The sequence below is a fragment of the Chryseobacterium hagamense genome, assembly GCF_007991455.1.
In the GTDB taxonomy this organism is placed as follows: Bacteria; Bacteroidota; Bacteroidia; order Flavobacteriales; family Weeksellaceae; genus Chryseobacterium; species Chryseobacterium hagamense.
The window spans coordinates 1-44,340 of the sequence record NZ_BJYJ01000029.1 but is presented as its reverse complement, the minus strand read 5'-3'; the positions used below and the strand labels follow the sequence as shown (position 1 = coordinate 44,340).

The 44,340-nt window shown below is 42.4% G+C and carries 36 protein-coding genes; 22 read left to right on the top strand and 14 right to left on the bottom strand.

Annotated elements, in window-relative coordinates; translation table 11 throughout:
• Window positions 1–427: 427 nt before the first annotated feature.
• From CHA01nite_RS17440 to CHA01nite_RS17380, 13 genes are all read right to left on the bottom strand, one after another.
• Complete coding sequence (locus tag CHA01nite_RS17440) at window positions 428–1,132, bottom strand: hypothetical protein (RefSeq protein WP_146943732.1); 705 nt, start codon at window positions 1,130–1,132, stop codon at window positions 428–430.
• A gap of 2 nt (window positions 1,133–1,134) precedes the next feature.
• Window positions 1,135–1,704 (bottom strand): AHH domain-containing protein, encoded by a 570-nt coding sequence (locus CHA01nite_RS17435; RefSeq protein WP_146943730.1) that lies wholly within the window; start codon window positions 1,702–1,704, stop codon window positions 1,135–1,137.
• 257 nt (window positions 1,705–1,961) lie between these two features.
• The gene (locus CHA01nite_RS17430) at window positions 1,962–2,642 is read right to left on the bottom strand and encodes an imm11 family protein (RefSeq protein ID WP_146943728.1); all 681 of its coding nucleotides are present in this window, start codon (window positions 2,640–2,642) and stop codon (window positions 1,962–1,964) included.
• 13 nt (window positions 2,643–2,655) lie between these two features.
• Window positions 2,656–3,351, bottom strand: a complete 696-nt coding sequence (locus CHA01nite_RS17425) for an AHH domain-containing protein (protein ID WP_170234765.1) — start codon at window positions 3,349–3,351, stop codon at window positions 2,656–2,658.
• 273 nt (window positions 3,352–3,624) lie between these two features.
• Window positions 3,625–4,434 (bottom strand): hypothetical protein, encoded by an 810-nt coding sequence (locus CHA01nite_RS17420; RefSeq protein ID WP_146943725.1) that lies wholly within the window; start codon window positions 4,432–4,434, stop codon window positions 3,625–3,627.
• Window positions 4,435–4,642: 208 nt separating this feature from the next.
• The gene (locus CHA01nite_RS17415; RefSeq protein WP_146943723.1) at window positions 4,643–5,017 is read right to left on the bottom strand and encodes a hypothetical protein; all 375 of its coding nucleotides are present in this window, start codon (window positions 5,015–5,017) and stop codon (window positions 4,643–4,645) included.
• Between the two features lie 12 nt (window positions 5,018–5,029).
• Window positions 5,030–5,608: a hypothetical protein gene (locus CHA01nite_RS17410; RefSeq protein WP_146943721.1), complete on the bottom strand. Its 579-nt coding sequence runs from the start codon at window positions 5,606–5,608 to the stop codon at window positions 5,030–5,032.
• 73 nt (window positions 5,609–5,681) lie between these two features.
• On the bottom strand, window positions 5,682–6,215 hold the full coding sequence (locus tag CHA01nite_RS17405; RefSeq protein WP_146943719.1) for a hypothetical protein: 534 nt from the start codon (window positions 6,213–6,215) through the stop codon (window positions 5,682–5,684).
• Window positions 6,184–6,672: a hypothetical protein gene (locus CHA01nite_RS17400; RefSeq protein ID WP_146943717.1), complete on the bottom strand. Its 489-nt coding sequence runs from the start codon at window positions 6,670–6,672 to the stop codon at window positions 6,184–6,186. The genes CHA01nite_RS17405 and CHA01nite_RS17400 overlap by 32 nt, the downstream gene beginning before the upstream one ends.
• Before the next feature lie 136 nt (window positions 6,673–6,808).
• Window positions 6,809–7,450: an imm11 family protein gene (locus CHA01nite_RS17395; RefSeq protein WP_146943715.1), complete on the bottom strand. Its 642-nt coding sequence runs from the start codon at window positions 7,448–7,450 to the stop codon at window positions 6,809–6,811.
• The gene (locus tag CHA01nite_RS17390) at window positions 7,451–11,446 is read right to left on the bottom strand and encodes a phage tail family protein (RefSeq protein ID WP_146943713.1); all 3,996 of its coding nucleotides are present in this window, start codon (window positions 11,444–11,446) and stop codon (window positions 7,451–7,453) included.
• 434 nt (window positions 11,447–11,880) lie between these two features.
• Window positions 11,881–13,365, bottom strand: coding sequence for a contractile injection system tape measure protein (locus CHA01nite_RS17385; RefSeq protein ID WP_146943711.1), 1,485 nt, complete (start codon window positions 13,363–13,365; stop codon window positions 11,881–11,883).
• Between the two features lie 49 nt (window positions 13,366–13,414).
• Window positions 13,415–13,729 (bottom strand): hypothetical protein, encoded by a 315-nt coding sequence (locus CHA01nite_RS17380; RefSeq protein WP_146943709.1) that lies wholly within the window; start codon window positions 13,727–13,729, stop codon window positions 13,415–13,417.
• 765 nt (window positions 13,730–14,494) lie between these two features.
• On the opposite strand from CHA01nite_RS17380, the gene CHA01nite_RS17375 reads away from it, so the two are divergent.
• The 17 genes from CHA01nite_RS17375 (at window position 14,495) to CHA01nite_RS17300 (ending at window position 37,927) form a co-directional block, all read left to right on the top strand.
• Window positions 14,495–15,064, top strand: a complete 570-nt coding sequence (locus CHA01nite_RS17375) for a Pvc16 family protein (RefSeq protein ID WP_146943707.1) — start codon at window positions 14,495–14,497, stop codon at window positions 15,062–15,064.
• Window positions 15,065–15,101: 37 nt separating this feature from the next.
• Entirely contained in the window at window positions 15,102–16,808 is a 1,707-nt protein-coding gene (locus CHA01nite_RS17370; protein WP_146943704.1) for a phage tail sheath C-terminal domain-containing protein, read from the top strand.
• A gap of 79 nt (window positions 16,809–16,887) precedes the next feature.
• Window positions 16,888–18,606, top strand: a complete 1,719-nt coding sequence (locus tag CHA01nite_RS20875) for a phage tail sheath family protein (RefSeq protein ID WP_146943702.1) — start codon at window positions 16,888–16,890, stop codon at window positions 18,604–18,606.
• Between the two features lie 35 nt (window positions 18,607–18,641).
• Window positions 18,642–19,079, top strand: coding sequence for a phage tail protein (locus CHA01nite_RS17360; protein ID WP_146943701.1), 438 nt, complete (start codon window positions 18,642–18,644; stop codon window positions 19,077–19,079).
• Window positions 19,080–19,097: 18 nt separating this feature from the next.
• On the top strand, window positions 19,098–20,456 hold the full coding sequence (locus CHA01nite_RS17355) for a phage tail sheath family protein (protein ID WP_146943699.1): 1,359 nt from the start codon (window positions 19,098–19,100) through the stop codon (window positions 20,454–20,456).
• Window positions 20,457–20,498: 42 nt separating this feature from the next.
• Window positions 20,499–20,930 carry a phage tail protein gene (locus tag CHA01nite_RS17350; RefSeq protein WP_146943697.1) on the top strand — a complete coding sequence of 144 codons (432 nt, stop codon included), beginning with the start codon at window positions 20,499–20,501 and terminating at the stop codon, window positions 20,928–20,930.
• A gap of 2 nt (window positions 20,931–20,932) precedes the next feature.
• Window positions 20,933–21,400, top strand: coding sequence for a phage tail protein (locus CHA01nite_RS17345; protein WP_146943695.1), 468 nt, complete (start codon window positions 20,933–20,935; stop codon window positions 21,398–21,400).
• Window positions 21,401–21,602: 202 nt separating this feature from the next.
• On the top strand, window positions 21,603–21,764 hold the full coding sequence (locus CHA01nite_RS20870) for a DUF5908 family protein (RefSeq protein ID WP_228458445.1): 162 nt from the start codon (window positions 21,603–21,605) through the stop codon (window positions 21,762–21,764).
• Complete coding sequence (locus CHA01nite_RS17340) at window positions 21,764–22,483, top strand: CIS tube protein (RefSeq protein ID WP_146943693.1); 720 nt, start codon at window positions 21,764–21,766, stop codon at window positions 22,481–22,483. Before CHA01nite_RS20870 ends, CHA01nite_RS17340 begins: the two co-directional genes overlap by 1 nt.
• Before the next feature lies 1 nt (window position 22,484).
• Window positions 22,485–24,230, top strand: a complete 1,746-nt coding sequence (gene vgrG / locus CHA01nite_RS17335) for a type VI secretion system tip protein VgrG (RefSeq protein WP_146943691.1) — start codon at window positions 22,485–22,487, stop codon at window positions 24,228–24,230.
• 5 nt (window positions 24,231–24,235) lie between these two features.
• Window positions 24,236–24,526: a PAAR domain-containing protein gene (locus tag CHA01nite_RS17330; RefSeq protein ID WP_146943689.1), complete on the top strand. Its 291-nt coding sequence runs from the start codon at window positions 24,236–24,238 to the stop codon at window positions 24,524–24,526.
• Window positions 24,527–24,659: 133 nt separating this feature from the next.
• Window positions 24,660–25,070 (top strand): GPW/gp25 family protein, encoded by a 411-nt coding sequence (locus CHA01nite_RS17325; RefSeq protein ID WP_146943687.1) that lies wholly within the window; start codon window positions 24,660–24,662, stop codon window positions 25,068–25,070.
• A gap of 89 nt (window positions 25,071–25,159) precedes the next feature.
• Window positions 25,160–28,219, top strand: coding sequence for a baseplate J/gp47 family protein (locus tag CHA01nite_RS17320; RefSeq protein WP_146943685.1), 3,060 nt, complete (start codon window positions 25,160–25,162; stop codon window positions 28,217–28,219).
• A gap of 15 nt (window positions 28,220–28,234) precedes the next feature.
• Window positions 28,235–30,997, top strand: a complete 2,763-nt coding sequence (locus tag CHA01nite_RS17315; protein ID WP_146943683.1) for a baseplate wedge protein — start codon at window positions 28,235–28,237, stop codon at window positions 30,995–30,997.
• A 13-nt stretch (window positions 30,998–31,010) separates the two neighbouring features.
• Entirely contained in the window at window positions 31,011–33,932 is a 2,922-nt protein-coding gene (locus CHA01nite_RS17310) for a PKD domain-containing protein (protein ID WP_146943681.1), read from the top strand.
• A gap of 96 nt (window positions 33,933–34,028) precedes the next feature.
• Window positions 34,029–37,151: a hypothetical protein gene (locus CHA01nite_RS17305; protein ID WP_146943679.1), complete on the top strand. Its 3,123-nt coding sequence runs from the start codon at window positions 34,029–34,031 to the stop codon at window positions 37,149–37,151.
• A gap of 98 nt (window positions 37,152–37,249) precedes the next feature.
• A complete protein-coding gene (locus tag CHA01nite_RS17300) occupies window positions 37,250–37,927 on the top strand; it encodes a hypothetical protein (protein ID WP_146943677.1) in 678 nt (225 codons plus the stop codon).
• Between the two features lie 102 nt (window positions 37,928–38,029).
• On the opposite strand, the gene CHA01nite_RS17295 is transcribed toward CHA01nite_RS17300, so the two are convergent.
• The gene (locus CHA01nite_RS17295) at window positions 38,030–38,692 is read right to left on the bottom strand and encodes a S24 family peptidase (protein ID WP_146943675.1); all 663 of its coding nucleotides are present in this window, start codon (window positions 38,690–38,692) and stop codon (window positions 38,030–38,032) included.
• 693 nt (window positions 38,693–39,385) lie between these two features.
• Here CHA01nite_RS17295 and CHA01nite_RS20575 point away from each other — a divergent pair.
• The 5 genes from CHA01nite_RS20575 to CHA01nite_RS17280 form a co-directional block, all read left to right on the top strand.
• On the top strand, window positions 39,386–39,544 hold the full coding sequence (locus tag CHA01nite_RS20575) for a hypothetical protein (RefSeq protein WP_170234764.1): 159 nt from the start codon (window positions 39,386–39,388) through the stop codon (window positions 39,542–39,544).
• A 544-nt stretch (window positions 39,545–40,088) separates the two neighbouring features.
• Complete coding sequence (locus CHA01nite_RS20570; RefSeq protein WP_170234763.1) at window positions 40,089–40,247, top strand: hypothetical protein; 159 nt, start codon at window positions 40,089–40,091, stop codon at window positions 40,245–40,247.
• Window positions 40,248–40,278: 31 nt separating this feature from the next.
• Window positions 40,279–40,656: a hypothetical protein gene (locus CHA01nite_RS17290; protein ID WP_146943673.1), complete on the top strand. Its 378-nt coding sequence runs from the start codon at window positions 40,279–40,281 to the stop codon at window positions 40,654–40,656.
• Window positions 40,657–40,678: 22 nt separating this feature from the next.
• Window positions 40,679–41,323 carry an N-acetylmuramoyl-L-alanine amidase gene (locus CHA01nite_RS17285; protein WP_146943671.1) on the top strand — a complete coding sequence of 215 codons (645 nt, stop codon included), beginning with the start codon at window positions 40,679–40,681 and terminating at the stop codon, window positions 41,321–41,323.
• A gap of 830 nt (window positions 41,324–42,153) precedes the next feature.
• Window positions 42,154–44,340: phage tail family protein (locus CHA01nite_RS17280; RefSeq protein ID WP_146943669.1), on the top strand; the 2,187-nt coding region annotated here is incomplete at its 3' end.

Genomic DNA, 44,340 nt, shown 5'->3' with positions numbered 1-44,340 from the left:
AGCAAAATCTTTGTCGGCTGTAATTATTGAACAATTGTAAAACCGGAAATTTTTACATAAAAATTTGCTATGAAGTCTTTAAATTTTTGATTTACAAAAACACCTATACAAGTGGCAGGTAAATAAGAACTTAATAAATCAGTTAGCTTTGCCGCTCTTTTAAGAATAAAATTATCAAGATTTGGTTCGACGGAAGAAAACTCTCTGAATTGTAATATTTCAAAATTGTTAGCAACCTTAAAGTAATTCTTTGGGATATCCAGTAAAACCCAAGGATTAACACTTCCATAAAGATAAAATTTAAATCCTTTAGTCAGGGTCTAAATAAAAAACCGAAACTTGTAAAATTTCGGTTTTCCATTTAAAGTTTATCATCTAATTGAGCAAGATTAAAGTAAATATCTTTTTTTATTGAAGTATATAATTATTATTTAATAAATACTTCTTCAACATTAAGTTCCATGAATTCGACACCTGATATTTTTTCCTTCTCAATCCTTCTTTTTAGTTCTTCTGAACACCACATAACCGTATCTATTTCTGGTCGAAGTAAATCAAAATATTCATCCATAACTATTTTTTTTGGATAAGAACTAAATAAAACACCTTCTTCTTTAGTGATTCGCTTATTTTCTTTGACCAAATCTTTGAACGAATTAATCGGTGAATTAATTTCTTTTTCAAACTCAGGTTTGCGTAAAGACTTAATTCTTTTATTGATTACAAATATTGATTTTTTATAATCAATATTTGATATACTTTCAATATTTAAAAAAAAATATTTCCAATCTGCACATTGATGTCCATGAATTTTAACATCCATAAATCTATAATTAGAAATTTTATATTCTTCTAAAATAGTTCTAAGTTTATTATTTATAAAAAAACCATCTGAAGATAAAAAAACAGAACTTAAAACATCTGTTTCATTAGCTTGAACATGAGCCTTAAACTTAGTCATATCAAAGGTGTCATCCAATAATTCGAAATGATTAACACCATATTTCGAAATTCTTTCAGGCGTATTATTTTCAAAATCAACAAAATCAATTAATTGTTCTTTCTCCGATTTTATACCGGTAACCTCTGAAGATATAGAGGATTTCATTTTATAATATTTAACTAGTTTCATTTTTAAAAAACTATTTCATTAATTTTCATATTTTTATTTGCAGTAATGATTTCATCAAGAGATTGAGCAACTATTTCCAATATTTCTTTAGCTTCTTGTTCAGAAACCTGACTTAAAGACATACCTAATTCAGTTTTGACTGTATTCTCTATAAAATCTACAACCTTACTGGTATATTGTGGATGACTTGCATGTACTCCATCTTTTAGGTGTTCAAATTTACTACTAAATTGTTTTAGCCACTTTGCATTTATTTTACCATTAAATTCAAAACCTCCGTTTATGGCTTTTTGTATCAACTTACCAACTTTTTCATTTGTTATTAATTCAATTGGAATCAAATGATGCGCCTGTTCAAACTTTTTGGCTAAATGTTTTCCAGCATTTTTAGCAATACTGCTTCGATTTTTAATAACATCAGCTACTTGTTTACCATATTTTTCAAGAGCTTCTTTATAGTTGAATGAGTCTACATCATTTATAAGCTGTTGTCTAGCAGAATCATCAGCTAATTTTAAGAACTCATCTACATCTTGACTTCCATCTTCTATAGATTTTACAAATTTAGACATTTTTGTTCCTCTTCCTGTTCCAATAAGGATTCCCTCAATTTGTTCGTTCGCTATAGTAGTAAATTTCCCTTCTTGACCAACTTTTTTACCTCCTTTATTTGTTACTTCTTTTACTTCACCTGTAGGCAGTAAAACCCAAGGATTAACGCTTCCGTAAAGATAAAATTTAAATCCTTTGACAACAATTATTTAAGCTTTCGACTAAGCTTAAAGAAAAAACCGAAACCATTTAAAGTTTCGGTTAAAAAAAGTATAATTTATTGATCTAGATAAAATTCTATATCTGTCTCTTCAAATACGACACCAGTCAGTTTTTTTTCTTCTATTTTTTGCTTAAGATGTTCTGAAAAGTAAATAGAATTTGAATTGGCCAATTTAATTATATCAACATATTCTTTAAGAATAGCTTTCTTTGGAAGTATTTTCATCGTAGGATCATCCATAATTACTTCCCAATTCTTTGAAAATAAATCGTCCTCATTATTAATTTCAATTTCTTTACCTCCATCACGCCACTTAACAGGCGAAGCATCAACTCTAAATGAACTTTTTTTGTAATCTATGCTATCTGTATTAATTATGTTTAAAAAAAAGTAGTTATCAATTTTTTCGCCTTTTTTATATAAGGTTGTATCTAAAACTCTAAATCTATGTGCTATTGCATTTTTAATTACTTCCCTAAATTTTTCGCTAATGAAAAAGCCATCAAGTTTTAAATAATCACTACTCAATATATCTGTTTGTTTAGATTTTTTATCTAAACTAAAATTGTGAAGATTTATAATTTGATCATTAATAAAAGTATTTTTCCTGTTATCTTGATATAGGTCAATAACTTGTTTGGTAAAGTTTGATCTATCAAAAAAATCATTAATCTGAGATTCAGATCCCATGATTTTTTCGTCAACACTATAAGTAATTTCAAAAAATTTAATCATATTAATATTGTTTTCAATTGAATAAGTCATTAATTTTTGTTGTTGGGTTTTCTTCTATTTTCCTGGCTAACTTTTTAGCAATATTATCCATAATAGCTTTCACTTCATTTTCTGATATTTCATCAACGTTTTTTCCTAATCCTACTAAGATATCATCTAACATTTTTTCAACCCCTTTGGTATAATTAGGATGACTTGCATGAACTCCATCTTTTAAATGTTCAAATTTACTGCTAAATTGCTTTAACCATTTCGCATTTATTTTCCCATTAAACTCAAAGCCACCTTCTATCGCTTTTCTAATAAGTTTAGATTTTTGTATTAACTCAATCGGGATTAAGTGATGAGCCTGTTCAAATTCTTTAGCCAAATGTTTTCCTGCATTTTTAGCAATACTGCTTCGATTCTTAATTATATCTGCCGCTTTTTGTCCATATAGCTTGACGGCTTCTTCATAATTAAAACTATCTACACCTCTTATAAGTTGTTGTCTAGCGGAATCATCGGCTAACTTCAAGAATTCATCTGCATCTTGAGTTCCATCTTCTATAGCTTTTACAAATTTGGATTTTCTTGTTCCTCTTCCAGTTCCGATAAGAATTCCCTCAATTTGTTCACCTGCTATAGTAGTAAACTCTCCTTTTTGACCTACTTTTTTACCACCTTTATTTATTACTTCTTTTACTTCTGTAACTTCACCACTCGCCAATAAAACCCAAGGATTAACGCTTCCGTAAAGATAAAATTTAAATCCTTTGACAACAATTTTAAATCCTTTAAATTTAAACCGTTTCGCTAAGTTTTCACCTAATTCGTCTAAGTTTTTAGCACCTTTAGAGATTCGTTTACCTAAGCCTTGAGTAAATTAAAAAACTCCGCAAAAGTTTTAAGCTTTGCGGAGTTTTGTTGGTAATCCTTTTATTAAAGGAGATTAATTTCAATAAGCATTAATCTTTTTACAATCAATTGTATAAAATTTTGCTCATCCTATTTTCAAAGTTTCTAATGCTTCATCTAAGCTAAAAAACAGGTTAGAATTTTTTATAAAACCATAGGTAGTATCTGTATCCTCATTGATTATATAGCTTACTTTAGCTGGATTACTATCAAAGTCTTGATAAGTAGGTATAAAATCCTGTAAGTATTTATCTAAATATTGATATTTGAAATCCGTAATATCAATGATAACATGTCTTACCTCTGAAAATTTTAAAAATTTATTTAGAGTGGAATAAAACCTTTTTGTTTCCAATATATCATCATCAAGATTTCTGAAAGAAACAGGGTACGTTCCTATTAGTTTGAAATAGCCCAACTTACTTTTCTCATCATATTTGGTTTCAAAGTTCCATGAATATACGTGATCATTATACTCCAAAATTTTAGGAACATCATTTTTATAATCGTATATTCTTATTTTTCCATCAAAATATTTTTTCTGCATTAAAGATGAGCAGTAATTAATACTTTCTATTGTATCATTAAAAATATGTTTTGCTTTGATATTAACAACATCTCCGATAAAAATATATTTATCAAATGAAGAATCATTTAAATTTAAGATATAATTTTCATCCAAGCTTAGTTCCAACAAATCAATAATATAATAACTACTATCATATAAAGATTGTAATTCTTCTTTTAAAAAGAACAATAATATGTTTACTTCATTACTATGTAAATAACCCTTAATTTCAATAAAAAAAATACCATAATGACTCTTTGTCAATTTCCAATAATATTTCTCAATATCAAAAGGATATTTCGGTAAATTATATGTTTGTAAATTCATATCTAAAATATAATTCCTTTACCTGTTAATGCATTTTTTGCCAAAATTCGTACGGTACTTTTCCTACTCAGTGGGTTTTAGTCTATTTCTTCCAAAATTTTTAGATAATCCTTCTTGTAAATTAACGAATTCTTTGAATTTCGGTTATAAATATTAATATTTTTCATCCTTCAGAAATTTTATATTTTTATAATTTCTGTTTAGATAATTATAAATAAAGATATCTTTCATAGTCTATTTCAAAAGAAACATTCTTGTAACTTTCATCTTGCCAATTTTCTTGGGAAAAAAATATACTCCACATTAAAAAAAATATTTCTTTAAGGTCCTCATTTTTATCACTTGGAGCTAAATCTTCTATAAAGAAAAAATCAAATAGTTTTATTCTTTCAAGATTATTTAAGGTAATCTTTAGACTTTCTCTTAACCTTTGAAAAAAAACATCCGAGTCCTTGTAAGTAATAGCAATTTCTTTGATTTCAGTAAAGCGTACTTTATAGGCATGATAAAAATCTTGTTCAAATATTGCATCAACTGCTTGCCCAATTATATATTCTATGTAATTAAAATAAATTGTTTTCATACTAAATTATTATTATAATGTTGGAAATGCTGTTATTTCATGTAAAATTATCTTACCACTACTGTCAAAGCCTCTAATTACAAAGACTCCTGTAGCTTTATCTAGTAAGCCGGTAGGTTCACCTGGTAATTTTCCAAGGTGAGCTGCACCACGAGGAGAGAGGAATCCTGTTCCTACAGAAAATCCCATAACCTCTTCTTTTATAGCGATTCTATTACCCACTGTTAAGGAGGAAGGAAGAGAAATATTTGTTGGATAAATACCACTACTTACTGCACCTTGAATTTTCTTTTCTAACATTTTAATTGTTTTCATGTGAGTATTAGGATCTAAAAACCTTGTAGCTGCTTTAGCTGTAAATATTGGTGTACTTGATATTCCTCCAGCAGCTCTATCTAATAGCCATTTGTCTGTTTTTGTTGCACTATGTCTACCATGTGTGTGTCCTCCTGTTACCTCATCCATTAATTTTAAGGCCTTATTTGCTCGTGTATTAGTAGCTACCTTTTTATAACTATCTTTAGATAAATTAACCTGTCCTTTAGCTAAAGAAAATCCTTTGAATTTAAGCGTTTTGCAAAGTTTTAGCACAGCTTCAAACCAATTAAAAAAACTCCGCAAGGTCTTGACTTTGCAGAGTTTTCTTTATAAAATTAGATTTTTACTATATAGATTTGAGAGTTTCTTCTATCTTCTCAATTTCCAATGTGTAAGAATTGACATTTATTCTTTCATAAAAATCTTTACTAGCCTTTAAAAATTCTTTAGTAAAGACATTTTTATTTAAATAAATTGGTTTTTCATTACCAATTTTAATCCAGATATGTTCTTTTTCCTTTTTTAAATTAACTTCAATGGGTTGATCTGGAAAATAAAACTTATCAGACTCTTCATTATCTATTATTAAACTATAAATAGAATTAATGAAATATGAGCATAATTGATCAATTAAATCCCAATATTTAAATCCTATTAGTTCTGTTCCATAATATGATATATATATAGCGCCCTCTATATAAAAGTTGTCCTCTTCTAAATATTCGTTTAATTGGCTTTCATTTAATTCATTAAAACGAAGAAAATAAAACTGCCAATTCTTCGAAATATCTTTTAAGTTATCAATGACAACATTTCGCTTTTTTAAGAAAAATTCTACTTGAATTTCTTTATTTTGTATAAAACTGACCGATTCTACCATCTTTAAATCCCATTGTTATATTAATATTTCCTACAGTTCCTTCTATTTGAAACATTCCTTTATTTGATTTTTTACCAATTAATAATGTCCTATTTTGGTTCATTACTTCTACTATTGCTTCTTCAACATCTTTAACGCCCCAATGTTTAGGTAAAAATGATTGTTCCGCTCTTACTGATCCTTCCCAAAAACTCGGATGATGACGTTGAAATATATGCTGAAAACTTTTTTTGTCAAGCTTAAAGATATTGTTGCCATACTTAATTGTTTTACCCGGATAAGATTTTATAACATTCCAAAGCTTTTGACTTCCTTGAATTGCTCCCCTTGGTGACGCTACAATAATACCTTCGAATTCATTACCTAAATCATCTAATACATTAACTTTTTCACCTATTGATGTCTTTCCAGAGATGATTTCGTCAGGTGAATATTTTTTTACTTCGCCACTCGCCAATAAAACCCAAGGATTAACAGTTCCGTAAAGATAAAATTTAAATCATTAGAAAACATTTATTAAGCTTTTGACTAAGCTTAATAAAAAACCCGAAACTTTTTAAAGTTTCGGGTTTTTTATTAATTTGGTTGACACTTTATTCTTTAATATAAAATTCATTTCCTGTAAATTCTTCAAACCATACTCCGGAAATATTAGCTTCTTCTATGGCTTTTTTAAGTAATTGTGAAACTAAAAGATCAACATCAAAAGGAGAACGAAATAAATCGGGAGTTTCTTTTAATACTAATTTTTGAGGGCTTAAAAACATAGGTAGCTGATTTTCATTATTACCGGTAATAATTTCGCTCGTTTTTAAATCTTTAAATACCGATAGACTAAAGTCAACTATCTCATTGACATATATTAGATGAAGAAAAAAATAAGGATTTTCAGCTAATTTCTTAATAAAATCTTTATCGGCTGTAATTATTGAACAATTGTAAAACCGGAAATTCTTTACATAAAAATCTGCTATTAAGTCTTTAAATTTTTGATTTACAAAAACACCTATGGAAGTAGCAGGTAAATAAGAACTTAATAAATCAGTTAGTTTTGCCGCTCTTTTAAGAATAAAATTATCAAGATTTGGTTCGACGGAAGGAAACTCTCTGAATTGTAATATTTCAAAATTGTTAACAACCTTGAAGTAATTCTTTGGGACATCCAATTGTGGCCATGTTCCTACAATTTCGCTTTCCGTCGATAACTTCATTGTATAATAAACTATCTTTCTCATTTATTTAATATTTTTTAAAAAACTTTCTAATACCTCGTCGTATATAACTTTCGAATTTAAATTACCCATGTTTTCTCCTTGTCTAAATAAATCGTCTACTTTTATTTTTTTTTGCTTAGATAATACATCTAACTCTTTTAACATTCTCGTAGATAATTCTTCCGTAAAGTTTTTTGCCATTGATTTATTATAATTTGGTAAATGTGCAAATTGTAAACGAAATTTTTCTAATAAGTTATAAACTGCATCATCATAAAAAGGATGACTTGCGTGTACCCCATCAGTTAACCCTAACGATTTGCTATACTTTTTAAGATTTATACCATTTATAATAGTATTAACTTCAAATCCTGCATCTATAGCATCTTGATAAACCTTACTTCTACCTATGTTTGAAATAGAAAGAGCATGATGCGCCTCTTCACCAGCAACAGTTTTCAAATTCTTTCTAAGCTGAGATCTGTTTTTAGCAGCATCTTTTGCTGCCTGTGAAATGTTTGGATCACTGAACCAAGCAGGATCTTTAGTACCTTGATAAATCTCATTCTTTGCATTGGGAGCTGTATCTAATTCCTTAAATTTCGTTTTTAATGCATCAACATCATCAGAAATTTCAACTAGATCGTCAACAAATTTACTAACACCTCCTTTTTCTAAAGCTTCCTTGGCACTTTTAGCTCCTTTGGAACTATGACTTCCAACAATGAATGCCTCTTCTGTACCAACTTTTACTTTATCACCAACTTTTCCTAATTTTGGATCATCTACAAATTCTAATTTTCCACTCGCCAGTAAAACCCAAGGATTAACACTTCCGTAAAGATAAAATTTAAATCCTTTGACAACAATTTTAAATCCTTTAAATTTAAACCGTTTTGCTAAGTTTTCACCTAGTTCATCTAAATTTTTAGCACCTTTGGCAATTCCTTTTCCTATGCCCTGAACAAAAAACTTCGCTTTACCGGCTTGTTTTATAAATCCTTTTCCTGTGGCGACCAGTGCATTTTTGCCTGCTTTCAGCGTATTCCTGGCACCTGCTTTAGCTAAATTGAAGACTCCTTTCACGCCGCCTTTCGCTGCTGTTTTTAAGACTTTAAACAATGCTGCAGAGTCGAATAAAAGGATGAAAAGTAATTCAACTAAAATAATCCCGATTGCTCTTGCTAAAGCTTTTCCTGCAGTAGCTGTTTTTCCCAACCAGCCATCAGTCATAAATGTCTTGAAGAATCCGCTCGCTTTTGCAACAGCCTGTGCCATCATGATAGCCGCGAAAATCTCAAGCGCAGGCGGAATCAGCGCAAAAATGGCTCCTGCGGTAAGGATTGCCAGGGCAGTTATACCTAGAACAACAGCCGCTCCAATACCGATGTATTTCCATTTGTTTTCTGCCCAGTTTTTCTTTATTCCCGACCACATCTGTTCCTTCAGATAGTACAAACGCACTCCCGGAGTCCACGGTCCGACCAGTTTCATGTCCTCAGGCATTGAAGCTGATGTGGCTGGCTGCTTACCGGAAGCACTTGAGGTATCCGTACTTGTTGGTGACTGGCTATTTTGGTAGTTGATGAACCAGTCGGCCTGAGCGTAAGGATCAGCAGGGATATTTTGGTTTTGTGCCACATCGCCTCTGCTTTCTGATTCTTCCGGTCCCAAAGCAGATTGCTTAAAGCTATGGATGGTATTCTCATTGGCTCCGAAATTAATTTCGCCGTTGCTGTCCTGCAATTGGGCCAGAAGTTCCGGGCTCAGTTCCATATCATCGGTTACAGGATCCACATGGAAATCACTTTCGTCGTAAGAGCTTCTTCCCAACAGATCAGCATACGCCAGATCCGGATCCGTTCCTGTCGCTTCAGCCATAGCTGTTTTCTCAAACGGCAGCGGCTGTGTGATATCCATTCCCAGAAATTCTTCGGAGATTTGTCCCATAAAGTTGTCCGGCATTAGCATTGCGGAAGCAGTTAAGTTTGCTAACCCCTTCATAATCTTTATAATCCCCGCCACAATAAAGTTAACGGCATCCAGGATCAGGTTGTAAACCGCCTGTAATGAGGCTAATAAACTATCCACAACATCAGCCAGGAAATCAATCACAGCCACCACCGCTTTTTTGAAGACTTCAAAGGCCTGGTTCACCAGCTTTTCGGCGACGGCCACATATTTGTCTATACGGGATTTCAGTCGGTCCCTGATACCGGGGAAAGCTGCCAGGGCAATGTCCAGAAAGCCTTTGATGACGGAAGCAAATGCTTTGATCAGGCTGACAATGGCTTTCCGCGCCAGTTCCAGGGCTGCCAGCACCAGGGTCTTAGCCGCTTCAAAAATAACTTTAACGGCATCCCTGAGCTTGGTGAAAATATAATTCAGCGCATCTTTCAGGGCATTGATGAATGCCGAAGCTTTGTCGGCTATCCAGCCGAAGAACCCGCCGCTGGCTTTCTGCTGTTCCGCTTTTTTCTGCCGGGCTTCGGCCTGGGCAGCCTCTTTCTTCTTGCGTGCCTCCGCATTGGCCTTGTCGACATGTCCCTGGGCTGTGGTTTCGCCTTTGCTTTTTTCCGTTTTGATATGGCCTAGCGTGGCTTTGGCATGGTCGCCGGACTTTCCGGCAAAATCGGCTTCTGTTTTATCCAGGGTCTGCTGCCATTCCACCCTGGAGCTGTGGACGTCCGACCGGGCGTCTTTTACGGTTTTCAGCTGCTTTTCATGCGACCGGTCCTTTTCGGTTCCGATCTGCGTTTCCGCCGTTTTTTCCTGCTCCAGCACCTTTTGGTCATGCTCTAGTTCGGCAGCCTTGTATTTCTCATTCTCTGCGCCGATTTTTGTCTGGATGACCGGGGCAAACTGGGCATTAATTCCGGCTTCGTCAATACCTTCCAGCTTGAGTGTTTCAAGAGGCTGCTTCTTAACCGCTTTGGCACTTATTTTTCGCGAAGGCTTAAGGATCTCGTCTTTCGGTTTCTTAATGATGTCGTTTTCACCGTAGTCTTTATGGATATCATTTTCTGCGTGATCCTTTTGGATGCCCATGTCATGAGCCGCTTCCTGCTGTTCGATAGCAAGATGCTGCGTATCGGCTTCTCCCGTCAGTTGTACCCGGGTATCCTGTTGCATGGCCGCCGGAATGGCTGAGGTATCCAGTTTGAGATTGCCCAATACATGCTGAGCCTGCTTTTCCAGGCCTCCGGTTTGGCCTGCTGCATTAAAAGCGTAGCTGGTCTTTTTCAGAGGCTCGCTTTGGGCAAAAGAAATTTCTTTTGATTTCGGCTTTTGGGCAACCGGCTGAATGGTTTTTTTACCGGGCTTTGCTGTTTTCTTCGCCGGACCCGCTTTACGTTTCGGTTTGGATCCGGTGAAGGCACTGCCGGATTTTGCATTCACTTTAGGAAGCCTGTGCGCCGCTTTTTCAGCCTTGGTATTGAAAAGACCGGCGCTGCTGTCCTGGACGGTATTGAAATGAGCTGCCAGCTCCGTAGCCGGAGCATGTGACAGGCCGTTCAGAGCGTCATCCGCATTGCCGGAACCTGCCGGTTTTGCTTTCTGCTGAGCTTCTTTCTGTATTTTGTTTTCCCGGTAAACCGCCGCCTGCTCCTCCAAAGTCTTCGGCAGGTACGTTCCGTTTTTCAGGTTGTGGTAATCCCGGATCTGATCGATGCTTAAGGTGGAGATGTAACTTTTCTCCAGCTTTTTGGTCTCGGGGTGGTTGATATCTCCGGTTTCCGCCAGGCTTTCCTGAAACTTGCCGTACCGGATTTCGGCACCCCGGTCGTAAATGGTCTTTGAGCCGTGGACCGGAGCGATGGTTCCGTTCAGGCCCGTCCTGTTGGAAGAAGGGTTTACTGATCCGGCTGTTATGGCGGTGGTTTCCGGTTTCCGGGTTTGTAAATTGGCAACTTCGGTTACCGGCAGGGGGACCACTACAGGCTTTTCGGGCTTCTGTTTTTTGCCCGGGCCGTGAGGATTGCTGCTGCCTTTATCTAAAGGTTGTGCTGCTTTCATGGACTTGATGTTTTTATTTGAATTTGCTTTTAAAGTAATATAAAGCACGGCGATATCGGCAGTGCTCTATACTACCGGATGATCGGGAAGGACCGGACCGGTTAAAGTGTTTTTAGGTTAAATCATCTGAAGCCATGCCCGGCCGGTTGGTAATCGGTAATGCCGGGCCGCTTCAGGCTTTGCTCCCGTGTTTCGGTTTTCAGGTTAAATTATATTTTAAAAGTTCAGTTTAATTTTAAAATCAGGTTAGATCTGTTTAATTTGGGTATGATATAATTAATTCACATTCAGTAGTTTAATTAAAAAGGAATGATTGAGGTTTTTATGAAATTTTTATTTGACCTGATAAAAAAATCATTTTAATATGCATAAATCCTGTAAGTATCTTAACTGAAAGTACTTCCGGCACCAGGCTTCCCTCTTCCAGTCTTTACTCACCAGTTCACATACATAAACTTTTCCTTCCAGGGCAGCTTCACCAGGCCGATGCCCCAGGCCAGCCTGTCCAGCAGGATGTCCTGGGTTTTCCGTTCTACCGTGAGGGTATAATCATAGTCGGTGACGACCAGTTTGCCCGGACGCTGGAAAAACTCGTTCTGCAGCAAGGCGGCGGATGAATTTTTCATCGGGCTCCAGTTGTGCCTGACGCTTTCGATAACGTTTTTAGCCTCCGTCTTGTGCTTGCGCGACAGCTTAACGTGCCGGCTGATGGGTTGGTGCGCCGGGATATTGCACAGGAATTTCTCAAAAACCATCTCATATTCGGGGGCGTTGGTCTTTCCGGTAGCAAGGTAATGCAGCAGATGGGCCCCCAGTTCCGGATCGAGGAGCTGCCGGGTTTTCGGATCCAGAATTCCGCAGTGCTCAAAAAAAGGTTTGATGAACGGATGGATCAGGATAAGTCCGGCATGTGCAACGTACTGTCCGTCATCAGGTACGGCTTCTTCATGAATGCTTTCTTCCGATGCTGGTTTTTCAAAAAAGGACAGCTCTTCCTGATGAATGGTTTCTGAAAAGGGTTTTGCATTTTCCGTGGGGTCGGGCTGACTGATTTTCAGGATTTCTGTAATCTCCTTCTCAACCTCCTCTTTTTTAAGGAAAGGAAATACCTGCATAATCGTCTTCAGGTTCTTCCGGATGGTTTCCGCCTGCAGTGTTCCCGCCGTTATTGCTTTTACAATTTGCCGGATCAGATATTCCCGGAACTTATCGCTTGAAGGAGCCGTATATGCTGATACCGAATGCAATATCAGTTGCCAGACCATCGTCCGGTCAGGTAGGGTGAGTGCCGGGATCAAACGGATTGTCTCCGGCTCCGGGCTGATGTCCGTTTTCTGATCTTTCACAAGCACCCGGCACAACTGGGCAATCTGAACATCCGGCAACTGATGAATGAGCCGGTCCCGTACGATTTGTTTCTGTAAGGCAGGCTTCATCATCTGAAGGAAACGGTCGGCTGAAATCAGGGTGTCGAATACCGCAGGGTCGAGGAAATCAATCCCTCTTTTGTCAGGGTTCCACCAGGGCAGCGAGCCATATTCCAGAAAATAGATCAGGGTCCGGATCATTTTTTCCGTACTTCCGACAAGCTGGGCTGCGGTGCTGTTTTCCGGTTCCTGCTCCTCATTTAAAACCGGTTCGGCAATTGCCGACAATTCTTCCTTAAAATGCTGAATGATTGTATTTTTCAGCTCGGTATTCAGCGCACTGTTCTTTACCTCCAGATCCAGATCCAGTTTGGGGATCTGCAAGGTTTGGCCCGGAAATCTGCGTTCCAGGGCATCAACATACTTTTCGATTTCCGGAAAAACCTCAACAGACAAAAAGCTGCTGATGCCGTCTTTGATGCTGTAGGCCTTTTCTTTGTTGCCGACGGTAATTTCAACAAAAACTTTCCTGATGATATGGTCCTGGTTCATGTAAAGGAAATTTGATTAAACAAGGTGACTGCTGCCGGATGATTGGGTTCTAGTTGAATTCCCCGCCCCAGAATCCGGCAGGGCAAAGGCTGGCTTTTGATTTCTGTTTGGCGCTCAGCCTGCATCCGCAGCCTCTGATGAAGCCTTCTTTCGGGGCAGTTGCCACTTCCATGGTCTGCGGGTTGATCCATTTCTGGGTATCGCAGTTGTTGCCGTTTTTCAGAGGGCAGGCATTGCAGATTTCTTCTCTTACGGCAAAGACATATTCTTCGTTTTGATCCGCAAGTCCCAGTTTCGAGCGGAGTTCGTTGAAATGGCCGCCGATGATCTCATTGCGCTGGCCGAAAATTTTCTTAATATTCATTGGATTAGGTTTTAAATTGTGGGGTCAAAATTAAAAGAAGAAAATCCGTTTGACGAATGATTCGGACTCTCCGTTCAGTCTTTGCAGTGGAGAGAAACGTCAGATCTGCCAGAACCGCCCGGCATAAACCCAACGTGAAACCCGAAATAGAAATCAGGTAATGAGCTGGAAAAAGGATGCCGGATGCCGGAAGTTTCTTTTGTCGAAAAGAGGAGGGGCTGATGATCAGGCTAAATCGTTTGTCACTTGATCAAAGGGGGAACTTTGTTTTGGATCCTTTTTCAGTAACCTGTATTTTACGTTTTGGCATCAACAGGACATCATGAAATCCCGCAGGCTTAGCTGAATGAATTTCAACTGACTTTTATTTTAATTAAAAAGTAAAAACAGCCCGACAGGTAAATCATGTTTTAAATACCCGGGAGCTCCGGCAGTAGCTGAACCTATAGAACTTCCGGCCGTCGGCTTCTCTTTTCTAACTTACAGATCATCTTTTAGCTCCGGTTCAGATTGACGGTGAAATTGAAATAATCACCCTGTCTGGATTTACTACAGCAACCCAGCAGCAGGATATTCTTTTATTTTAAATATTTCTGTCGGTAAAATAAAGTGTTGATTATTAATTATTTAAATCGTTATTTTTATTCTTTTTTAGTTGAAAATAAAAATTCCATTTACTGCAAAGACAGGTTTGGGACCCTGAAATGTTTGTCTTCTGACGAACCGGAATTGTATGTTTGCACCATAATACGAAAGAACAAAATTATGATAAGCAAAGTATTGAACGTTTTAAAGGACAAGCTGAATACGGCAGACATTATTGAAGATAGTGTTGTTGTGGCAGACGTTGCCAAGCATGATGACGGTACTTCGGGCCTGAGCGATAAGGTAATCATCACTCTGCTGAATGTTCAGGAAGAACCCACCCTGAAAAATGCCCCGAGATACAGCAAGATCATGGCAGGCGGAACAGCCCTTAGATATGAAATGAGAGATCCTGCCTACATCAACCTGTATGTAATGATCTCAGCCAACAGATCATCTTATGAAGGTGCATTGGCCAGTATCTCGAAAGTGATTGAAGTGATCCAGGCCAATAATGTATTAAAATACGTGGATATGGGAAATGACCGCAGCAAAGATTTCAGTTTCAGGACCGAAATGCATTCGGTTCCTTTTGAGCAGCTGAGCTATGTCTGGGGACTGTTGGGCGGAAAAGTGATGCCATCGGTTCTGTACAAAATAAGTGTCATCAAGATAGAAGGGGCAGGCCCTTCAGATGTTGCCCTGATCGACCAGGTGGATATCAGAAGCATTGCGGTTGATCAGCCCTAACCATAAAAACGAATAACCTTTAATTTAAATTTAAAACATGCCAAATCCAACTACTCCGGGCGTTTCCATTCTGGAAAATGCGAGGCTCCCTTATTCGGTTTCTTTATCGGAATCAGCAGTACCGGCATTCATCGGGTACACCGAGGTGCAGCCTGCCAATTCTACGGAACCCTTCAAAATCAGCTCCCTTTTAGAATACGAACAATACTTCGGAAAGGCAAAGAAAGAAAATATCGTCCTGAAAGATACAAAAGAAGGAGTAACGCTTATTGCGCCGCAGGTAAACTTCCTGATGTATTATTCACTCCAGCTGTATTTCGCCAATGGCGGCGGCCCGTGTTATATCGTTTCGGCAGGAACTTACGGTTCGGCATCATCAGGCGTGCAGCGATCTGCTCTGGAAACAGGGCTGTCTATGACGGATACCATAACACAGCCGCTCCTGCTGGTATTCCCGGATGCCGTTTCGCTGGCAGTTCAGGATGATTTTTATGCGCTTTACAATCATGTGATCGCCAAAGCCGGCGATGAAACCCGGAACCGGTTTGCCCTACTGGATACCTATTACGGCAATTCCGTTATAAAATCAGATAATAAAAATACGGTTGAACGCTTCAGGAGCGAAATAAACCCGGCTGTTGCCGATGCTTCTCACGCAGCCGCTTACTTTCCTCATCTGGAAACCGTCCTGAACTATACTTTTGATGAAACCCGGACGCCGATAACCCATACCGGTTTACAGGCAGCCGGACAGAGCAGTGCCGCTTTTTATGCAGACGAGATTGCCGCTATCGACCGGCTGAAAATGCTGGCAGCGGATGAAATCTCAAGCGGATCGGAGAACGCCTTTGTCCTTGCCGGCTTAATGGATCAGGCGATTGCCATTGCAGAAAAAGTGAAAGAAACAGCAGATGTAAAAGTTGATTTAACGACTACAATTAATAATGCCAAAGGTCTTTCGGGTGCCCTTTATGATGGCGTTATTTATGATTTTGATGAAAATGCACCCCTTTTTGACGGAGAGTTTGAGGCACTGAAAACAGCCGTTCTCAATGCAAAAGACGAGAAAGGAGAGGCCGACGGAATCCTTTTTAGAGACCTGGAATCTTCCCGTTCCGGATTATACAGTCAGGTGAAAGAAGCGATGCAGGCTTTAAAAGTGATTCTGCCTCCGTCTTCAGCCATGGCCGGCGTTTACGCGAGGACAGACCGGATGAAAGGCCCTTGGAAAGCGCCTGCCAACGTTGGTCTTCATTACGTAACTGCCCCGACGGAAAAAATTTCGGATCAGGAACAGTCGGATCTCAACATCCATTCTACCGGGAAATCCATCAATGCGATCCGTACTTTCAGCGGAAAAGGCAACCTGGTCTGGGGCGCAAGAACACTCTCCGGGAAAGATAAAACCGGGGATGGAAAGGACAATACGTGGAAGTACATACAGGTCCGCCGGTATTATGACATGATCCGGTACGCACTGGACCAGGTACTGGTGAAAGAATACATGGACAAACCCAACATTTCCCTTACCTGGATACACGCCAAAACAACGGTGGAGAATTTCCTGAACCGGCAGTGGAAAGACGGAGCCCTGGCAGGCAGCACACCGGAGGAAGCTTACCATGTTGAGGCCGCAGGCGATGAAACCAGGCCGAAAACCATGAATATTAACATAAAGGTAGCCCTGGTACGTCCGGCAGAATTCATCGTCCTGAATTTCTCCCATCAGTTACAACCATCTTAAAAAAAATAAAGATCCGTTCAGGATAACCATTCGGAGTCTGCTCCGAGGAATAATTAATATTAACTTTAAATTTTAACAAATGAATTACAAAACCCCTGGAGTCTATGTGGAGGAGCAAGCCAAATTCCCGCCTTCCGTAGCACAAGTTGAAACGGCAATTCCTGCTTTTGTCGGATATACGGCAAAAGGGCCTCAGAAACCGACGAGGATTTCTTCAATGCTGGAATATGAAAACCTTTTCGGAAAAGCGAATCCGGAAAATTTTGCGGTCGATTTTAATGACGGTGTTGCTAACGTAACCCAGATCAATGTCGGCGATTATAAAATGTACTACGCCATGCAGATGTATTTTGCCAACGGCGGCGGGCCCTGCTATATTGTTTCTGTTGGAAACTATACCGATGCCGTGGCAGTAGGAACTTCTACAACAGAAAAAACTTTATCATACGGTCTTGAGCTTCTTAAAAAAGAAGATGAACCTACGCTGATTGTTTTTCCTGATCTTCAGAGTCTGGTAACCAATGCCCGTGATGTTGCGGATGCAGCGGCTTTAGAAACAATAGCCGTAAGCAATAAAACGGTAGCCAACGACGCTAAGGCCGCTGCTCAACAGGTAGTTACTGCTGTTGCAGGTGCTGATGCCGCCGCTGCCGGTAATGCGGCTCTTGCAAAGGCTAATACCTATACGGTTAACGAAACCAGCACACCTTCCCAAATTGCGGCCTATAATGCGGCTCAGGCTGTTGCTGCCGCTGCTAAAACAGCATCCCTTATTGCGAATGCTACGGCGGTCACGGTGAAAACGGCGGCTCAGGCGGCGGCGGCGGTTTATAACCAATATATGGATACGGCCACAAAAAGTGCCGAAGCTGCTACCTTGGCTAAAACGGCTGCAGAAGCAAGATCTGCCGTTAATGCTGTCGCTTCTGCTTATTCTATTTACAATAATGCTTTGAATCAGGCGGAATCCATGAAAGACCGTTTCGTTATCATGGATGTTTTAGGAGACGAGGGTGTCTTCAGGGATAAAGTAAACGCCCCGGGCCTGAAATACGGTGCCGCCTACTATCCGAAATTAAAAACCGTCTTAAGCTTTGAATTCGATGAGGCTGAAGTCCTGGTAACCGGTGCATTCGGTATTGCAAGTTTAGCCGCATTAAAATCCACCAGTTCGGATTTGTACAGTCAGGCTAAAAATGCGATCGCTGCAAAGCAGGTGGTTATGGCGCCGTCGTCGGCAATGGCGGGTGTGTATGCCAAAGTAGACAGTACTTCCGGCGTATTCAAGGCACCGGCGAACGTAGGGCTTAACTATGTAGTGGCACCTACGGAAAAAATTTCCCAGGATAAACAGGACGGTCTCAATGTAGATGCAACTGCCGGAAAATCCATCAATGCGATCCGTACTTTCACCGGAAAAGGAACCCTGGTTTGGGGCGCGAGAACCCTGGACGGCAACAGCAACGAGTGGAGGTATGTGTCGGTAAGACGTTTCTTCAACATGGTGGAAGAATCCGTGAAGAAATCCACCGAGCGTTTCGTTTTCGAACCCAATACGGCCAATACCTGGGTCCGGATACAGACGATGATCGAGAATTTCCTGAACCAGCAGTGGAGAGACGGTGCATTAGCCGGAAGCAAGCCTGAGGAAGCCTATTATGTAAGCGTAGGTCTTAACAAAACCATGTCTGCCCAGGATATTCTGGAAGGAAGGATGATCATTGAAGTCGGAATGGCTGCGGTTCGTCCGGCAGAATTCATCGTACTTCGTTTTTCCCACAAGCTGCAGGAAGCTTAAACTTAAATTAAATCAACCCAAATTAAATTAAAAATATGAGTACATACCCATTAGTAAAGTTTGCCTTTGAAGTGGACTGGGGCGGAACCAAAGTAGGATTCCAGGAAGTGTCGGGCTTAAATATCGAAACCGATGTCATCGAATACAGGCACGGAGCCAGCCCGGATTTCAGCAAGATCAAAATGCCCGGAATGCAGAAGTTTAGTCCTGTTGTTTTAAAAAGAGGAATCTTCAGGGCAGACAACGAATTTTATGCCTGGTTCAAAACCATGCAGGCAAATACGGTAGAGCGCAGATCCATTACGATCTCTCTCCTTGATGAAAACGGGGAACCTGCCGTAACCTGGAAAGTGAAGAATGCGTTCCCTGTGAAATTACAGTCGACGGATCTTAAAGCCGAAGGTAACGAGGTTGCCATTGAAACGCTGGAACTGGCCCATGAAGGCTTAACCATTGAACATAACGCCAATTAATTTAAAAAAATTTAACAAATGAATTACAAAACACCGGGAGTGTATGTGGAAGAAATCACAAAATTCCCACCATCCGTAGCCCAGGTAGAAACGGCAATTCCTGCCTTTGTCGGATACACGGAAAAAGGACCGAAAAATGAACCGACCAGAATTACTTCCATGCTGGAATACGAAGCGCTTTTCGGGAAAGCAAAGAACGAAGGCGAAGCCATTACTGTTTCTATTTTAGATGATGTAGTTACTGCAAATTTTGATGATACCAAATTAGGTAGATTTCAGATGTATTATGCCATGCAGATGTATTTTGCAAACGGTGGAGGACCATGTTATATTGTTTCAGTGGGATCTTCATCAGGCTATCCGGCTAATTTACGTTTAAATGATTTCCAAAATGGTCTTGATACCCTGGAAAAAGAAGATGAGCCGACATTAATCGTTTTTCCGGATGCCGAAGCATTAGGTATAAATGCATATACTTTGTACAACAGTGCATTGAATCAGGCAGAAGAAATGAAAGACCGCTTTGTCATCATGGATGTTGTGAGAAATGTAACTGAATTCAGAACAGGAGTTACGGCAACAGGTTTAAAATACGGTGCGGCCTATTACCCGAAACTGGAAACGGTTTTAAGTTACAGCTTTGAGGATAAAGACGTTCTCATCACAAGCTATAAAGAAACGAATACTTCAGGAGTGGCTGTGGCCGTTGCATCGCCTGCTGCCGATCTGAACGCATTAAAAACAAAAAGTTCAGCACTTTATAACCAAGCTAAAAACGTAATTGCTTCTAAAGGTGTTGTTGTATCACCATCGTCATCAATCGCAGGGGTTTATGCCAAAGTAGACAGTACTTCCGGCGTATTCAAGGCGCCGGCGAATGTAGGACTGAACTACGTGGTAGAGCCGGTTGAAAAACTTTCTCCTGATGATCTGGATAACCTGAATATAGATCCGTCCTCCGGAAAATCCATCAATGCGATCAGAACGTTTGCCGGTAAAGGCACGATGGTCTGGGGGGCAAGAACATTAGACGGCAACAGCAACGAGTGGAGGTATGTGTCGGTAAGGCGTTTCTTCAACATGGTGGAGGAATCCGTGAAGAAATCCACCGAGCGTTTTGTTTTCGAAGCCAATACAGCCAATACCTGGGTAAAGGTACAGGCAATGATCGAGAATTTCCTTAACGAACAGTGGAAAGACGGAGCCTTGGCCGGAAGCAAGCCTGAAGAAGCATATTATGTAAGCGTAGGCTTAAACAAAACCATGTCTGCCCAGGATATCCTGGAAGGAAGGATGATCATTGAAGTAGGGATGGCTGCGGTTCGTCCTGCGGAATTTATTATTCTCCGTTTCTCTCACAAGCTGCAGGAAGCCTAAGCTTTAACCTAAAAAAAATCAACCAAAATTAAATTAAAAAAAATGAGTACATATCCATTAGTAAAGTTTGCCTTTGAAGTAGACTGGGGAGGAACCAAAGTAGGATTCCAGGAAGTATCGGGCTTAAATATCGAAACCGATGTCATCGAATACAGACACGGAGCCAGCCCGGATTTCAGCAAGATCAAAATGACCGGCATGCAGAAGTTCAGCAACATTACCTTTAAAAGAGGGACGTTCAAATCGGACAACGAATTTTATGCCTGGTTCAAAACCATGCAGGCAAATACGGTAGAGCGCAGATCCATTACGATCTCTCTCCTTGATGAAAACGGGGAACCTGCCGTAACCTGGAAAGTGAAGAATGCGTTCCCTGTGAAATTACAGTCGACGGATCTTAAAGCGGAAGGAAATGAGGTAGCGGTGGAGACGCTGGAAATCGCGCACGAAGGTTTAACTATTGAAAATAACTAATCATGGCTGTTTTATATCCTCCCACCAGTTTCTCTTTTATCGTTAACGGGATCTCGACCACAGAGGGTATTGACTCCAGATTTCAATCCATATCCGGGTTATCCACTGATATTGCCACTGAAGAATATGCCGAAGGAGGCGAAAACCGGTTCGTCCATCAGCTTCCTCTGCGTCCCAAGTACCCTAACTTAGTTCTTAAACGCGGATTGCTCGTCAGTTCAGGATTGATCAGCTGGTGCAGAAATGCGATGGAGAACTTCGAGTTTGAACCCAGGGATCTGATCGTTTCCCTTTCCGGGGGACTGCAGTCTACGGCCCCGTTAATGGTCTGGAATGTGGTAGGAGCCTATCCTGTACGGTGGGAAGTATCGGAATTCAATGCGGAAGAAAGCAAACTGGCCGTTGAAACCATAGAGCTGAAATACAGGTATTTCACGATACCTTCTTCACTGGCAAGCCTGGGCTTATAATTTCTACATCAGATCCGGGCACATAAAGCGTGTTTCAGCAGAGATCATTTTTACCAGAATTTTTTTTGATAAAAACAAACAGACTGGCCGTACCGCCAGGACTGAGCACCCTTTATAGGCCCGGATTTTAAAAAAAAAAGATGTGTTAAACCATTGGTTGTTAGTAATTTATTTATTAAAAATCAATTAAAAACGAAACGAAATGCCAATAGAAATAAAAGAGCTCCACATTAAAATAAATGTGGACGAACAAGCCGCCGCAGCGTCAACTGCCACTTCGGTAGATGAAACGCAAATCATGCGGGCGGTCACCGAAAGTGTAGAGCAGGCCGTCAATATAGAACACCGTAAAAAAGAAAGATAATGAGAGGAGCAATTCAAAAATTGACAATTGGGACCTACGAAGATTCTGACTATAAAAGGAGAATAAAAAATGGAGCCTTCACAGCCTTTATCAACCCGACAGGATTTTCTGTGACTTATAAGACGGAGCTTGATCTTAAACAGCCCATAGGAACCGCTGGTGCACCTGCAAAATATATTGCAACACGTTCATCAGACCTTCAATTGGAATTTTTATTTGATGGCACAGGGGTTACGGAAGCTAATTCGGGAATTAAACTCATCAATGTAATTAAAGGAAAGTCCTTTGCGAAAAAAGCAGTAACCCAGCAGATCAAAGACTTTTATGAAGCCACAGGTAAACTTGAAGGCTCCATCCATAAACCGTTTAATGTTATTCTGAATTGGGGAGATTTTGAATTCAAAGGAATACTGGCAGAATTTACCATAGAATATAAACTATTTAATAATGAGGGACAACCATTAAGAGCGATTGGTAAAGCAAAATTTGTTACATCAATCAGTCCAAAGCTTGAAGCAAAAGAATCTGATAGAAAATCTCCTGACCTCACCCACAAAAGAACCGTACAGGACGGCGATACTTTACCCCTGATGACTGAGCGGGTTTACGGCGACTCCAAATACTACCTGGAAGTGGCCAAAGTAAACAACCTGATCAATTTCAGGCAATTGGTGCCGGGCGATGAGCTCTACTTTCCACCTATAGAAAAAATTAGATAACATGAACAACAGCGGATACATACAGACAGCAAAAAACCCGGACCTGATCACCTTCAAGGTAATGTCCGGAGGTACGGAACTGCCGGGCAGGTATGGAATTACCCATATTGTCGTGGAAAAAGAAATCAACAGGATTCCCTACGCCCGTATTACCATCCTGGACGGCAGCGCGCCGGAACAGGATTTCAAGCTGAGCAATGAAGACCTGCTGATTCCCGGGAAAGAAATCGAGATCACTGCCGGATACCATTCCGAGGAAGAGACGATTTTTAAAGGGGTTGTCGTAAAACATAACATCAAAGTAAGAAGCGGTTCTTCTTACCTGATTGTAGAGTGCCGGGACAAAGCCGTAAAAATGACGCTGGGAAGAAAAAGCAAATATTTCTACGACAGCAAAGACAGCGGGGTTATGGAAGAACTCATCGGCAACAGCGGGTTAAAAGCTGAGGTAGAAGCGACTTCAAATTCACATAAGGAATTGGTACAGTACCGGGCTTCCGACTGGGATTTCATGCTGACCCGCGCCCAGGCCAACGGAAAACTCTGCTTTGTTGAAAACGGAACGGTGAAAATTGCCAAACCGGATTTCAGCAAAAAAGAAGTGGAAACGGTGGTGTACGGATCTTCCGTCCATGAATTCGACGGCGAGATCGACGCCAGGGACCAGTTCAGTAAAATTACCGCCAAAACATGGAGCTATACCGATCAGGAGCTTACGGAAGCGGAAGCTCAGGATCCTGCTATCAGCCTCAACGGAAATCTTTCACCGGGCGAGCTGGCCAAAGTTTTCGGCATCGAAGACCTGCAGCTTAAGCACGGCGGAAACCTTACCCAGGGCGAACTCCAGGAATGGGGCGATGCCAAAGCAACCTTCCAGCAGCTGGCCAAAACCAGGGGACGGGTAAAGTTCCAGGGAATCCCGTCGGTACTGCCCGGCGTTACCCTGACGCTTCAGGGCGTAGGAAACCGGTTCAACGGAAAAATATACGTCACCGGCGTACGTCATGAGATTGCCGACGGCAACTGGCTGGTAGATGCCCAGTTCGGGCTTTCGCCGACGTGGTTTTCGGAAACCTATGATGTAAGTGAAATGCCGGGTTCCGGAATTATTCCTTCCATCAGCGGACTGCAGATCGGTGTGGTCTCCCAATTGGAGTCGGATCCTGATGGTGAAGACCGGATTCTGGTACAGATCCCGATCATCAACAACGAAGAAGAAGGAATCTGGGCCAGGATCGCCACCCTGGATGCGGGAGAAAACAGGGGATCGTTTTTCAGGCCGGAAATCGGCGATGAGGTCATCATCGGATTCATCAATGACGATCCCAATGACGCCGTCGTACTCGGGATGCTGAACAGCAGCGCCAAACCGGCTCCGCTCACCGCTTCCGACGACAACCATGAAAAAGGATTCGTCACCCGGAGCGAAATGAAGATGATCTTCAATGACGATAAAATCTCTTATACCCTCGAGACCCCGAAAGGCAAAAAACTAATTTTGAATGAAGACGAAGATGCCGTTAAAATTGAAGATGAGCATGCCAACAAACTGACGCTCAATAAAGACGGCATCACTATGGAAAGCGGCAAAGACATTAAGATCAAAGCCAAGGGCGATATCAGCATCGAAGGAACCAATGTGAGTGTAAAAGCTTCTGCACAGTTCAAGGCAGAAGGAAGCTCGGGCTCGGAGCTTAAATCCGGAGCGGTAACCGTAGTAAAAGGATCACAGGTAAAAATCAATTAATCACCATGAAACCGGCAGCAAGAATTACAGATATGCATACCTGTCCGATGGTGACAGGAAATGTTCCGCATGTGGGCGGACCCATTATTCCGGCAGGAGAGCCTACGGTACTCATCGGCGGAAAGCCTGCCGCACGGGTAGGGGATAAGGCCGTATGCACCGGTCCGCCGGATACCATCGCGTCAGGATCTTCAAGCGTCCTGATCGGCGGAAAACCAGCCGCACGGATGGGGGATTCCACCGCTCACGGGGGCGTCATTACCGCAGGCGAAGCAACGGTTCTGATAGGCGGATAAAAAAATATTCCTGAACGGGAAACGGCTGTTTACCGATCATCTGAAACCAAAATAAAACATCCGCAAAGAACGGCGGGACGGCTGAAAGTTCCGGGTTCCGGAAGGATGTTAATCCAATAAAAACAAATAACGTATGAATATAAATACAGATTTCTTAGGAACAGGCTGGAGCTTTCCCCCCGAATTCAATGAGACGGAAGGAATCCTGAAAATGACCACCGATGTGGAAGACATCAACAACAGCCTTATTATTTTACTGTCCACACGTCCCGGTGAACGGGTGATGTTCCCGGATTACGGATGCGACCTGCAGGAGATGCTTTTTAAGCCCCTGGACCTTACCCTGATCACCCAGATGAAAGGGATCGTCGAGCGTGCCATTTTATATCATGAACCCAGGATCAATATTCTGAATATCGACATCGATTCCCAGGAGGAACTTCACGGGGAAATACTGATAAAAATTGACTATGAAGTAAGAAACACCAATACCAGAAGCAATATGGTTTTCCCCTTCTACAAAGGAGAAGCTACCGAAATATAAATGAAGCCGGGAGGTCTGTAGCCATGTTGTATACCATCTCACATGACATGAAGTATTGCATCTGACCATCGAAATATAACTATAAACTAATGAAAAAAACAGATACATTTTCGCATTACCGCGAAGGAAAATCACAAATGCAGCGCTTTTTAGCAGAATTGGATCCCGGCAATCTAGAATTGCACGATTTCGATCTGTTCGACTGGCTGTTGTTTGCTAATAATTTTGCCAGGCATGTCAATTATTTTCATAAAGATGATCCTGATACACCGAGAGGAAACTGGGAGAACTTCTTTCTGGGTGATGATGGCCAAACCGTTCCGCGCAGGGAAAGCGTGGAATACAAACAGATGAAGAAGCAGGTTACCGATCTTATTTCCCGGTTTGAACAGGACAGCAACCTGACGCCCCACCTGACCTTATTCGTGTGCTTCCTGAAACTGCTGGATTTCTCCAAAAAAGCATTCAATGACCTGACCAAAAGGCACCTGGATTTTTACTACAACGAAATCCTTCAGATTGAGAAGAATGATGCCAGGGCAGATCAGGTCTACGTGATTTTCGAGCTGGCCAAAAAAGCTCTTCAGGAAAGGATTCCCGCCGGAACCCTGCTGGATGGCAATAAAGATGCCGACGGAAATAAACGGATTTACAAGACCGGAGAGGAGCTTATGGCCAATCAGGCAAAAGTTGCGGAAATTAAAAGTTTCCTGAATGATGATGAAAAGAGGGAACTGAAAATGGCTCCGGAAGCAGCTACGGCAGACGGCCTTGGCGAAAAGCTGCCGGAAGACAGCAGCTACTGGTGGCCGTTCGGATATAACTCGGAGGAGACCGTTTCCGGCAGATCCATCTACAAAGAACTTCCGGAAGCCAAACTGGGCTTTTCCATAGCATCTTCCTTATTTGATCTTAAAGAAGGCGAAAGAACGGTAACAGTTGCCATCACGTTCAACAGAAATTCGGCGCAGAAACTGCAGGACCTTTCAAATGAGGACATCGAAAGCAACATCAAGGTGCTTTGCAGCGGCGAAAAAGAATGGATGTCGGGCTTTGCTTTGAAATGTCTGAAAAAGGAAGACACACGTCTGGAGCTGTCTTTCACTTTATTGAAAGATGATCCTGCCGTAGTGCCTTATGATAAAAAGGTGCTTGCAGAAAATTTTCAGACCGGCCTTCCGGTGGTAAGATTTATGATCGAAGGACAAAGGTATTACGATGTTTACGAAGCCCTTTCGGAGAAACCGGTAAAGAACATCGAAGTATCGGTGGATGTAAAAGGGATAAAATCCGTACAGATAGAAAATGACAACGGGGCTCTGAATTCGGGGAAGCCTTATTATCCGTTTACGGCACAACCCGTTAAAGGTTCTAATTTTTATATTAAATATCCCGAAATGTTCTCCAAAAAATGGCAGAAGGCAGACCTTACCATCAATTGGAAGAATGCACCGTACTCCCTTCAGGACCTGTACAGCGGATACGTGATTCAGCCGGACCAGAACATCAGCGTAAAAGATTTTGAGGCCCTGAAAAGTGCTTCGGTCGTAGGTTCCGATGATTATTTTAAAGCGGATATCGGCCTGTTGGACAAAGAAACCTGGTATACGGCCTCCCATGATATCACACTGTTTGATAAAGCGGAAGGCTCTTACAGGACCTGTTTTTCCGTCAGCAGTATCAGCGGTAAACCGGGGACTTCCGAATCTTTGCGTGTGACACTGAAACAATCCTTCCTGCAGGATGTTTATCCGAAACTCTATACCCTGGCTTTATCGAGCAATCCGGAAAAAAACAAACTGATCCCCAACGAACCGTATATCCCGTTTGCTGAAGATATCGAGCTGAATTACAGTGCTTACGAAACTGCCTATTCTTACCTGAGCAGGGATGAAGAAGGGCAGGCCTCAAAAAATTCAGGAATGCAGGTCTACCATGAGGACGTTTTCGGGCAGTACGAAAAAGAAGTTGAAACCACAGGCCTGGTGCCGGTGCATGAAACCGGGGGCGAATTATACATCGGCCTGGAAGCCCTGCCGCAAACGACGGTTTCCTTACTGATCCAGATGCTGGAAGGGAGCGAAAATGCGCTGGCAGATCCTTTTGAAGAAAAAGAATACATCCGGTGGCATATTCTTTCAGGAAACACGTGGCTGGATCTATCGGATTATATCCTGAAAAACGAAACCCGGAAATTCCTGGAATCCGGTATTGTCAGGTTCAGAATACCGAAAGACCTCAACACCAGCCATACGAGACTGACTGACGGTCTGGTATGGATCAGGGCCAAATCGGAGAGAAACTACGACGCGGTATGTAAGGTCCAGGGGATTTACACCCAGGCAGTACAGGCAGAATTTGAAAACCATGAGAATGAGCTCTCTCATCTGAATACCGGCCTTCCGGCCGATACCATTACGAAACTGATCACCCGTGTTCCCCAGGTAAAATCGGTGAGCCAGCCGTACAATTCCTTCGACGGCAAATACAAGGAAACCGATCCGGAATATTACCGGAGGGTCAGCGAGCGGCTGAGACATAAGAACCGGGCCGTTACGCAATGGGACTACGAACATCTGGTATTGCAGGAATTCCCGGAAGTATTCAAGGTGAAATGTTTAAACCATACTTCTGAAAACTCTTACATGGCTCCGGGACACGTTACCCTGATGGTAGTACCGGATATCAAAAACAAAAATGCTTTTGATGTCTATCAGCCTAGGGTCAGCAGGGCCAGCCTGAACAGGATTCAGACCTACATCAATGAATTGAATGCGATGCAGGTCGGGGTTCAGGTAGTCAATCCGAATTACAAAGAGGCAAGAGTGGAAGCCGGCGTCAGGTTCTTTGAGCAGTATGACGAATCGTTTTATACCAGGCAGCTGGACGAAGATCTTAAAAAATACATCTCGCCATGGGCCTTTACGGAATCCGGGGATATCGATTTTAACATCAAGCTGAATGTCAACCAGCTCATCACCTATCTGGAGCAACTGTATTATGTGGATTATATCGGTGAAATAAAAATATTTGTGAATAATGCTTTACAGAAACAGTCTTTAATCGAAGTGGATCCCAAATCGATCCTGGTCTCGGCCAAGCAGCATACGGTGACCATGGCAGAGCAGGGATGCAGGCAAAACAAATAAGAAGAAAATAGAATTATGTCAGAAAATAAGCACATCAGCATACCCAAAAATGTAGAAACCGGAGATCAGACCGATTTTCATTTTCTGCGCAGGACCGGTATCGAATATATAGAAAAACTGGGCGGAAAGCTCTGGACGGATTACAACTCCCATGATCCGGGGATCACCACACTGGAAGTTTTAAGCTACGCCATTACGGATCTCGGGATGAGGATGAACCTGAATACCGCAGATCTCCTGGCTTCAAAAGATGCAGGAAAAGACATCCAATCCCAGTTCCTGAAGGCCACCGAGATTTTACCTTCGAGACCCCTGAATGACCTCGACTACAGAAAGCTCTTCATCGATATCAGCCTCGAGCCGGATCTTAAAAGGCCCATCCTGAACTGCTGGCTGGTTCCCCGGACTGAAAAAATTTATGTAGACTGTAAAACCGGAACCATGGACTTTAACCCGATCGGGGAAAAGACCGGTAATTTTAACGTAAAGGGGCTCTACGATCTGTATGTCGACTATTCCGAAGAACTGGATACCGACGAAGACCGTTGTAAAAAGGCTAATGTCAATTCCGGGATCCTGGAACGCTATCATGCCAACCGGGGACTCTGCGAAGACCTGGTGGAAATCAGGGAAGTACAGACCCAGAAAGTGGCCGTCTGCGCCAGAATCGGATTGGTGAACAAAGCCGATGAAGAGCTGGTACATGCGAAAGTATTAAAAACAATCAACAATTACCTGGCACCGGAAGTCCCGTTTTATTCACTGAAGCAGATGCTGGATAAAGGGCGGACCACCGATGAAATTTTTGACGGTCCGCTGCTGGAGAACGGGTTTATCGATACGGAAGAACTCAGCAAAAGCCAGCTGAAAAAAGAAATCCGTCTCTCGGATATCATCAGCGAAATCATGAAAGTCGACGGGGTAAAGGAAATCCATGAAATCTCCATTGCAGGCTGTGATCAGATGAACAGTCAGGCCAGCGACTGGCTGATCTGCATCGAAGACGGTAAAAAGCCGGAACTCTGCGAATTAAGCTCATTCAGCTACACCAAAGGTTCCCTCCCGCTGAATATCAATGATAAGAAAGTACAGGAATATGTAAAAACGCTTAAAAAAGAAGAAGATGTCCTTCGTGACGATGCCGGAAAAGATAAAGAACCGGTACTGCCGAAAGGAACGACCCGCGACATCGGAAACTACGCTTCCATCCTGAACGAATTTCCGGATACCTACGGCGTCGGGATTTCAGGAATCATCGGGGACAAAACACCCGGGCGGGAAGCTTTGGCCAAACAGATGAAAGCCTATCTTCTGTTTTTCGACCAGATCCTGGCCGGCTACTTCAGGCACCTCGAAAAAGTAAAAGAAGTACTGAGCATTAACGGCGGCTTAAAAAGAACCTACTTTACGCAGGCCCTTAAAAACATCCGGGGTTTTGATGAACTGGTTTCCGGTTACGATACCGGTAATGAGGATACCCTTACGGATGCCTTGTATAAAGAGCTGGACAACAGCGTGGAAAGAAGAAACGAAGTGCTGGATCACCTGATCGCCCGTTTTGCCGAAACCTTCAGTGATTATACTTTTGTGATGAAATCGCTGTACGGAAAATCTACCGACGAGATTGTTTTAAGCAACAAGGAGAATTTCTTAAAAGAATATAAATTCCTGAGCAAAGACCGTGGGCTGGGGTACAATTATACCCTGTCTTCGGATAAGGAGGTATGGAATACCGATAATGTTTCCGGCGTGCAGAAGAGGATTGCCCGGCTGCTGGGAATTAAAAATTATACCCGGAGAAATTTGTCCCAATCTCCTGTTCTGCTTATTAAAACACAGGGCAGCAATGGGAAAGCGAATTATACCTGGAAAATAAAGGATGCCGACAATGCAATTATCCTGTCCTCCGTCAATACCTATGAGATTGAATATGCAGCTACCAGGAATCTGAACGAAGCCATTTACCAGACCATCCAGATCGATCAGGAAGACCTTGAAAATGCTTTGAAAACGTTTGAAGACGATCCGGAGGAGAATACCCTGATCGGAAATATACAGATCCGTTTTTCAGCAGGAGGAAATTATTATTTCGACATTTTGGATGAGGACGGAAATGTGATGGCCAATCATAAAAAAACCAATCCTTATTCAACCGTAAAGGATCTGATGACAGGAATCCGGGCCATCGTAAACTATTTTAAATATGATTTTACCGAAGAAGGTATTTTCCTGGTCGAACATTTAATGCTGAAGCCTGTTCTGAAGAACTATAAACTGATGGGAGGGATCGGCTGTATGAAAGTGGGGAAAACCTTTAAAGTAATGTATGATCTTGAGGTAACAGGGGCATCGTTCATGTCGTCGTGCGAGGAAGACTGCGAAACGGATATTTTTGATCCTTACTCTTACCGGATCAGTGTTGTTCTCCCGGGATTTGCCTACCGTTTCCAGGATCCTGATTTCAGGCGTTATGCCGAAACGGTAATCCGCCAGGAAATTCCGGCCCATATTTTAGCGAAAATCTGCTGGGTCGGAGACCGGATGAGCGAAGTGCAGACCGCCCAGAGCGACTTGTCCGAATTTGAGACCGCGTTCAGAAAATACCTCACCGATAAATCCAGGAACAACCTTCCGGATCTGGGAAGCAGCATTCAGGATCTCCTGGCTGCGCTTGCCAAACTCAATAACATCTACAGGCCGGGAAGGCTTCTGGACTGTACCGCAGATGATAACGACAGTCTGGACGGAAAAATAATCCTGGGCCAATCAAACCTATAAAAATCGATACATAATGAATACTAAATTAAATAATATAACCACCCAGTACCGGAAGTTCAACGAAAACCAGGCATTGACGGAAGGGCAGTTAAATGAGTTTATCGACTATTTCGAAGACCAGGACCGGATGTCAAGAACCCGCCTGAGCGGAGTAGGTATTGCCTGCGGATTCCAGGTAGCTTTCGTAGACCCGGATATTTCGCAGGATGGCGGTGCCATCGTTATCACCCAGGGAGCCGGCGTAACCACCGACGGAGACCTGATCACCCTGCGCCGGAAGGGCGGCACCGCTTCAGAAGTGAAAATCGACTTCACCGGTGAGCGTTACACTTACTACAGGGAATATAAAGATGTGGCCGGTTATGATCATTTTAAGATCAGTGATAAGCAGGTTCCTCTTTTAGAATTGCTTACAGACGCAGAATATAATGCGCTGAAAGACAAAAGTTCTGTAAAAAGCACTAAAGAAATAGCCAATCTCAGAGACCAGGTGGTATTCCTGTATCTGGAAAGTTATTCCAACGAAGAGACCCCATGCCAGGATGCCGACTGCGACAATACCGGTGCCGAGCAGGTTTCCGACCTGAAGGTATTGCTGGCCGGTTCGAAATCGGTTGAAAAACTTTTTTCCGGAGGGGATGCAAAAGACAGTCTTTACAGGCTTCATAACCGCTATCAGAATCTTTTTGATAATCTGCCGGCCATCGAGGCCAAAAGGGTAATCCTGAATTCCGGTATTGCTACCGCAGGAAACCTGAAGACTCTGTTTCAGGATGCGATCGGTGAAGTAACGGAATTCTGTAACGGTTTCAATGCCATTGCAGAAACCTTCAACATTAGCCCCGACCTGAGAGGAGAAGATCTGATCAAAAAGATAAAATCGGTTTTAAAACCCGTTGCTTCAAACCTGGAAGATTACCAGTACCGCTACGACCTGCTGAAGGACCTTATTGATACCTACAATGAAATAAAAGACCTGCTGTTGCATCTGAATGCAGAATGCTGCCCGGATATTGCTTCCTTTCCTAAGCATCTGATGCTGGGCACGGTAGGCCCGTCTCAGGAGCTTGGCGCACGAACGCCGTACCGTCATGCTTTTTACCACTCGCCGGTAACTACAAATGAGGATGAAAATTACGAAAGGGTAATTATGCTGGCCAGCCGTTTCGTACAGAAAGTAAAAGCATTCCAGTCCTACAGAGGGCCTGTAAAAATTACCCCTTCCCATCTTCAGGTGCGGTTAGGGGATAAGGCAATTCCTTATTACTACAATGTCGATCAGCCGTTACTCAATAAATGGAATTTCGAAAAAGCAAAAACCGACCGGGAAACCTATAACCTGAGCTATCATACCGGTAATCTGGCAGCCGCAGACTTCATCCAGAATCCGTTGGATTACACGATCGACGATAACGATTTCTACAGGATCGAAGGACATCTGGGGTTACCTTACAAAACGGCGCTTCAGAACATCAATGATCTGAAAACAAAATACGGCCTGGCTTTCGATGCCATTGCCCTGGTACTGGATAAAGGAACCAAAACAGAAGGGGAGCCTCCGCGTAAGGAAGAAACCGTGTCTATTGACGATCTCAGAAAACAGTTGTCGGCCATTTCCGGCGATATCAGCAACCGGAAAAACGATTCGGATAGCACTTTGCTTACCATTTCCAGATTGGACGAAAAGCTGAGGTTACTGAACAAAGCGGAGTTTTCCAAAGAAGGCGAAGGGGTAACCGTAGTGAAGCAGGATCCTAAAAAAGAAGATGTGGTGAGTGAACTGCTGAAAGAATTTTTAGAAAGAAAATCAGGACTGGAACATATGGCCGGTGTGGAACCGGGCGGAACTTTTGTTCTGATCTATGCTTCGGAAGCCGATAACCGGGTGCTTGCCGACTTCTCGTTGCCATACCTGTGCTGCTCCAAGAAAGAACCTGTGTCCCTGATCTTGCCGAACGGCAAGCTCTGTCAGAAAGATGCTCCGGTTGCCATGACCGTCATTCCTGCCAACGGCGAAGTAAAAGCCTTTGTGAACGGGGTTCAGATAGCAGCTGTTACCCAATCGGCAGGCCAGAGTTATTTTGATCCGGGCTTAGTTCCTGCAAATGCTTTGGAGCAGACGGTAATGTTTACAGTGAACGGTGATGCGGTGGACACCCAGATGACCGTCAACAAAAACCCTGAAATAACCTCTGTGACATCCGGTACCGTAACGTATGAAGCACCTACGACCAATCCGAATACCACCAATCCGGATGCAAAAGTGGAATTCGATGTAGCCGGAGATCTTGCCGGTCTTCTCTTTACATGGAATTTCGACGACGGCAGCCAGATTATTCAGAACGAGACGCCAACCCATAAGAAAACCCATATTTACAAGCTTATTGCCGGCCAGGAAGATACTTTCAACCCGACGCTCACCGTGACCAACAGGAACGGATGCAGTACGGTTTACAAATTAAAACCGTTAACGTTGGTCGGACAATCTACCATTGCCTGTTTAACGGGGATGAGAATCCTTATTCAGTATATCCATGCAAAGGAAAACGGAAACCATACCTGTAATGCAGCAGTCTTTAATTTAAAAGGAAACGGATTGACCATCGGGGGTAGCTCTAATGGAAATGTATCTTTGAATAATGCAGGGGGACCTGATGACCGGAAGAATTTCCCTAAAGGATATCCGTCTAATTATACGGGATACGATCGTGCAAGTGAAATTATTATCTCTCAGGATGAAGCGCAGCAGATCGCCGCCTTATCTCCGGACGGGTTTATATCCTTCTCTCTGGAATGTGCATTGCAGCGCGGGTGCCATACCGGTGTTGCCTGGACCCAGATCTTCCTTGCAGACAGCCAGGTTCCGATTTATGATGATTATCCGCAGAATAATTTCTTATCCATCAATCCTTGTACAGGAGAAACAAGAAAATAGTTCAATAAGGAGAAATGGTTTAGTAATGGCTCCACGGGCCTTAATAGGGTCTGTGGAGTATATTAAACTTTAATGAATCATTAAAAATGAATAATAATGAATAACCAATCAAATAATCAGTACCGGAAATTGGATGAGGTATCTACGCAATACCGTAAATTCAGTAAAGGACAATATATAGAGCATACGCAGTTCAATGAGTTCCTGGATTTTTTTGAAGACCATGACCGTTTATCCAGGATTATGCTTCAGGGAGTAGGGATTGTATGTGGGCTTAAACCTAATCTGATCTATAAGAACGGGCTTTTAAGCAACATGCAGCTTTCTCAGGGAGCGGCAGTTACTACCGACGGGGATTTGCTTACCCTGAAAGATGCCGGCAAGGCGGGTGAAGATCTTTATGTGAGTGATCTTAGAACGATTGATCTTCAAAATAAAGATTATACCCACTTTAAAAAATATGACGATTTCAAGGCGCAATATCCTGCCTTCAAAAAAGACGACGGAAGCCAGATCGAACTCTGGGAATTAATCCCTGTGCAGGAGGCCGGTTCCGGTACCCAACCCATAGGTAATCTTCCGGATCCGGAAGATAAATACCTGCTGCTGTACCTGGAAAGTTATGAAAAAGAAGTGAAGCCCTGCCGGGGAGTCGATTGTGACAATCATGGGGTGCAGCAGATCCGGAACCTGAAAATCCTGGCTGCCACCAAAAGCGGAATCGATCATATTCTGGAAAAAGACAGGATCCGGCCTCATGCTTTATTTGTAAAAGATATTCTGGAAGCAGAGAAACAGGAACGGGTAATCATCGAAAGACTTCTGCTGGAGCAGGGGGCTGAAGCACAATTTGATACGTCCCATCTGAAGGATCTTTACCTCCGTGCGATGGAAAAAAGCGGATACGGAGCTTCTGTTTTTAAAAAAATCAATACCATTTCCCAATTCATAGGCCTTCCTGCAGTCGATCATGTGGAATTTACAAGTTTATTAAAACAGGTTCTCCAGCAGAACACAGGTTTCCAATATGCTTATGATGTATTGAAAGATCTTTCGGATACCTGTTCAGAAATCATCCGAGTGCTTCCCAAATCGTTCACCATCGGTTTTCCGGACCTGGAATCTTTCCCGAAACATGTCATGCTCGGAAAATTAGGATCGGATATTCAGCTGGATAAATACAGGCACCGGTTTTACAATTCGCCTGTTCTTGATGATGATAAAGAAACCCTTCAGGTAAAAGTTTTACTCAATCGATTTGCGCAGCAGGTACAGAATTTTAAGTATCCGGAACTGCAGGAAGGAGAGGGAATTAAAATTACCCCTTCTCGGAAGTCAGGCCCTTTGGGTCGTAAAGCCATACCCTTTTATTATCAGATAACGCCGGAGTTTTTAAAAGTCTGGAATTTCAGTAAAGCAGCCCGCCGGTTGTCCGGTGAAAACCTGGCTTATGATACTTCCTTGCTGTCATCTGCCGGACACATCCAAAATCCTGTTGGGTTCAATATCGATAAAAATACCTTTTATAACATAGAAGGCCATCAGGGAATGTCCCGTGACGAAGCTTACGGGCAGCTGAAGGAATTAAGGGACAGGCATCAGCTCGGATTCGATATTATGCTTCTGTCTTTCGGGGAATTAAGGGATAACAAAGATCTGTTTAAAGCCTATTTCAACGAATATGTCGGAAAGCATCCCGGACTGGAACACAAGCGGGGAGTCGGGCGGGGCGGCACCTTTGTCATGATCTATGAGCATAATGGCAGAGAAACCGGCATCATTGCCGATTTTTCAATCCCTTATATCTGCTGTACTCCGAAAATTGATGCCGGTTTAAGTTTGCCGGCTTCCGTTATCTGTGCAGAAGCCGCACCGATTCCTTTTACCGTGCTCCCTGTAGGCGGGATGGTGAAGGCTGTCGTAGATTCGGAAAAAACCGGAGTTGTGCTGATCGACGGAAAGTATTTCTTTGATCCCAGGGAACTGGACGAAAGCCTGCACGGTCAGCTGATTGCTTTTACGGTAAATGGCAAACCTACCGGCTGCACGATCAAAGTGACCGCACAACCTGACATTGAAGTAAAAGTTGATTATGTCTTCTATCCTGAAGGAAATTCAAGTGCGACTACCGTCGTGATGCTGGTTTCCGGTGAAAATTTTAAAAACTATACTTACCACTGGGATTTTCTGGACAACGGCAGCTTTGTTACACTGAGTCCCGATGATGAAGGCCGTCTGAAGTACACTTTATATGATGTAAACCCGGCAAGAATTCCGACGATAAAAGTAAAAATTGAAGGCAGCGGATGTACTCAGGAGGTGTCGGTCAGAGATTGGTATAAAGAACTGACACAACTCAGTCTGCCGGTTGCGGAGATCTGCTCGGATTCTGAAGCGATCCCTTTCAACGTATCGCCTGCAGGAGGAATTGTAGAAGCCAGTGCCGGCGGAGGGGTAAAATTCGAAAACGGAAAATATACTTTTAACCCGAAACTGATCGATAAAAGTCTGCACGGTCAGCTCATTACTTTTACTGTAAACGGGCAAGCGACCAACTGCAGTATTAAAGTGATGACGAAACCTCAGGTGAAAATTGACGTGACTAAAGTGGACTATCCGGGGAACGGATCATCTTCAACAACGGTTCACTTCCTTGTTTCCGAACCTGGTTTTAAAAATTACAGTTACAGCTGGGATTTTCTGGAAAACGGAAACTTTACAACAATCCCGCCGGATGGAGACGGAAACCTTATTTATACCCTCACTAATCTTGACAAGACTGGAATTCCTGTCATAAAAGTAAAGGTGAGTAACGGGAATTGCATTCAGGAAATCATTATCGGTAATACCTGGTATAATCCGCCGGCTGCTCCTTCCGTTGTGATAAACAGTATCGGTTTTCCTTCCGGAAACTGTTGTGAGGGGACGGTGCAGAACAAGGTAAGTGCTTTTGTGGAGAGTGATGAGAGAACAATTTATCTTTCTGCCAATGAGCTTTTTGAACTGAAAGGCTGGGCTTCAGGAGCAAATGATTTTGATTATTCCTGGTTCCAGACCTATAGTAATAATGATGAAAAATTATCACTTTCGGAAAGCAATAAGCCAACTGTTGTTGTTTCAAATTTATCAGCAGGAATTTATGAATTTCAATTTATGGCAATTGATATTGCTACCGGTGCATTTGATACTAAAAGAGTAAAAGTTTCCATAGTCCGGTAAACAATCGGTCATCTGCAATACCGGAGGGTATTTTTGCAGCCTGAACTGCAGGGTCCTCCGGTTTTATTAAAATAATAGTAACGATAAAAAATAATACAATGGCAGCAGCACAATGCGAGATTTTATTTAAAATAGATTATACTTCCTCTGTGCCGGTAACCGGTGCAAATTCAAGTGCATCTTACAGGATTATCGGACCGGGATACCCTACCAGCACCATTGCTGTGGATCCGGATGCTGTGATAGCGCTTCCGCAAATCCAGGCTCCCGGCAATTATGATCTGGAAGTGGAGCTTACGGTCGGAGGCGTAACGGCTACCGCTTCAGAACCTTTTAAAATAGGGGATTGTAAAGGAGAAAAGAGAACCATATTTTATAACCATGCTAAAAATATTCGTAACGGAAACGATCTGAACAGTGACGTTGAATTTTCAATCAAAAAAAACGGAGTGAAAATGGTAATGAGCGATACCCCAAACGCAGACTATAATAATCCAATTGAAAAATGGGAATCGTTTGAAGCCAAAGTCGGTGATTACATCGAATTTACAACCGTTCTGACAAAAAGCGGAACCAATGGCAAAACAGAAGGGAGCATGTTTACCTGCAGTACGACAGGTATCACCGGTACGGTAAACGGAATGAATCCTACAGCATCAGATCTGAAAGCTTTAAATTCCCAGGACATCGGACCGGCTTCCGGAACCACAAGGATTTTTGCTTTCCGGGTAGAATCAAAGGTAAATTATGCATTGGGAACAGATTTCTTTCAGTAAAACATTGTTTAATAACATCTTCTGATCCTGTAATGATCTTTGGAATCAACAAAATCCTCAATCAAATTGAGGATTTTTATTCACCCGAAAACAGCAGCCGGATTATCTCCTGTTGTTTTTCCGCCTGGTACTGATGATATTGAACAGTTTCGCGACATCATCCAGATGGATTTCAAAATCATCATAATATTCATTCAGGGAGTGAAGGGTAATGATGCCTTTTTCCACATCGTGTTTGATGATGCGCTTGACCAGGATGCCTTTTTCTTTGTGTACGATCACAAAATCCCATTTGTCATAATGCAGCCTGCTCCTCCAGTAGTCCTGACGGATATTCCGGCATAAGATAATGTCGCCTTCCAGGTAGCTTTCGTACGAACCGTCGTCCATACTGTCGCCTTTTACTTCAAAACACATATATTCGCCGCGGTGCTCCACATCATCGGTAAAAGGGATCACCGGAAGGCTTTCCATATATTCTTCGTCCGCAAATCCGTTCAGGTAACCGGCCTGTGCATACTGGTTCGCCAGCGGGACATACATTACTTTTAATTCAGAAAATACCACGGGCGAGGCACTGTTCTTCATTTTGCGCTCCTGTTCTTCCAGCAGGTTCTTTACAAAATAAGCTGTCGTCTCCGGTATTTTCCGCTCGCCTTTTTCCCAGTACTGCACCGCCCTCGTACCGACTCCGATCGCTTCTGCAATTTCCGCCTGTTTCATATGGAGCTGTTTCCTGATCTGTTTGAATTCTAAATGGGTCATTTTGATCGATTTATCGTTATTTATAAAAAAAGACGTAAAATTTTTCTGTTTTTATTTCATAAATACGAACATTGTTCGTATATTTGTCTCGTTGATAAGAAATATCTGCACAAATATAACAAATTATATTGATAATTTTATGAAGTTATAATAATTAATTCCTTTCTATAAGCCTGAAAGCGAAACATAACCGAAAAGTTAAAATTAAATATAACAAGCTGTACTTGCGGCAGGAATTTAAATTTTTGTATCAGACGGTACCCTGCCATACAAAAAGAGCAATTAATAAAAGTAAAAAGTGCGGTTTTTGAAGCCCTGTTAAATAATTTTTGTTCGTATCCCGATAGAAGACCAATTGGAAGATGTCTTTCAGATACCTAAAGGAACAGCCGGCTCCGATGCTTCATTTATTGAGCGAACGTAATAAACGGTGAGATGATTAATGGGTCTCCGGTTCTCAGCCATCAGCATGTTTATCGATTAAAACGGAATTCAGAAAAAACGGCCGGCCATTTTTGGCCTGAGAATCCCTGGCCGGCTTCTGGAAAATCAAAAAAAACAAATTCATATCATCCTCCGGAGGCCGGAATATCTGCCTTTGCAGATCTTTTACGGACTTATTCCATAATAAAAACGATAAAGGAAAGGCTGCCGGCCGGATGATAAAAAAAATAACTTTTAACCTTAAAGAAAATGAAACGAAGTAAAGAATTAACAGAAAAAAGAAAAGATTTTGTCAACGATTATGTAAAACGCAATCAGGACAAACAGATGAAAGTCATCGTGACGGAACTTACGGAAATGCTGTTCCTGTCGGAAAGAACGATTTATAATATTATCGTCCAGGATTAAGCAGGTTTTTATAGTATAAATAATTAAAAATAATGAAATCGCTTCATGGCCGGAATTCAATAAACCAAATCCGGAAATCATAGATCTTAAATCGAAAATCCTTCCGGCTATTGAAGCGATATCTGAATTGATCTCCTTTTTCCTTACATAACAGCTGATAAACGAAACGCCTTTGCTGCCATTAAAAAAATTTCCGCTGTAATCATCAGCGCCGAGCTTTATAAAAGCATCAATGATTCTTCTTTTTAAACCGGACAAAGGCCGTTTCGTTTTATTTGCTGAAGACATCAACGCACAATGGGCAGAATAGACCGCCAGGGTAATTGCGCTGCTCCGTACGGGAGACAATCCCGTACCAAAACGATTAAAGGCTGTACCCGACATCGCTCCCGAATTTAAATCTGCCGTTATCTTAAGAAGGTAATCCCCGTTTTTCTTTTGGTCTGCTGCTGTCAGGTAAAAGGCTAAAAATTTCCTGCTCCTGATGACAGGAGCATCGATCCGACTGGGTAAAAACAATAACCACCATATCCATTTAATAACCATGAAAAAAAGAAAAAACAAAAAAAATAAAGAGAAACTGCAGAAGCCCCGTAAAGAGATCAGCGAACTGATCGACGAGCTTGCCTATATCAGTGAAGGTGAAAATATCCTGAACAGCAAAAAATTTTTAGACGGTCTGTATATGCTGGAGCATGACTGAACTTCTGAAAATGCTTAAAATATAGGAAAGAATGAGTTTGGATAGTATAAAAGCCCTTTTTATCGGAACTGCCATCGCATTCTCCGGAGGGCTGTTAAGAGTATTGATCTCAATACAGAATAAAGAGAAGAAACAGCTCTGGGAACACTTCGTCACACTGGCCATCGTCATGATCGTCGGGTTTACCATGAGTTACGTCATGAGCAGGGCCGACCTTCACGACAAATGGTATTCCACAGGCATATTGTTTGTACTCGGCTACGGGTACGATAAATTCCTGAAGATGATTACCACCAACCTGCCGGAATGGATCGAAAGAGCGGTAAGCCTCTACATCGAAGGCCGGTACGGCGTGAAGACAACCCGGCCGGCTGCCGGTGAGGAGGAAAAAAAAGACGATCCCGTTTAAAATAAAATTAATAATAAAAATCATGAACATCATCAGTCACAGTTTTCCCGAAAACCAGTATTACCGGGAAGTTACCGCAAAGAAAGGCATCGTACTGCACCATACGGTGTCGGGAGATTCGGTGGAAGGGGACATCAACTGGTGGAAATCCACGGCCGAGCGGGTGGCGACGCCCATCATCATTGCCAGGGACGGCGGAATCCATCAGCTGTTTTCATCCAAGTACTGGGCACATCATCTCGGAATCAAAAAAGCGCATTTCGCACAATTCGGGCTTCCTGAAATGAATACCCAAAGGAATAAGGAGTTTATCGGCATCGAACTCGACAGCTGGGGAGGCCTGACCTTTAAAGATTCAAAATATTATTCGTTCTCCGGCCAGGAAGTCGCCGCAAAAAATGTGGTAAAATATGAAAAGGAGTTCAGGGGGTACCGGTTCTACGAAAAGTATACCGATGCCCAGATCGCTTCCCTGAAAGAACTTCTGGTCTACTGGGGCAAGCAGTACGGCATTTCCCTGAAGTACAAAGGAAATATCATGTTTGAATTTAACAAAAGGGCACTGGGCGGCGAAAGCGGCATCTGGGCACATGTCTCCTTCAGGCCCGATAAATCGGATGTCCACCCGCAGCCTGAACTGATCCGGATGCTGGAATCACTGGTCTGACCTGAATCCGAAGCAGAAACAGCTTTACCTAATCAAATGATCCTGTTTGAATTCTGTAAAGGATAAACTTCTCTTCTAAACCCCTGATCAGCTTCCTGATTTTTCAGTTTTTTTTGTTAAATGATTGAAAACAAATTAAATGCTAAAGAGCTGACGCTAATATAACGCGAATTCGAGGTACAAACCGTACTATAAAGGCTGGAAGAGAGAAGAGGGATGCCGGAAGTTTCTCCTGTAAAAATATAATGAAAGATCTTGATGATCAAACAAAACATTTTGCCATTCAATCAGGAAAAATTCTTACTTAATCCTGAATAAATAGCCTAAAAACCAAGATCTGGTTTATATTGTTTTAAAATCCCGAAGGGATTGCTTATTACAGGATAGGATAAAATCCTATCAGAAGCATAAACCATGTATTTGTTCCTGCGCGGTGAGTATTAATCAAAATCCTGACTAAATCAGTCTCATATTTATTTTTAAATTAAATAATAAGCTGAATATGATGTTGATACGGTCGAATTCACGCTAATATAAAAAAATCGTAGGAAACACCTTACTGCAGCTACAGAATCATACCGGAAAAAAGCTGGCGGTTCCTGCGGAAAAGTACGAAATTTAACCCTGAAAACTAAACATGAGAACGAGGCCCGGAGCTGGCAGGCACGCGTGTTTCTCATCACAAAGCCGATACCGCTCCGGGTTTATTTTTTTTAAACCCTTCATAAAAGTAAGTCCGGTGTTCCGGATCCTGAAGGCAGCCTGTAAAGCACGTCCACGGTATTTTACAGGTATTTTAACCCAAATTTAAAATTAAAAACATCCAATCCATGGAAGCAGCACAACCTTTACATAAAGGCAGCATTAATCCTCACGGCCCGGGCAAGAAACAGAAGCCCGAAAAGCCGGTGGTGGTGCCCCTGCCGGTCACCGAAGTTGCCAATTTACAAACTCAGAAACCGGAAAGTACCGTCGTAACGGCCGGATCGGCCAGCCCTTATTCCAACAGGATGAACCTGAACGGAACCATCGCCCCGGTGCACGGTTCAAGGACCATTTACGACAAAGGTGCCGAAATCCGGTACGGCAAGCTTCAGGAAAGCCTGGCGGAAACCGGAGACATCAATCATCCCGAGACTAAAAAGCTGGAGAAAAGCTATATCTCCACCTTGAGCATCAGCCAGATCCGGGATTACCACAACCTGAAAAACGGAACGTACCTGCCCAAGACCTTAGAGGAGCAGGCGGCGGCTTACCAGGCGGGTAAAAGCACCTCCGAAGCGGAAGTTCCGGCAGCTTCCGGATCAGATGCTCCGGTCGAAATCAGTCCTGCAGCGGATATTGCAGCGGAATCCGGGATGGATGAAGGATTTGCCCTTCCCGAAATCCAGGAAGATACCGTAAGAACAACACCGACGAGTTCCAACAGTGACCCGAATTTTAACCAGACCGTCGGTTTGGTTAAGACTACGGCAAAAGCAAAACGGGCTCACGCGACAAAAGAAAAAGCGGAAACCCATGCCAATGCCGCTGCTGCCGTACCCGCCGGAGAACGGAAATCGCAGGCAAAGGGCCGGCAGGTAGAAAAGCTGGACCAGCAGAGGACCGGTTCTTTCAGCGCATCCGGTTTCAAGGTAAAATTAAGGGACAAAATCAAGAGTATTAATTTGCCGGCAAAACAGGGAGATGCGGAAAACTTTAAGAATCGGAATAACATCAACGCCGTCAACGGATTGATTAAACACGATGTCATGGTTTCCAAAAACAGCGTTACGGGAGGCATTGAAACGGTTGCCAGGCAACAACCCGATGAGACGAAAGTTGCACTGCGTACGGCAATAGCTTTGCCTGATCCGAAAATTGGTTCCAAGGTCACCATCAGAGCAACGGAGGCCATGCCGCCTAAACGGGGCGACTCCGAATTAAGCCAGCCCATTGCTAAAAGCTATAAATCCGTTGAGCAGCAGTTTGCCAAGAATCACATCACCGATGAACAGCTCGCCAAATCGAATGAGCCGGATTTCATCAATGCCCTGAATGCCAAAAAAGCGGCCAAGGCCCATGCAGAGCAGGCGCCCGGAGAATTTAGAAATGCTGAAAGCAAAAAACTGGAGGCGTCCAAACGTGAAGCTCAGGGCAAAACCAACAGCACGATGGACGGAATGCACCAGAGCAGGAAAGGATTGCTGGACAGCGTAACGAACAAACAGCACAAAGCCGGTGAGAAAAATACGGCTAAACACCAGGAAGTGGTCGATAAGCTGAATGCCATTTATGCAGAGACGAAAAAAACGGTAGACGGGCAACTGGGTGATCTGGAAACCAAAGTCGCCCAGTTATTTGACGACGGTGCCAAAAAAGCCAAAGATGCTTTTGAGAAGGAAGTCACCCAAAAACTGGAAGCATACAAAGCCAGACGCTATGGCGAATGGTATGATGTCCGCGGCTACGGCAACCGGATCGAAGATGCCTGGAATAAAAAACTGCCGGACGAGGTAGACAAGTATTATAAACAGGGCAAGGATCATTTTATGACCGCAATGGACGGCGTGATCACGAAAATTGCAGAACTGGTCACCACCCGGCTGAATGCCGCCAAAGCTTCCATTACTGCCGGACGCCAGAAAGTGGTTTCCTTTATTAAAAACCTTCCGGCGGATGTAAGGAAAGCCGTTAAAGGGGATATCGACGCCATCCAGGGGCAGTTTAAGGAGCTTGAGAGTTCCATCAGTGATAAAGAATCCTCACTCATCGATTCACTGGCAAGCAAGTACAACAATGCATTGAAGGAAGTGGACGAGCTGATTGCCGATATCAAGAAACGCAACCGTGGATTCCTGGCAGCGGTAGAGGATGCCACGGTGGGAGTAGCGAAAACGATCATGGAAATCCGGAAAACGCTTACCGAATTACTTTCCGGAGCCGTAAGCGCCGTCATGGCAATCGTCGCGGATCCGATCGGATTTTTGTCAAATCTGATTGCCGGGGTTTCACAGGGAATCACCAATTTCGGAGCC

Excerpts from the sequence above, each read along its gene's own strand:
- CHA01nite_RS17330 (WP_146943689.1), top strand. The coding sequence starts at position 24,236 with ATGAAACCGGCAGCAAGAATTACAGATATGCATACCTGTCCGATGGTG.
- CHA01nite_RS17395 (WP_146943715.1), bottom strand. The coding sequence starts at position 7,450 with ATGAGAAAGATAGTTTATTATACAATGAAGTTATCGACGGAAAGCGAA.
- CHA01nite_RS17375 (WP_146943707.1), top strand. The coding sequence starts at position 14,495 with ATGATAAGCAAAGTATTGAACGTTTTAAAGGACAAGCTGAATACGGCA.
- CHA01nite_RS17340 (WP_146943693.1), top strand. The coding sequence starts at position 21,764 with ATGAGAGGAGCAATTCAAAAATTGACAATTGGGACCTACGAAGATTCT.
- CHA01nite_RS17430 (WP_146943728.1), bottom strand. The coding sequence starts at position 2,642 with ATGATTAAATTTTTTGAAATTACTTATAGTGTTGACGAAAAAATCATG.
- CHA01nite_RS17350 (WP_146943697.1), top strand. The coding sequence starts at position 20,499 with ATGAGTACATATCCATTAGTAAAGTTTGCCTTTGAAGTAGACTGGGGA.
- CHA01nite_RS17360 (WP_146943701.1), top strand. The coding sequence starts at position 18,642 with ATGAGTACATACCCATTAGTAAAGTTTGCCTTTGAAGTGGACTGGGGC.
- CHA01nite_RS17390 (WP_146943713.1), bottom strand. The coding sequence starts at position 11,446 with ATGAAAGCAGCACAACCTTTAGATAAAGGCAGCAGCAATCCTCACGGC.
- CHA01nite_RS17355 (WP_146943699.1), top strand. The coding sequence starts at position 19,098 with ATGAATTACAAAACACCGGGAGTGTATGTGGAAGAAATCACAAAATTC.
- CHA01nite_RS17380 (WP_146943709.1), bottom strand. The coding sequence starts at position 13,729 with ATGAATATTAAGAAAATTTTCGGCCAGCGCAATGAGATCATCGGCGGC.
- CHA01nite_RS20575 (WP_170234764.1), top strand. The coding sequence starts at position 39,386 with ATGAAACGAAGTAAAGAATTAACAGAAAAAAGAAAAGATTTTGTCAAC.
- CHA01nite_RS17415 (WP_146943723.1), bottom strand. The coding sequence starts at position 5,017 with ATGAAAACAATTTATTTTAATTACATAGAATATATAATTGGGCAAGCA.
- CHA01nite_RS17295 (WP_146943675.1), bottom strand. The coding sequence starts at position 38,692 with ATGACCCATTTAGAATTCAAACAGATCAGGAAACAGCTCCATATGAAA.
- CHA01nite_RS17315 (WP_146943683.1), top strand. The coding sequence starts at position 28,235 with ATGTCAGAAAATAAGCACATCAGCATACCCAAAAATGTAGAAACCGGA.
- CHA01nite_RS17405 (WP_146943719.1), bottom strand. The coding sequence starts at position 6,215 with ATGGTAGAATCGGTCAGTTTTATACAAAATAAAGAAATTCAAGTAGAA.
- CHA01nite_RS17420 (WP_146943725.1), bottom strand. The coding sequence starts at position 4,434 with ATGAATTTACAAACATATAATTTACCGAAATATCCTTTTGATATTGAG.
- CHA01nite_RS17300 (WP_146943677.1), top strand. The coding sequence starts at position 37,250 with ATGGCAGCAGCACAATGCGAGATTTTATTTAAAATAGATTATACTTCC.
- CHA01nite_RS17325 (WP_146943687.1), top strand. The coding sequence starts at position 24,660 with ATGAATATAAATACAGATTTCTTAGGAACAGGCTGGAGCTTTCCCCCC.
- CHA01nite_RS17320 (WP_146943685.1), top strand. The coding sequence starts at position 25,160 with ATGAAAAAAACAGATACATTTTCGCATTACCGCGAAGGAAAATCACAA.
- CHA01nite_RS17305 (WP_146943679.1), top strand. The coding sequence starts at position 34,029 with ATGAATAACCAATCAAATAATCAGTACCGGAAATTGGATGAGGTATCT.
- CHA01nite_RS17285 (WP_146943671.1), top strand. The coding sequence starts at position 40,679 with ATGAACATCATCAGTCACAGTTTTCCCGAAAACCAGTATTACCGGGAA.
- CHA01nite_RS17310 (WP_146943681.1), top strand. The coding sequence starts at position 31,011 with ATGAATACTAAATTAAATAATATAACCACCCAGTACCGGAAGTTCAAC.
- vgrG (WP_146943691.1), top strand. The coding sequence starts at position 22,485 with ATGAACAACAGCGGATACATACAGACAGCAAAAAACCCGGACCTGATC.
- CHA01nite_RS17385 (WP_146943711.1), bottom strand. The coding sequence starts at position 13,365 with ATGAACCAGGACCATATCATCAGGAAAGTTTTTGTTGAAATTACCGTC.
- CHA01nite_RS17435 (WP_146943730.1), bottom strand. The coding sequence starts at position 1,704 with ATGTCTAAATTTGTAAAATCTATAGAAGATGGAAGTCAAGATGTAGAT.
- CHA01nite_RS17440 (WP_146943732.1), bottom strand. The coding sequence starts at position 1,132 with ATGAAACTAGTTAAATATTATAAAATGAAATCCTCTATATCTTCAGAG.
- CHA01nite_RS20875 (WP_146943702.1), top strand. The coding sequence starts at position 16,888 with ATGAATTACAAAACCCCTGGAGTCTATGTGGAGGAGCAAGCCAAATTC.
- CHA01nite_RS20570 (WP_170234763.1), top strand. The coding sequence starts at position 40,089 with ATGAAAAAAAGAAAAAACAAAAAAAATAAAGAGAAACTGCAGAAGCCC.
- CHA01nite_RS17290 (WP_146943673.1), top strand. The coding sequence starts at position 40,279 with ATGAGTTTGGATAGTATAAAAGCCCTTTTTATCGGAACTGCCATCGCA.
- CHA01nite_RS17370 (WP_146943704.1), top strand. The coding sequence starts at position 15,102 with ATGCCAAATCCAACTACTCCGGGCGTTTCCATTCTGGAAAATGCGAGG.
- CHA01nite_RS17345 (WP_146943695.1), top strand. The coding sequence starts at position 20,933 with ATGGCTGTTTTATATCCTCCCACCAGTTTCTCTTTTATCGTTAACGGG.
- CHA01nite_RS20870 (WP_228458445.1), top strand. The coding sequence starts at position 21,603 with ATGCCAATAGAAATAAAAGAGCTCCACATTAAAATAAATGTGGACGAA.